The following is a 57,671-nucleotide window of genomic DNA, read 5'->3' as shown; positions in this document are numbered from 1 at the left end:
ACGCTCGCGCCCTCCCCGATTTTGCTGCTCAGATGCAGAGAACCTCCGTGCTTGCGCATGACGTGGTAGGCGTACGGCAGTCCCAGACCGAATCCGCCGGCTCCGCCCTTCGTCGTATAGAACGGTTCCAGCGCTTGCACGGCTTGAAACTTGGTCATCCCCGGTCCCGTATCCCGAACCTCCAGCGTCAGCTCGCGCTTGCCTTCCTTCAGCGCCACGACCAGCGTCCCCCGCCCGTTCATCGCCTCCAGCGCGTTGGATACGACGTTGCCCAGCGCTTCTCCCGTCTGCGCCGGATCGACCCGGCAGCTCCAGCCTTCCGCCAGCTCCAGCTCCAACCGGACTTGCCCGAGCCGAGGAACGAACGGCTTGATCGTCTCGCGAACGAGCTCGTCCAACCGGACGTCCCGAGGCCGGATTTCCAGATCCTCCGTCCGCCGATGCACGCGGGAGATCATCTCCTGGATATGGCTCGAAGCCTTCTGCACGACCGCCAGATCCTCGAGCAGCTCCGGCTGGTTCGTCGTCTCCGCGTAGCTCTTCATTTTCTCGGTAAAAAGCCGCATTTTCCCTACGTCGTTCTTAATCGCATGATGAAGAATCGCCGTCCCCGACGTGACCGCCCGCAGCGTGGAATCGAGCCGCCGTCTGTCGACGAGCAGCCTCATCCCGAGAAATCCGTACGTAAACAGCCCGATCAGGAACACCGCGACCCCGATGCCTACGAACCACACGTTGTACCGCCACATGCGCAGCATGCCCAGGCTCGGAAGCACGTAGCTCATCACCATCCCCAGCAGCGTGGTGGGCAGCACCGCCAGGCAGATGATCCAATGCGTGTGGGACAGCATGCGATGCCCCGTCTTTTTGGACAGGACGATCGCCGCGGCAGTCAGAAAATAAGGCACGGCCCACCAGACGATGATCGAGTGGGAGACCGGCTGATATTCGTTGTACGGAGGCGTAAATGCGAGACCGTAGACGACAGGCAGCAGCAGGAGCAGCGGAACGCCCCATCGCAGAGCGCCTTGCAGCCGAACCGGTCGATAAGCCAAGGCGAACAGAATAAAAAAGTACGGCAGACCGTAATACGAGGTTAACGAAGCCGCCACCTGCACAGAGTATAGCGCTTCCTCCAAACCGGCATGGGGACGGTTCTCGCGAATATACGGAATAAAAGAATCCGACAGCGTCGCCGCGAGAGCGCCTGCTCCGCCGCTTAAGGCGACCGCGCTCAGCCTCCGGTTCACGGCGGAACGCGGGTCCGCGATCAGCAAAATCAGCGCGACTGTCCATAGCGCGATCCACACGAATAACATGGCGCAGCTCCCATCTCACTCAGATCCGTTGCCATCCCGATGACGCTTTAACTCCCGCGCCGTCCGTCACCAGCCCCGCTTGATCAGCCAGGAACCGCACAGATCCGTCCACGTCGCCACGCGCTCGTCTTCCTTCGCGAGACCCAGCCCGTGTTTTCCCATTTCGTAGACGTGCAGCTCGTACGGCACCTTGTTACGGCTGTACGCTCCGGCAAGCAGCAGCGCGTTCTCGACCGGAACAGCCCCGTCGTCCGCCGTATGCCAGATGAAGGCCGGAGGCGTGTCCGGCGTCACCTGCTTCTCGCCGCTGAACGACTCCACGAGCGACGGATCGGGATCTTCGCCCAGCAAATTCTCCCGCGATCCTTCATGCACGAAGGGACGCTGCATCGTCACGACCGGATAACAAGGCACGATCGCGTCCGGACGGCACGATTCCCGGTCGATCGGATCGGCCGCTTCCGGATTGCCGCCGTCGTAGTGGACCCCGGCCGATACGGTCAGATGCCCTCCCGCGGAGAAGCCGAGCACGGCGATTTTGCCCGGATCGATCCCCCATTGCCCGGCATGATGCCGAACATAGCGTACCGCTCTCTGAGCATCGCTCAGCGGGCTCGGATGCCGATACGGCGCGACCCGGTAGCGCAGCACGAATGCGGGAATGCCGATGCCGTTCAGCCACCGAGCGATCGGCTCGCCTTCGTGATCCGCGCGCATGCCGTACCCGCCTCCCGGAAGGACGATGACCGCGCCTCTTCCCTTCTCTTGAACCGGATAAGCCTGAAGCGCCGGCGTATCCTCGTCCTCGCCGCCTTGCGCGCCCGGAGCGTCGCCCGGCCACAATCTGATCCATTCTCTGTCCGTACCCATCGCGTTTTCCCCCTGATTGTCGTTTCTTCCTATTCTAATGGCTGTCGAACGATCCAACAACGCTTTTTGGCGTCCGGTAAGCCGCCGCACCAGTCGGTCGTCAGCCGAACACTCGGCACTAACGCAGCCAACCCCGCATCCGGAGCGGATGCGGGGCGGCTTGTCGGCTTTCGTTACGCCAGATTGATCTCGCGTATTTTTTCCAGCGGAACTTTCGGCTTGCGGTCTTCCGTCAGCAATCCGTTCACTTCCTGCTGCACGTCGGTGATCTGAGTGTAGCAATAGCCGCTGACGTACGGAGTCGACTTGATCGCTTGCGTGATGCCTTTGAAGCGGGCGAGGAACGATTCTTCATTATCGACTTGATTGCCGTAACCCCATCCCTTCTCGTCCTTGAACGCGATGCCGCCGAATTCGCTGATGATGACCGGCTGCCCGCGGTAAGCGTAGCCTTGGGCCATCGCGAACCGCCAATTGTTGAACGCGTGCTTGTTGCCGGTAATCGCGTCCTTGTCGGCGTAACGCTGCAAGAACGAGTCGCCGTTCTCCTCGTAATCGTGAAGCGTGAGAATGTCGGACACCGTATGCTCCCATCCGTCGTTCACGATGACCGGCCGGTTCGGGTCGATCGCCTTCGTGAGGTGGTAGATCGCTTCCGTGAACTGCTGTTGACGGCGATCGGAGAACACGTTGCCGATGCCCCACGATTCGTTAAACGGCACCCACGTAATAATGCTCGGGTGGTTGTACTGCTGCTGCACGATTTCCAGCCATTCGCGGGTAAACCGGTCGACGGCTTCGTCGTTGAATTCGTACGTCGCGGCCGCTTCGGACCAGACGAGCAGGCCTTTGACGTCGCACCAGTACAGGAAGCGGGCGTCCTCGATTTTCTGATGCTTGCGCACCCCGTTGTAACCCATCGCCAAGATGGCGTCGATGTCCGCGATGATCGCCTCTTCCGATGGCGGCGTCAAGTGACTGTCGTGCCAATATCCCTGATCCAAAATCAGACGTTGATACAACTGATCGTAATTGAGCATGATCCGCTCGCCGACGATCGAGATTTTGCGCAAACCGAAGTAGGAGGAGACGCGGTCGACGACTTGGTCGCCTTCCGTCAGCGTGAACGATACCTCATACAGCTTCGGATTGCTCGGGCTCCAGTACTCGACGCGCCATTCGCGCTTCTCGCTGATCAGATCGAACGTCGCGGAGAAAGCCGAGCGGCCGACGAACTGCGTCGTTTCCCGGATGATTTCCCCGTCCATCGTGATCGCAGTCGTCAAACGCAGCGGTTGCCCGGCTGCGGACTTGTCGCTGACCCGGTAATCGATGCGAACGGCGTTCGCGTCGACGTCCGGCGTCATTTTGACCGATTGCAGATGGCTCGGGTCGACGTATTCCAGCCATACCGTCTGCCAGATTCCCGTCGTCTGCACGTACCAGCACCCGAAGTTGGCGGAGCGCCAGCGCTGCTTGCCTCTCGGCTGCGTGCCGCTCTCGGCGTCTTCGGCCTTCACGACGATTTCGTTGGCGCCGTCGGACCGGAGCAGCGAAGTGACGTCGAACGAGAAAGCGGTATAACCGCCTTCATGGGAACCGACATATTCGCCGTTCACCCATACTTTGGCCAAGTAATCGACGCCTTGAAAATGAAGCACGACGTTGCGTCCCCGCTGCTCTGCCGGCACGTCGAACGCGCGGCGATACCAGACGTGTGGGTGCGCGGTCGGATCTTCGATGCCGCTCGCCTTCGTCTCGTAGGAGAACGGCACGACGATTGTGCGGTCTCCGGCGAACGAACGGAACCACTGCTCCGTCTCCCCTTTGTTCCCGTCATCGAATCTGAAGTCCCATTCCCCGTTAAGGTTCATCCATTCCTGTCTTACGAACTGAGGTCGCGGATAGTCCGCCCGATACATGCTTAAAGTCATCGTGTATTCACCTGTTCCCTTCGTCATTCGTTATCTGTGTGGTATCGGCTCGATCCGAACATGATCGAATCGGCCGGCGGCGGCAACCGTCTTGAGCGCGATTCGGCCGTTCAAGAACGTCCGTTCGCTGGCGTCCGCGTACTCGATCGCCGGCTCTTCGGCCTCGTCGACAAATACGGAAATCCGGTTGCCGACGGCTCTGATTTTCAATTTAATCGTCTCTCCGGCGGCAGGCATCGCCCTCTCCTCGTCCGCCAGCGGAACGGTATTGTAATCGTGCTTCACGAGATGGACGCCACTCTCGTCGACATAGGCGTAATAGCCCCGCAGGAAATCGTCCCGATTCTGATTCAGCTCCATGCCGTTCGCGGGCTCGGTCACCCGTACCGCGATGCCCGATTGGCTGCCCGCTTCCGGCACGGAGACGTCCGCTTGCACTTCGTAATCCGTCCAGCCGTCTTCACCTGTCGCGAGCTTGCCGTTGGTCGTCGATGAGGAGCGAAGCTCTCCGTCCTTGACGGACCAATCCCCTTCGTACCTCGTCCAGCCCGATAGGAGCTTCGCGTCGAACCCGTCCGTCCTCGCTTCGACGGGAACGTAGACCGCCGCCTCGATCCAGGATAACGCCATCTCGCCCTTCTCGACCTCGAACGTCCATCGGTGTACGCCCTCGCTGAGCTTTACCCCGTTCACGACGACCGTCTGCCACGCGTTCGCAGCGGGATCGGGCTTAACTTCCACGCTGCCGGCCACAGCGGAGCCGTCCTCCAGCAGCTTGAACTTCGCTCCCCCCGAACCCGAGTTCAAGCGGAATCGCAAGCTGTATTCTCCGCCCTTCGCGACGTTCACGACATAAGTCAACGGCGATCCCTTTCCAAGCTGCGCCGCGGCGAAGCCTCTGTTGCCGTCTTCGGCGAGCGAGTAGCCGGCCGCCGGGCCTTTCTCGTTGTGGATCGCGTCCACGATTCCCGGTATTGGCGCATAAGCAACGTTGACGCCGCTGCCGTCGACGAGATTGCTGAAGGCGACATAGCCGTAACGCGCTTGCGCCTCTTCGACGGCATAGCCGATCCGCCCTTCGCCCGCTTCGCGAGGCAGCGTCAACGTCAGCAGGCGCATGCCTTCCGCGTAGACGCGAACGGTGTTCCCTTTCACTTCAAGCCGCAGCTTCTGCAGCTCTCCGATATCGAGATTGTCCGGAATCCGTGCGGTCGCGCCGTCAAGCGGGACCGCTTGGCCGTCCTGTACGAACCTCGCTTCGATTTCTCTCGTCTCGGCCTTCCATTGCACCAGACCGTAATGATCGTCGTCCCGATAAGAGAAGACGACTCCCGAACGGCCGGTTTCGCCGGAAAGGTGCTGAACATGAAATTCTGCCGTGTAATCCACAAGTGTGCGAGCATCGGACAGCAGCATCGATAGACCCTCCCCGCCCGCAGCATCCGCGAGCAGACCTACGTCCGGCTTCGCCGTCCACTCCGCCTTGCCCTCGCGCTTCCAGGACTTGTCTAGCGATTCCCCTTCGAAACGATCCGAGAATGTCGGCATCGCCGGCACGGGCTGCGGATCGGAGGTCGGGCCGGCCACCCGCAGGCGGTCTCCGTTCCATACGATCCGATCGAGGTTCATATGCCGCAGCGGTCCGACGACGCCGTGGCCTTCAAGATTGTGGTACACCATATACTGCGTGTCCAGATCCGGTCCGGTCACGACCGAGTTGTGGCCGAGCCCGACGGTAGCTCCTTCCGTACGCAGCAGCGCCGGGTTGTTCGCCTGCTCTGCGAACCCTTGCAGCGGATCGTCGCTGACGGCGATGTCCACCCGGTATCCGCTGCTGAACACGTGATTGCCGGTATACGTCATATAATACTTGCCGTTTCTTTTGAACACAGTCGCCCCTTCGGTCCAGCCACCCATGTACGCGCCCGTCTGGATTTCCTCCGGCCCCACCGTCAGCGGATCCGGCATCGAGGCCGCTTGAATGCCCTGCGTACCCGCGTAGTAGAAATACCACTTGCCGTCGTCGTCCACGAACGTCGAGCCGTCGATCGTTCGACCGAAGTTGTCCGTCGCGACTTCGAACGGTCCGGTCGGCCGATCGCCGACCAAGACGTAGTGCCCCTGTCCCGCCGGCGAAGTGTACATATAGAACTTGCCGTTCCAGTAACGGACCTCCGGCGCGTAAGCCGCCGTTGTTATCGGATCGACGGCGCACAACCCTTCGTACGTCCAATCGATCAGATTATCCGAGCGCCACACTTTAACGCCCGGGTCGGTGTCCCTTGTGCTGACGTACAAATAATAGTAGCCGTTATAGGAGAACACGAAGGGATCTCCCAGTCCGTATTCGCCCCATTCGTCGGGCAAGCTGATCGGATTCGCATACGTATGCTGCGGCGGCAACGGCTTATCGTCGCGATTCGCGTCACATCCGAAGCCACCTACGCATAACGCGACCATCAGAATGCCCGCCCACCCCAATCTCTTCATTTGCTCCCTCCGCGCTCTTGCCCTAATAAGCATTTTTAGCGTTTCTTCGTCATAATCCAGACGCTGAACGACACGACTCCGAGCAAGACCAGCGCCATCAGAAATCCGTCCCAAGCGCTAAGCAGCAAGTTGTCCTGCTGATTGCCTTTGAGCGCGAAGATCAGGACGTTGCTCATGACCAGATACCAGAGCACGTTGCGACCCATCGCTTCCAGCGGAACGAACGGAGCCGGATACTTCTCCATCAACCGGCTAAGCAAGTAGTAGCCGTACAGCACCAGCGCGGGTCCGACGATCCACCAGATCGAAGGCGGAAACCGCTCGGGAAGCGGCTGCCCTTCCGTGGACAGCCACTTCCACACGAACGCGCCCGAAGCGACGATCGCCCCCGTGAGCACGCGCCAATCCCATACGATGCGGTAGCGCGCGAACAGTATGCCGAGCAAATAATAAGGAAAATATTGCAGCACCGGGAAGGAGGCAAAATCCCTCGTTCCGATAAGCGGTCCCCACTTCATCCAATGAATCGAGCCGTAAGGGATAAACGTCGTCAGCAGCAGCACGCCGGCGACGACGAAGCCGAGCCATTTGATCTCGGCCAGCCGTCGCAGCGGCACGAACAAGATTAAACCTACAATCATCAAATACGTGAACGAGGCCAGAAATTCGGACCAGCCGGGCATATCGTTCAGCGTCAGAATCGGTTTGATGTTCGCCCAGGAAAGCACTCTGCCGTCGATAAACAGCCGAAAGGCCGCTCCGGATACGTAGAAAGCGAACAGCGTCTTGAGCGCCGCCATCAGCATGCGAGGTGCAGCAAGACGGAACGGCTTCCCGTAATACGACAGCTGGGAGACGTAACCGAAGCTGAATACGAAGCCCGAGAACGTGATCAGATTGATGACTTCGATAAACTTCTGTCCGTTCGGATACACTTGCGGATCACTGAAAAATTGCAGCGTATGGCAGTACACCATGCCGAGAACGAGCAAGCCTTTGAAGAGGTCGATGGCCCTCTCCCGCTTGCGCTCCGACGCCTTCTCCGTCACCCTTTAATCCCCGACAGGCTGACGCCTTTAACGATCTGGCGCTCGAAGATGATGAACAGCAGCATGATCGGCAAGGAAGCGATCGTGTTGACGACCATCGGCTTGACGTAATCTTCCGAATACTGGCTCATCAACGTCGGGATACCCATCGGTAGCGTAAACAAGTTATCGTCCGTAATGGACAAGAACGGCCACAGGAAGTTGTTCCAGGAACCGATGAACGTCAGGATCGCCATGGAGGCGAGAGCCGGACGGATAAGCGGAATCATAATGCTCGTGAAAATGCGCCAAGTGCCTCCGCCGTCGATCTGAACGCTTTCCAGCAAATCGTTCGGCACGCCGTCGAAGAAGCTCTTCAGAACGATGACGGCGACCGGAGACGCCAGCACCGGGATGATCAGACCTTCGTAGGAGTTCAGCAGATTCATGTCTTTCGCGACTTGGTACAGCGGAATGATGATCGCCTCGCCCGGGATCAGCAAGCCGGAGAGAATGAAGAAGAAGGCGACCGCGCGGTAGCGGAACGGAACCTTGGAGAGGACGAACCCCGCCATGGCCGCGACGACAACGGTCAGCAGTGTGACGAATACCGCTACGAGCACGCTGTTCAGAAGCCAGTCCGTCAGCTTCGTGCCGTTCAAAATTTGATCGTATACCGCCAAGGAGTAAGGCGGCGTGAACCAATCGACGACGGTTATGATCTTCATGCCTTCTTCCTTGACGGAGACGACGAGCATCCAGATGACCGGCAAGAGGAAGATGGCCGCCATCACCACGGAGACGATGCGATAGAACCATTTCATCTAGGCATTCGCTCCTTTCCGGTTGTTAATGACGTATTGAATAATGGACAACACCAGCAAAATCGCAAACAGCATATACGACATCGTGGCCGCGTAGCCGAGATCGTTCTTCCTGAAGCCCGTCTGGTAGATCAGTTGGATAATCGGACGCGTCTGATCGAGCGGTCCGCCGCCCGTAATGATGTAGATCTGCAAGAAGACTTTGAAGGATGCGATGATCTGAAGCATCGTGATCGTCTTGGTGATCGGACTCAAATACGGAAGAGTGATGCGCCAGAACACCTGTCTATCGTTCGCGCCGTCCAACCGGGCGGCCTCGTAAATTTCATCGGGAATATCCTGCATGGCGGACAAATACAAAATGAAATTAAAACCTACCGTCCACCACAGCGTAATGAGGGAGATGGCAATCCATGCGAGATTCGTTTCCGTCAGCCAGAAGATCTCGCGTTGATCCGATAACACGCCGAGCAAATGAAGTACGGAGTTCACCAATCCCGTATACGGCTGGAACACGAACAGTCCCAGAAACGATGCGACCGCAACGGACAATACGCTTGGCAAGAAAAAAACGCTGCGATAAAACTTTTGCAGCCGCGACTTGCGGTTGGCGATCATCGCCAGCATGATGGCGAGTACGAGCATCGTCGGCGTCGTCAACAGAACGAAAATCGTGGAGTGCCATAGAGCGTCCCACATTTCCTGATCCTGCAGCATCCGCCGATAGTTGTCCCAGCCGACGTATTGCATTTTCTTGATCAACGTCCACTTGTAGAACGTCATCTGCACGCCCTTGATCATCGGCCAGAAGGTAAACCCTACATAAACGAGAAGGAACGGCAACAGGAACAGGAACGCCTGTACGTCCGCCCTCCATTTGTTCATCCTCATTCGCGCCTCGCCTCTTCCTTCGTGGTCGACAAGCTTGCGGTTGCGCGAACCGCAAGCTTGTCGGAACATGTATGTCTATCGTTCGGTCTTATTCGCTAAGCACTTTTTGGACGCCCTCTTGCAATTTGACCATGGCGTCCGCCGGAGACATCTTGTTCGCCCAGACTTCGTTCAGGAATTTGAACGAGGCATTGTCGCGGATTTGCCAGTTTTTCGTGGAAGGCTTGTTGAATTTAACCGTGCTGGCTACCATCGCGTAGTCGCTGCGGTACGGCAGATCCTTGAACTCCTGGCTCTCGATGACGGAAGGCTTCGAAGGAATGTGGCCGGCCTTCGCCCAAATGTGGCCGTTGGAAGCAACCCAGTCGGCGAATACGAGCGCGGCTTTGCGTTTCTCCGGATCGTTGCTCTTCGTTGTCGGAAGGATGATCGTATGGGAATCTCCCCATGTCGCTTCTTGATCGAAGATTTTCGGAATCGGCATGGCGCCGAACTCGAAGTCTTTCGTCGATTCCCAAATTCCCGTCGCCCATACGCCCGTCATCATGATGGCGGCCGTACCGCTTTGGAAGTTTTTATAGAAGTCCGGATCGTTCTTCTTGATATAGCCGTTCGTGAACAGCTTCTGGACGTAATCGGCCGCTTTCGCGCCCTTCTCGGCATCAACGCTTGCGGACTGCAGGTCGTCGGATACGATGTCGTTGCCGCCCAATTGGGAGTACAGCGCCCACCAGAGGCGGTATGGATCGTCGTTGGAATTGGAGAGCGCGAACGGCGTCACCTTGCTCGGCAGCTTCTCCTTAAGCGTCTTCAGGAAGGTGTCGAAACCTTCGGCGGACTGTTCCAGAACCGGCTTGCCGTCGTCGCCGAGCAGCCCGGCATCCTTCAGCAGTTTTTTGTTGTAGTACATAATGAACGGATGCGTATCGATCGGAGCCGCGTAATGCTTGCCGTTCACGACCGTCGCGTTCAACAGGTTTTGGTTATAAGAAGCCCAGTCGACGCCCGCGGCGTCAGCCACGTCGTCAAGCTCCGTTACGACGCCTTGGTCGATCAGGTCAGGCAGACGGGACGTGTGGGAGATGCCGACGTCCGGACCGTTGCCGTTGCCGACTGCGGTAATCAGTTTCGTGTAATATTCGCCCCATACGAGCTTCGTGTTCTTGACAACGATGTCGGGATGAGACTTGTTGAATTCGTCGATCAGCGTCTGCATGTTCTCGCCGTCGCCGCCGTCGAACAGCGTCCAGAACGACAGCGTGACTTTGGCGCCGCTGCCCGCGTCCGCCGGAGCGGAAGCTTCCGAGGACGACGCGTCGGACGGAGCCGGAGAAGCGTTGCCGCCTTTGTTGTCATTGCCTCCGCAGGCGCTTAATAGCAACGAAGTGGACAGCAGTGTTGCAAGTACGATCGAATAGCTCTTTTTCATATTTGCCTCCCTTATCTTTTGCCGAGCTTATTTAGAAACAAAATAAATATAATGTTTTATTACATAAATCTTGTTTCTATACACCCATAATAGGGCTTTCTCTCCAAGGTGTCAACGGTTTCATCTAATATTTTTGTAATATAAACAATAAAAAATGACCTTTAAGTTCACGAATCGTGTAACAAAAGGTCATTTTATCCAGGAGCTCAGTCCATAACGTAATCCACTTTCATCCGGATATCCTGCTCGTAATCACCGAATCGCGTTCCGAATAAGTTTACCCCGCCTTTGTTGACCGCATTCTCCTTGACGCCGATTCGCAGCCGAACGCTCGGGCGTCTGCTCAAGTTCAGATCGGCGAGCGACGTATCGGATACCGGAATCATATCCAGCAGCGTCCGTTCATGCGTAATTCGCCAAGTCTTGAGCAAGCCGTATTGCGTCGCCATGTCTCCCCACCAGGACGGATTCAGCTTGCCGCGTCGGCCTCCGAAATCGCCGGGGCTGGTCCAAGTGCCGATTTCCCGTTCGTTCACCCACAGCGTAATGTCCGAAGGCCAGTTGTTGTCGTAGTTCGGCGCCTCGGAGCAGATTTCCATCGACAGCTCCAACGCCTCGATGCGGGCGCCGGACGGAATTTCGAGCGGGAGCAAATATTCGACGTAGCCTTTGCGGAACCAGATGAGCTGCGCTTCGATATGTCTTGGCCGATAAAATTGCGCCGGCTCGTCCTCCTTGCATATAAAATCGTCCACGCCGGCCAGTCCGCAAGTCGGATACACTTCGCAGTCGCTATAGTGGCCGATCGGGAGTTCAACCAAGTATTGGCCGCTCTCGCCTTTCGGCAGCGTCTTCTGGACATTGAAATCGAAATGGATATCGTCGTAATTCCGGCTGCACACCTTCATCGCGCCGCGCGTCGCAGGCAGCAGCTCGGTATTGATCAAGCCGGCCGCTTCGAGAATCTTCACGTTGTTCGCCACCGTGGACACGGGCAAACAGAGCTGTTCGGAGATTTCCACGACGTTCATCTTCCTCGTGCTCAGCAAGCGCAGCATATCCGCCCTCGCCCTCGTCGATAACGCATGAGCTACCGCCACCAGCTTGTCCGGTTCGTTAAAACTAAGCTCCAGCATCTTCCGGCCACCTTCTCTCTTTATCACTATTACATTTATTTTATCTCAATACCCTCGTTTCATCAATATATTTGTATTAAAACATAATTTTCGTTCTTATTGATAGAGCTTATCCCCTTGGCTCAGCCCCGCTCCATAAGCGCGCCACGCGATACTACCTCTCCCTCCCGCCTCCTTCCCAGCACACGAAAGAACGCGCCAGTCGCCCATAGCGGGACGCCCCGGCGCGTTTCTGTATTGCGCAGCTTCCGCGAGAGATTAGCGCCGAACGAGATCCTCCCGGACCGGCGTGAACGCGTCGAGCAGCGCCGACGGCTCAAGCGCCTTCGCTCCGTGACGCGCGCCTCCCGGAATGTAGATCGTCTCGCCCTGCCGGACGACCGTGCGCGCGCCGTCGATCGTAAATTCCATCGCGCCGCGCAGGCAATACGACATTTGCTCGTGCGGATGCTCGTGCTCGTACCCTTCCGCGCCGTCCTCGAAATGAACTTCCATCATCATCATGCCGCCCTCGGCGCGCAATATTTTGCGCTTCACGCCCGGCTCCGCCGGTTCCCAAACTCCGATGTTGCTCATTCGCCTATTCCCCTTCCAACCGAGTTTGCTTAATACGCTTTGTTCACTGCCACCCTGCGCGTCGTGCCGCGTTCGTCCGTGAAATACAGATGAATGCCGTGATCCTGGTCGTCAATGAAATAGGAGACGAATTTGTTCTCTCCCTTCTTCATCGGCACGAGCAGGGAGACGATCCGATGGCCCGTCGCCGCCTGCGTCTCCGCCATCAGATGCCATTGATTCGCCAGCCCGTCCAGCTCCGAAGGGTCTACGCCGGTAAAGCGGTCGTGCTGGCTCAGCGCCAGCTCGCCCGACGAGCAGTAGACGAATCTGCCCTCGAGCTCCGCTTTCTCGCCGATCGCGCGGAACGTCTGGCCTTTCAGGTTCATCCGATTCAGCGCATGCATCAGCCACGCCGCCTTGCCGGGACGGTCGAGGTCAACGGAGTCGACGATCACGATGTACGATTCGTCGAGCCAATACATTTCGCGGACGAAACGCCGCAAATACGGAACGGTCGCTCGATAAGCCGCGGAGGCGTCCATCCGAACGTAACCGGCGCCCGGCTCGGAGCGCACCTCTTCGACGACGCCGTACGCTTCCTTGCACAGCACCTTGTCCCCGTCCGCATACTGCCCGATCCCGTCGATGAGCAGCGTATTTTTGGAGATCGTCTGACGCCGCCAATTGCGGTGCATCGTGCTGCCGAAGGCGACGTAGTAGCCGCTGTCGATGGCCAGCGGCTCGCCGTAAGCGTGCAGCAGAAAACCGTTCTGGTCGCCGTGGCTGTGGCTGATCGAGCCGTAGGAGCTGCTCTTGACGAGCAATTGGATATGTTCGTCCGGATCGTCCATCCGCCGGTGCATGGCTACCCAACCGACGTCGCGGAACCATTTGACCGGTTCGATCGCCCCCGGAACCGGAGCAACCGGCTTCACGTCCGGATAGTCGTGCCGGTACAGCATGTCGTCGAAGCGGAAATCCCACCAGCCGTAGTTGTAAAACTTCGCGTCGGCGTCGCGATCGGCCTCCTTGACCCGCTCGAAATACCATTGGTACAGCCCGTTGCCCGTCAGCCCGGCGAATTGCCGGATGTTGTAGGCCGTTTTCAGGCTCGGCGGCTCTCCCAGCGTCGACTGGTCGCCGAAGCTGGCCCTAATCGTGCCTGGCGCGTTGCAGTATAGCGGAAAATCCCCGGTTTTCGCGAAAAACGGCCTGCGGAACAAATCGATCTCTGTATAATTGCGAATCAGATTAAACGCGTCGATCAAATAGGCAAGTCCCGTCGTCCAGTACATCGGCCCTTCCGCCCAGCCTCCGTCCTTGCCGCCCCACGGCGTGTACAGGCACGAGAAATACTCCAGCGCGTAGTCCAGCCACTCCCGGGCCTTCGGCTCCTCGTGCAGCATCGCCAGGCAGGCCGGAGCGAGCACGGAGGACAGCGACCGCACCGCGTGGCTGTCGAAGGGAACGCGATGGATGCGCGAACGCTCGATGACGTGGAAGGCGACCTGCTCGGTCCGCTCGAGCAGATTGACGCGAACCGCCGCGCGCTCCTCCTCGTTCAGATAGCCGTGCAGCCAGTCGTAGCCCCATGCCACCGCCCCGACGATGCGAAACGCGGCTTCGTCGTTGTAATCCCGCGACGTCGTGCCTTTCGGGTCCCAGGAAACGACGTGCAGAAGCCATCGCTTCGCAGCGGATAGAATCGCCTCGTCCTCCAGAATAACGGCGGTCACGCTCAGATGGCGGATAGCGTACAGCGTTTCCTGGCAGTCCATGTACATTCGGCGCCACAGCTTGGCGACGCGCTTGTTGTCCGGATATCGCTCCGGCTCGGGAATCGGCTCCTTCTCCAGCCAAGGCAGCACAGACTTCTCGTAGAAAACGTCCCAACCGTACGCGGAAGAATCCTCGCGAATGCGCCTCCTGAACGCCTCTATCCCGTCCGGCTGCAGCCATAGGCGGGGATGGACGACGGACGCCTGTTCGTATCTCCGTTCGCGGGAGGGCAGCGGCGTCTCCACAGCCCCGTCCGGCACGACGAACGATCGGACGGAACTCCAATCCGAACGCCCTGCTCCCTCCTCTTCCAGCAGAGCGTATCTCCAGTAGTAAGTCCCCGGCTCGTACACGCGATCGGGCGTATAGAAATTGTATGGAATCGGCTCGAAAGTCTCCGTCTCGTTCGCTTCGAAATCGGCGGAGGAAGACACCTGCAGCGCGTAGCGGTCCTCCTCGGGCTTCGCCGGCATCCACGTAAATCTGGGTGGATTTTCGGCCAGCTCGGTTCGCTCGTCCGGTTCGTACGGCACGGTCAGCAAGCCGCTGGCCGGCTCGAATAGCTTGGACATGCCTATCCCCTCTTTTCTTCCCATGATGTGGCGTTAGCGCATGTACATGCCGCCGTTCACTTCGATCGTCTCCCCGGTAAGATAAGCGGCCAGCTCCGAGACGAGGAACAGGGCGACGCCCGCGACGTCCTCCGGCGTGCCTTCGCGGCGCAGCGGAATCGTCTGAATCGTCGCTTCCCTGGCCGCTTGCGGCGTGAACGTCGCATGGAAAGCCGTTCCCCCGATATATCCAGGCGAAATCGCGTTGACGCGAATGCCGTGCCCCGCCAGCTCCTTGGCCAGCCCTTTCGAATAGGTCAGCACGGCCGCCTTGCTCGCGGCATAGATCGAAGCGCCCGGTCCTCCGCCGTTGTGGGCGGCGACCGACGTCAAGTTGACGATGCTGCCCCCTCCCGCGGCCTTCATGCCGGGGATGACCGCCTTCGCGACAAAAACGGTGCTTTTCATATTCACGTCCATAATGCGATCGTACAGCTCCTCGGTCATCTCCTCGTTCGCAAGCCGCTGCACGAGATGTCCCGCGTTGTTCACCAGAAAGTCGACGGAACGCCCGAAAGCCTGCTCCGTTTCGCGAACGAGTCGCTGCGCCTCCTCCGGTTGCGAGACGTCGGCGCGGATCGCGACCGCCGTTCCTCCCTCGGCCCGGACTGCGGCGGCGGCTTCCTCCGCCGCTTCCCTGCTGTTCAAATAATTAAGCGCGACCTTCGCGCCTGACAGCGCCAGCCGAACCGCAATCGCCCTGCCGATGCCTCCGCTTGCGCCGGTCACCAGCGCCACTTTTCCCGTCAAATCGATGTTCATGCCCATGTTCCTCCTGCTCCGTATGTGATATCCGCATCGCTAAGCCGACTCCGTCCGAGCCTTCTGCCCCGTCCGATCCTCCAGCGGCATTCTCAGCTCGATCCTCGTTCCATTCCCCGGCGCGCTGTCGACGCGAAGTCCGTATTCGTCGCCATATACCATCTGAATGCGCCGGTGCACGTTCACGAGCCCGATTCCGCCTCTGCGCCCCGGACGAGATGCTATCTCTTCCTCGGCGAGCCTGTTTTTCCCCAGCCTGCGCCGCAGCTCCTCCAGTCTCGCCTCCGACATTCCGACGCCGTTGTCCTCCACGAGGACAAGCAGTTCGTTCCCATCGGCGTATGTGTCGATGCGAATGGTATGCTCGGGCTCGATGCCTTCGGAGAATGCGTGTTGGAAAATATTTTCCACGATCGGCTGCAGCGTCAACCTGACCATTCGGGATAACAGCAGCGAAGGCGGCGTCGCCACCTCAATCTCGAAATCGCGTCCGATGCGGTGCTTCTGAATGATCATATAGTTGCGCACGTGGTTCAGCTCGTTGGCGAGCGTCACTTCCTCCAGATTCGTCTGGATCGAATAGCGCAGCATGAACGCCATCGCCTCGACCATTTCCGAAATTTCGTCCGAATCCTGCACGATCGCGTAGCAGTTGATCGTCTCCAGCGTGTTGTATAGAAAATGCGGGTTGATCTGCAGCTGCAGCGCCTGGAATTCCGCCTTGTGCCGCTCCAGCTCGATCGCCTGAAGCTGCAGCTTCGTTTTCTGACTCGTCAGCTCCGTGTCGTACACTCGTTCGATCATGTCCGACAGCCGGCTGACCATCAGGTTGTAGCTGTGAATGAGACCGCCGATCTCGTCGTCGCGCGGCTTCATCTCCACGCTTTTCCAGTTGCCCTTCTCCGTCTCGCGCATGCCGTTCTTCAGCGTCCGGATCGGACGCACGATCGAACTGGCGAATTGCAGGGCGAGCACGAGGGCGATCGCCAGCGTAATCGCTCCGACCGTGACGGTCGTGGAACGGATGCCGGAGATCGGGGCCCGCAGCTCGTCTAGCGGCATCGCAATCGCCAGACTCCAGCCGGAATAGTCCGAACGCTTCGTGACGATCATCATGTCCTTCCCGTTCAGCCGCCACGGAAACCGGGAGTCGTTGCTGCCCTCGATCCGCTGCGCGACGCCGGAGCCGAGCAGTTCTTCGCGAATCGCGCCGTCCGGCGCATAGACGACGGCCCCTTGCGCGTCGAGAATGAAGAAGAAGCCGTTGTCTCCGAGATCGACTTGGTTCCATAGATTGGACAGCTGCCGTTCGTTCATCTCGATCGCCAGAATGCCTTTGACCGAGTAGGAGGAATAGCCCCTGATCTTGCGCGCGATCGTGATGACCCGTTCGCTGTTCGTCAGCCCCGTTCCCAGAATGGCGATCTCGCCGTTGTCCGGCGTCTTGGCCTTCAATTCCTCGTATCTGGCCGTCGGATCGACCGAGAGCGAGGAGAAGCTTTGATTTTGATCGAAAATGGACCGGCCGTGATCGCCCAAAATGTACATCATATGAATTTGCGTCGGGTAAGTGATGAAAATTTTCTGAAAGACGTCCTGCCGAATAACGTTCGTGAAGCGGTAATACTCGTAGCTGTCGGCCGGGTCCATGTCAAGAAACTTTTTGACGGACACCTGCGACAAAATCGAGTTGCTGACCCGCTCGAACGTCTCCAGCTGCAGATCGGTCTGCATGCCGGCGTTATTGATGACGGCGGCCATATATTTCTCCACCTGCTTGTCGATCGCGTCCGAAGACTCCAGATAGCTGAAAATGCCGACCATCGACAGGGAGAACAGAATCACGGTGAAAAAGTAAAGAAGCAGCTTGCGCGACAGATTCAGCCTCATCCCCGAATCCCCAGCGACTCCCGGTATTCGGACGGCGTTACGCCGCACACTTTCTTGAACGTCTTCGTGAAATGCGGATGATCGGCAAAGCCGACCTCCGCGGAGACGTCCGTAATTTTATGGTGAGGCATCGAGAGCAGCTTCTTCGCCCGCTCCATCCTCCGTTTCGTCCGATACTGCACGAACGTTTCCTTCGTCATCTGCTTGAACAGCTGGCTGAAGTACGAAGGATTGAGGCCGAGCCTGTCAGCCACCTCCTCCAGCGACAGCTCGCGGTTCAAGTGAAGCTCGATATAGGCTTTCGCCTCCTCGACCGGCTCCTTCAGGTTCCCCTTGCGCTTGACGCGAAGCTGCTCCAGCATAGAGCGGGCCGACTCTCCCAGCCAAGCGAACGGAGAGCCCGAACCGCCTTCCCATTGCAGCCGCTCGAACGGATACACATCCAACGCGTTCAGTCTGTCGACGAGTTTGTCTCCCAATTCCCGCGCCAGTTCCTCCAGACGGGACGGCTCGATGATGGCGGAAGCGCAGAACGCTTCCGCCTGCTCCACGGTCCGATCGACGTCGTCCGTCCGCAGATGCCAGACGGCATCCTGCAGCCGGTCCAGCCACTCCTCCGTCGCGGACAGCGGAATATAGGCGTTCCGCCGGGTTTCCAGACCTTCGATCAGCTTCGCTACCGTGCGGCCCGCGGCCGTCTTGGTGACTGGCTTCAGCATGTATTCCTTGACGCCGTAAGCGACGCATTGTCTGGCATACTCGAAATCGCCGTAGCCCGAGACGACGACGACCGGCAAGTCGGGATACCGCTCGCTGACTACGCGGCACAGCTCGAGTCCGTCCATCTTCGGCATCTTGATATCGGTGAACAGCAGGTCCGGACGGCAAGCAGCGATTTTCTCCAATGCTTCGACGCCGTTGTCGGCCGTGTCGGAAGACACGATCGCCGGATGGGCTTCTCCGATCAGCTTCTGCAATCCTCTGCGGATCATCGGTTCGTCGTCGACGACTAGAATGCGGTACATGGATGGTCCTCCTTGCGCTCGGGACAAGCCGGAATGGGAGCAAGATGCCCCCGCGCGGAGGGCATCTTGCCGTTATACAATCATTCTAGTACAAGCGGAGAGCGTGCGCGACCGTTATTTGAATGCGTTTTCCTTGTTGGCGTACCGGGCCGTCGCTTCCTCGATCACTTCGCTGCCGCCTTTGGACAAATATTCTTCGAGCACTTGCTCGAACGAGTCGATCGGCTCCTTGCCGTACACCATCTTCAGCACATGCTCGAGCACGAGCGGCGGAAGCTGGTCCGATACCGGGTTTAAATCCGGATATCTCACGAGCGCGTCCAGCCGCGGATCGAATTCGATGCCCCTGCGGCCTTCCCTGGAGAGCATGTTGTCGAATGCATCGACCATCATCTTGCCCGACTCCGACAGCTCGGAGACGCGCTTGTTGTAGGTCGTGTCCTGAACCATCCAGAGCCAGTAGTTTAAGTAGCGCTGCTTGTTCGTGCCTTCCGTATCCGTCGGCTGCTCGTATTTGATCGTGCCGCCTTCGTTCTGGTAGTCTTCGCCTTCGAGTCCGTAGCTGAAAAACAGCTCCGCCTGCTCGCCGACCATCCAATCGAAGAACTGGACGATGCCCGCCGCCTTGTCCTTCGCCTTCGCGTTGATCAGGTAAGATCTCGTGACCGGATTGTAATGCGCGTACCCGCCTTTGCCGTCGTCGCCGACCGGGGACGGAATGAGCGCGACTTGGGCGTCGGGAACGCTGGCGGTCAGCTGCGCGCCCCAGATCGGAAGCTCGTTGGCGTTCATCGACCACATGCCCGCTTTGCCGCTCGTGACGATGCTCTTGAAGTCAGCGGATTCGACCGTCGCGAACTCCTTGCTGATCAGCCCTTCGTCGAACATTGTTTTATACGTCCGGATTGCTTTCTTCATCGCCTCGACGTCGAAGAAGCTCGGCTTCACCTTGCCGTCCGGAAACTCTTTGAACTGGTTCGAATACCCTAAGACGTCGTAAGAACCGAAGAACGTGTCGGCGTATTTGAAGTTTTTGCGACCGGCGAACGGATGCTCGACGCCCAGCTGCTTAAACGCCCGCAGAACGTCCAGCGTCTCCTCCACCGTCGTCGGAACCGCTTTGCCGGCCTTCTCCAGCAGATCCGTGCGAATCCACGTCGCCCTTCTGGACGGGTTGCTGAGCACTTCCGGTATGCCGTAGACGTTACCCGTCTTCGAATCGGTCATCCGGTCCCAGGCGTCCTGCGGAATGAACTTCAGCAGGTTCTGCCCGTGCTCCTTCAGCAAATCGTTCAGCGGCAGGAACACCCCGCTTTCTACCGAGCCGGCCAGCTCCGAGCCGCTGATGCCGCCGCTTCCCTGCACGACGTCCGGAATGTCGTTCGTCGCGAACATCTGGACCATTTTGTCTTGATACTCGTTGTGCGGAATCAGCCGGATGTCCAGATCGGTGTTCGTCATTTTCTCCAGCTCAAGCACGTACTTGTCCTTGTTGATGTCCGGGTGCTGCTCGACGTAAGCGACGTTAAGCGTCCGCATCGAGATCGAGAAAGCGGTCGGTCCGGCCGCGGTCGATTCGGACGGCTGCTCGGCGGAAGCCGAAGCGCCGGCCGAAGAGCTGGCCGAAGGGCTGGCTCCGGGCGTCTCCTTCTTGGAGCAGGCCGCCAAGCTCGTAGCAGCCAATGACGCGATTAATGCGAGTACCCATACCTTTTTCATGGACTCCCTCTTTTCCTCATGGATTAGTGTCGTTATAGCGCTTTCAAACTCAACCTCAGTATAGGAAGGGCGGAGGGTCGCTACAATGGAATGCGTTTGGCTCCGTTTGTCGTTTTTTTATGTCGTCACGATTTGATCGATCCGATCAGCATACCCTTAATGAAGTACCTCTGGAGAAACGGATACAGCATAATGATCGGCACCGTCGCGACGAGAATGACGGCCATTTGCACGCCTTGCACCGATTGCGACGAGACGTCGAACGGCAAGTTGCCCGTGTCGACCAGATCGTCGTTGATCAGCAGCTCGCGCAGCTTCACCTGCAGCGGATACAGCTTGCGGTCATTCAAATAATACAACGCGTCCATGTACTTGTTCCAGTTCGTCACCGAGTAGAAAATGCCGATCGTCGCCAAGGCCGGCTTGGAGAGCGGGAGCATCAGGCTCCACATAATGCGCAATTCCCCGCAGCCGTCGATCCGGGCGCTGTCGATCAGCTCCGTCGGAATCTGCATGAAGAACGACCGCAGCACGATCAAATTGAAGGCGCTGATCGCCGTCGGAATCATGAGCGCCCACAGCGTATTGACGAGATCCAGCTCCCTCATCAGGATGAACTGGGGAATAAGCGGCGCGGTGAAAATCATCGTCAGCAGCACGAACAGCAGCACGTACTTGCGACCGACGTATTCGGTGCGCGACAGCGGGTAAGCCAGCGACGACGTCGCCGCCAAATTGATGAGCGTACCGGCGGCCGTAATGTACACGGTAATTCCGAACGCGCGCCAGATCGACGCGTCGTCGAATACGTACTGGTAATAATTGAGCGTGAAGTCGACCGGCCAGAACAGCACGTCCCCGCGGTCGATCGCGACGGCTCCGCTGAACGACTGCGCGATGACGTTCAGAAACGGCAGCAGCATCGACAAGGACAATCCCGTCAGAAACAAATAGTTGCAGATGAGGAACAGCTTCCTGCTCCAATGCTCGCGTCCACTCAAAGCCATCCCCCCTATCAATAAAGTGACTCGCCCGTAGCTTTGCGGCTGAGCGTATTGGCGATCGCCAGCAGGAACAGTCCGACGACCGATTTGAACAGCCCGATCGCGGTGGCATAGCTGTATTGGAGCTGCTTCAGACCGGCCTTGTAGATGTACGTGTCCAGAATCTCGCTGTTCTGGATGTTCAGCGGATTTTGGAACACGAACACGCGCTCGAAGCCGTAGTCCATGAAATCGCCGATCTTGAGCAGGAACAGCACCGTAATGACGGGCAGCAGCGCGGGGATCGTAATGCTCAGCGTCTGCTTCCAGCGGCCCGCCCCGTCGATCTGCGACGCCTCGTACAGCTCGGGATTGATGCCGGTCAGCGCGGCCAAATAAATGATCGTTCCCCAGCCGACGTCCCGCCATAGGCCGGAGCCGACGAGGATAGTCCGAATGAACGAATCTTCTCCGAGAAAATAAATCGGCTCGACGCCGAACCAGCCCAGAATGACGTTAACGATGCCCGACGAAGGAGACAGCATGCCGACGAAAATGCCGCTGACGATGACCCACGACAGGAAGTGCGGCGCGTAAATGATCGTCTGGACGATTTTTTTGTACATCGCAAGCCTGACTTCGTTGAGCAGCAGCGCTAGCACGATCGGCGCGGTGAAAGCGAAAAGAATGTCGTAGGTGCCGAGCAGCAGCGTGTTCTTCAGAATGCGGAGGAAGTCGTGATGCCGGAACATCCGTTCGAAATGCTCCAGGCCGACCCACGGACTCCCCTTGAACCCGGCGAACAGATTGTAATTTTGGAACGCGATGACCGAGCCGAGCAGCGGCACGTACTTAAAAACGAGAAAAAACAAGATGCCCGGGATCGAGATCACATACAGCGTCCGGTACTTCCACATGAAACCGAGCAAGAGCCGTCCCTCCTTGTTGTTCAATGGCGGTGTACATACTCTCATCCTAGTCGCTGCGGGCGTCTCCCAACAATGGAATCGCTTTAATACGGCTTGTGTTTTTTTTAGGTGTCCGAACGAAAGACCTCCCTGCTCCGCCCGCTCTCTTCGCTCTAGGGCTCAGGGGTTTCGGTCGCTTCGGCCGGTCCTAATCGTGCGCGGAAATAAAATTACTAGCCGGAAGGTATAGTCCGACGGCTATAGAACTAGATAAGTCGAAGCATGCATTCATATGGGGGGGGGCCAGAACTTGTTGAAATCCAATGATGCCTTGTTTTTTTCCGCAGCCTTTAATCATGCCCCGATAGGAATGGCGCTCGTATCCGCTTCCGGAACGTGGCTGCGCGTCAATCGATCGCTATGCGACATATTGGGGTACCCCGAGGCCGAGCTGTTGGGGCGTACTTTTTCCGACGTTACCTTTCATGAGGATCGCGGAACAAGCTGGGAAAACTTCAACCGTCTTATCGAAGGTACAATTAACATCGTCAAGCTCGAAAAACGCTATGTTCATAAAAACGGGCACCTGATCTGGGTAGCGGTTCATGCCTCCAAGGTGATGAGCGAGCCGACGGGCACCCCTTACATCCTCGCGCAAATCCAGGACATCTCGGACCGGAAGAAAACCGAGCTGCTGCTGCACAATTCGGAAAAGCTGTCGTTGGTCGGACAAATGGCCGCGGGCGTCGCCCACGAAATTCGAAATCCTCTTACCGCCGTAAAAGGCTTTCTGCAATTGATGAAGTCCGAAGGCGTGAAGGAGCAATACTACGATATCGTGTTCTCGGAGTTCCACCGCATCGAACTGATTTTGACCGAATTGCTCGTGCTGGCCAAGCCTCAGGAAGCCAAGATGGAATCGAAGGATCTTAACCAGCTGCTGGCGGAAGTCGTGACGCTGATGGAATCCCAATCGATCATGAGCAACGTGCGCATTCGGTTTACCTGCGCTCTGCCGTCGATATATATAGATTGCGACGAGAACCAGATCAAGCAAGTCGTTATCAACCTCGTCAAAAACGCGATCGACGCCATGCCGGATGGCGGAGAAACGCTTATCGATCTGCAGCTGTTCGGGGACGAAGTTCAAATTGTCGTCAGCGACCAAGGGGCGGGAATTCCAGACGACCAGTTGGAGAAGATCGGGCAGCCCTTCTTCACCTCCAAGGAGAACGGGAACGGGCTGGGCATGATGATCAGCTTCAAGATCATCGAGAACCACGGGGGCCGTACAGAGATCGAAAGCCAAGTGGGAGAAGGAACGAGAGTGAAAATTCGTCTGCCCCTCGGGCAGAATCAACCGCCGTCCGCCCGGGCCGGCGATGCCGCGGGCTGCGGCTCGAACGCTTAAGGTTTCGGCGCCCTGGGCCGCCGCCCCGTCAGGGGGATTCCCCCTAAATGTCGAAGAGCCGCCTGCAAGGGAGCATCCAATTGCCCCTCGCCGACGGCTCTTCCTTCATTTTCGCTTAAAAGCTTCGTTATAGCAGCGCCGGCATACCGGCTTGTAGTCTTCATTGCCGCCGACCTGGATCTGCTTGCCCTCGTTGACCGGCACTCCGTCCTTGAAGCGGATGACCATCGTCGCCTTGCGGTCGCAGTACCAGCAGATCGTCTTGATCTCTTCGATCTTGTCCGCGTATACGAGCAAATTATAGCTGCCCTCGAACAGCTCGTTCTGAAAATCGTTCTTCAGCCCGAACGCCATGACCGGCACGTCAAGCTCGTCGACGATTCGGGTAAGCTCGAGGATATGGCGCTTCTTCAGCCATTGGGCTTCGTCGACGAGCACGCAATAGTAGCGGCCCGATTCGTCGAGCTGATCTCTGACGGCGTCGTACAGGTTCGTGTTCTCGTCGACGGGAATGGCCGGGCGCGTAAAGCCCGCCCTCGTCCCGACTTGGTCCGCGCCGTTGCGCGTATCGATGACGGGCGTAAAAATCAATACCGGCTTGCCTTGTTCCTCGTAATTGTGCGCGACTTTAATAATTTCGAACGATTTGCCGCTGTTCATCGTCCCGTACTTGAAATACAGCTGAGCCAATGCGCTACCTCCGCAACCAAGTTGATAGATAGCAAACATTATACAACAGATCGCGACAATTCAGTAGCGGCAAATCCCTCTGTTCTATTCGACGACCAGGCCGTAATCCTCAATCCGGATCCGGACGTCGACCTTGATGTCCGCCTGCGCGAACCGCTCGTCCCAATTCGATTTGAAACGCTCCCAGTCGCGCGGATGCTCGATTCTCAGCCTGTCGCGAAAGCCGAGCACATCCGCCTTGCAATCCCGTTGAAGCTTCTCGATCGTGCGTTCGACCAAATCGGAGATTTTACGCTCGAACAGCCGCGCCTGCCGATCCAGAAACCGCTGCTCCGAGGACTCGTCAGGCTTTGACCAGTTCTCCATGATCCTTCCGATCGAACGAATGCTGACGCTGAAGGAAACGCGATCTCCGGAAACGAACGAGCGGATCGCGCTGTTCATCGAATCGACCTCGTATACGACGGGACGCCTGGTAGAAGGATCGATCGTCGACAGTACTCCCCCCTTGCCCGATCCGGTCGCCCAGACGACTCCGAGCACCTCTTCCTCGCTTAACAGGCCGACGAGCTTTTTGGTCTTGCCCCGGATGACGCCCGCACCCGAGAGCCTGAGCTTTCCGTCCTGGGCGATGATATTGGGCAGCAGTAGGCTGGCGTCCGCCTTGACGTCCCCTTTGATCTTGCCGAGAGTGGTCGGGGGCAAAATTTTCGAGGTCCGATATCGGTTTTCCGTAATTCCCGCCATATGAAAGGAAGGAATCTCCTCTCCGCGCTTCAGCTCGAAGACGCGGTTGGCCTGGCCGCTGCTGACGAAGACGAGCGAACCCGGCCGAATATCGTTGTCCCTCATGAAGAAGTCCAGTAAATGTTCCAGGCTGTTGCGCTTCGCCAGATCCGCGGAGACAACGATCGCCTTCAGATGATGTCCGATTGGCGGCTTGTCCGTTCGGAGCGACATTTCCCGAATCGCTTCGAAGACGGAATTGCCGGTCGCGATCAGATTGACGTACGGCTTGGCGGTCGATTTCCCCTGGCTGGAGTTGGGCTCGCTCGCCCCCGCCGTGAGAATCTGAATGGTGACGGCAAGACGGCCTTCCGAAGCTGCGTTCTCCGATTCGTTCCGGTCGAGCGCCACCCCTGTCAGCACGCTCAGCCGGTCGATCTCATTGCTGCTCCAGCATCCCGACAGCATCAGCGCGGCAGCCAGCCCCAGCGCAAGCGAAGCGGAGCGCCGGCACAGCTTCATCTTCTCCTCCTCCTCATGAACGACAGGCCGAGAAACAGCAGCGGCACGACGCCGAACAAATACAGCGCGACATTGCCGATAATATCTCCCATTTGGAAGGTTTCGTTAATATTTTTGGGCATCATGGCGCATAGAAAAATAATCGGCAGAAAACAGTAGACGAAAGGTTTGAAGCCGCGCTTGAACAGATCTGAAGCTCCTTTGGCCGCTGCGTAGAGCGTTATCGTAAACGTCGAGAAAATCTGCATAATCCAGATCGTAAGCAGCAGAGAATCGAACCTCTCCAGAAGCAGGCCCTGCAATTCGAAGCTGCGGATCAGATCGATGGTCGGCCACGTACTGGCCCGCGCACCGTCCAGGGACAGGCCGCCGATCACCAGAATGACGGTCGCCAGATAAAAGGCGGCCGCGATCGCCACTCCGCCGACGACGACTTTGATTGCGGCGCCCGGCCGCTTCATGAAGGCCGTAATAACCAGTAAGATCTCCGGTCCCAGGAAGGCGAGGGTCGTCGTTTTGATCCCTTCCAGAACGGGGACGAAGCCGAGCCCGAGCACTGGTCGCAGCCGTTGGAACTCGAAAATCCGCATGCTGAGCAGCGTGACCAGCACGAAAATGATAATCGTGATCGGAAGAACGATCTCGAACAGACGAGCGATCGGATCGATTCCGCCCACGACCAAATAAATGCCGACCCACATAAAAGCGATCACGATCGCCCAGTTGGGAGTGCCCTCCAGCAAAAAGAAAGAGGTCACCTCCGCCATCGTCCTGACCTCGAACGCCGATATCCAAATGAAGTAGACGATCATCGCGAGAGAGACGATTCCCCCGACCCATTTCCCGGCGACGACAGTCGAATATTGAAAGAAAGTCCGCCCCGGATAGCGATCGCTCAGCCTGGCCATCACACTCCCCGCCGCGATCGCGATTGCCCCTCCGATCAGCACCGCAAGCCATACGTCGGTGGTGCCGACCTTCTCCGCGCTCGTACGGGGCAGCGTGAGGATGCCGGCCGCAAGGATGTAGTTGATCAGAATGACAATCGCTTGCCGGGTGGAAATCTGATTGTTGGAACCGGTATTCACGACTCTGTTCCTCCCTGTCAACCTTTGCGGATCGGCTGCTTCGGCTTTAGTATTTTGGGACGGCGCTTCATCGCCGCCAGCGGCGCCCGGATTAGGAAATCCTTCCAGTCCTTGAATGGATAGGAGACAAGCGGACCTGCGTACAGGACGCCGAAGCTTCTCAGATTCACCAGGTGAATGCAGAGCGCCAGAAAAAACAAAATGACGCCGAACAGTCCGAACACTCCCGCGCAGAACATGGAAACGAAGCGGAGCATCCGGAAGCTCAGGCCGATGTTGTAATGCGGAATGGCGAACGAAGATATCGCGGTAACAGCGATGACGATAACGAGAATCGGACTGACGATGCCCGCCTGCACGGCCGCTTCCCCGATGACGAGGCCGCCCACGATGCCCATTGCCGGGCCGATGGGCTTCGGCAGCCGAAGCCCAGCCTCTCTCAAGAGCTCGATGGACACTTCCAGGATCAAGGCTTCTACGAGCGCCGTAAACGGAACGTTCACCCGCGAACCGATAATCGACATCGCCAGCTTCGTCGGGATAAGCCCGGGATGGAACGAGATGAACGAAATGTACAGCGAAGGAGCGAGCAGCGACACCGTCAGAGCAAAGAAACGCAGCAGTCGGAACATCGTTCCCGGCAGCCAGCGCTCGAAATAATCTTCCGGAGACTGCAAAAACATAGAGAGAGTCGCGGGTACGATCAACGCGAACGGGGTACCGGCCAACAAAATGGCGACCCGCCCTTCCATCAGCGCGCCGAACACGCGGTCCGGCCGTTCCGTGCTTTGGATTTGGGGGAATGGACTCAAGGAGCTGTCTTCGATCATCTGTTCGATATAGCCGGATTCCGGCACGCTGTCGAGGTCGATGCGGCGGATTCTGCTCTTGACCTCTTCGACGATCTTCGGATCGGCTACATCTTCGATATAGACAATCGCCATGTTCCTCTTCGCGCGCCTGCCCACCTTCATCTTCTGGATAAACAAGCTTTGATTTTCGCCGAAGCGGCGCAAAATGGCCGTGTTGTCGTGCAAATTTTCGTTAAATCCGACTCTGGCTCCCCGAATCAATCCTTCCGATTCCGGCTCGTCCATCTGCCTGGGCACGCCCTTGAAAGCTCCGAGCATGATCGCTTCCGGCACTCCGTCGACGATCAAGGCGGCCCAGCCTTCCAACACTTGCCCTATCGCTTGCCGGATATTGCCGCACTCCTTCGTCTTCAGCACCGGTAATTGCCGCAGCACCTGCTCGGACAGCGTGCCGGTGGATCGAACGTCGAATTCTCCGCCCATAAGCGCCTGCAAAATCTGTCTGTGGATGACATTCCGATCCGACAAGCCCTCCGCGTAAATGACGACCGCACGGATTCCCGAATCGCCGCCCAGCTCGAAATGCCGGATGCCGACGTCATCGTAATTCTCAATCCACTGCTCGAATACGGCCAAATCCTCGTCGAATTTCCCCGTCAACGGGTCGCCGGCTTCGTCTTCCGGGAAACGGGATTCGCCCATCGTCGGGTTGAACATGGCCATGGCGTTCACTTTGGCGGTGACTCGGGACACTCCGTACGGCACCAAGCCTACCGCCGCCGCTTGCAGGAACAGATACCCACTCGGAATGTGGGCGATTATCCATCTGAGCATTTGTTTCCAACCCCTTCGGAATAGGTTCCCCCCGTCTTTCCAAATTTATCCCGAAACGCGAACAAGGGGCTCCCCCGCAACCATCCTCAGATGATCGTGAGAGTCCCTTACCCGGTATCGCCTATCGTCCTAAGGCGTGTATGCATACTCCGAGGATAGCAGATTTTGCCGAATTTTCGTTCCATTCAAGCAAAAGTGACGAAGCAGGGGGCGAAAGCCTGTGAAAGATGCCCCTGAGCGGGTTTGCATACACGTCCTAGCGCTAGCTTTGCAAGCCGTTCTTCACCCAACCGGCCACCGTCGCGGTGCGCTTGCCTTGATGGATCGCAGCCGGACGCACGTCCTCCAACATTTTGCCGGACTGGTCAACGGTGACGCTCGTGCCATAAGGGTTGCCTCCCGCCGCAAAAATAACGGGATCGGTGTAACCCGGCGCTGCGACGATGCCGCCCCAATGGTAGATCGACGTGTACAGCGACAGAATCGTCGCTTCCTGGCCGCCATGATAGTTGGTCGCGCTCGACATGGCGCTGACGACTTTGTTGGCCAGCTTTCCGTTGAACCACAGCCCGCCGAGCGTATCGAAAAACTGCTTCATCTGCGAAGCCATGTTCCCGAAGCGGGTCGGCACGGAGAAAATGTAGGCGTCCGCCCACTCCAGATCGGCGTTCGTGACAGTCGGAACGTCCTTGGTCGCTTCCACGTGGGCTTTCCAGCCCGGATTCGCGTTAATCGCCGCCTCCGGAGCGAGCTCGGGCACCTTCAGCAGCTTCGTCTCGGCGCCCGCCTGCTTCGCGCCTTCCTCGGCCCACTGGGACAGCTGATAGTTCGTTCCGGTAGAGCTATAGTAGATCACGGCTAATTTGACGTCGGACAGCGGAATCATCTCCTTAGGGTAATCGAACTTCCCCTTAAGAATGCCACTGCGTCCAGTCGATTATGCAGATCCGCCCCGGCCGAATTCGGCTTACACTTTGGTGAGCGCCATGGAAGGATGCACTTCCGCGATGCAGTCCGGCGTCTCCCAAGCCATGTTCTCGATGGACGGAGTGACCGGATAGATTCTGAAATCGGCGTCTTCGAGCGAACGCAGCATCGCCTGAAGCGCTTCCGTTCTCGTCTCCTTCGGATTCAGCCAGAGCTCGATCGATTCCTCGTCCAGCACGACCGGCAGCGGATGGTTCGTGCCGAAGGCGTTGCCCCGGGTGACGACCGTGCACATCGGATACTCGTTCCGCTCCGAGTCGAGCCAGACGTCGTAGATGGCGGGAATGGCGAACGTCGGCTTCGTCCGGTGCACGACGCGCCACGCGCTCTTCGTCTTCCCTTCGATCTTCCAGATGTAGAACCCGCTGCACGGCACGACGCACCGTTTCTTCGTCAGCATGTTGCGCAAGTACCGTCTGTCGGACAGGGTGTCGACGTTCGCGTTGATCGAATTTTTGCCCCAGTAAGGCATTAAGCCCCAGCGCTGCTGGTTGAGACAGCGTTCCTCTCCGATCTGCTGGATGATCGGAATTTGCTGCGTCGGCGCGATATTGTACCGCATCAGGTACGGCACGTGAACTCTGTCGATGCGAAAATTTTCCGTCAGATCGGTAAGCTCCGCCGTTAACGAGTACCGGTTACACATATGCATCAGCCCATTTCCAAGAATTTACTCGTTCTCAGTATGGGCTCTTGCCTGAAACATTATGTACGAACGACAGCGAATGCCAGTGCGGCGGCTGCGACGGCGAACAAAATCGAGGAGACGTACATGATCCGGACGGCCAGACGGATATGCTCCGCTGCGAGCGGGCGCAGCGGCTCTCCCATTCTGGCGCGGTCGGACGCGACTCCTTTGTAATAGTTCAACCCGCCGAGCTGCACGCCGAGCGCTCCGGCGACGGCCGATTCCGGGAAGCCGCTGTTCGGGCTCGGATGGAGACGGGCGTAACGGCGGACCGTGCCGAGCACCCGGCCGGCTCTCAGCCTCAGCAGAGCCGCGGCGACCGCGATGGCGAGCGCCGACAGCCGGGCCGGAATCCAGTTGGCCAGATCGTCGAACCTGGCGGACGCCCAGCCCAGGTCCTTGTATTTCTCGTTCTTGTAGCCGACCATCGAATCGAGCGTATTCGCGGCCCTGTAGGCGAGTGCGAGAGGCGCTCCGCCGATGAACGCGTAGAATAGCGGAGATACAATCGCGTCTACGATATTTTCCGCCACCGTCTCTACCGCGCCGCGCGTAATCTCGCTCTCGTCGAGCTTGTCGGTATCCCTTCCGACGATCATCGACAGCGCATTGCGGGCTTCCGGCAGCTTGTCTTTCTTAAGCAACCGGTAAATGTCCACACCGGCGTCTCCCAGTCCCTTCGCCGCGATCGTCGTCGAGATCATCCAGGCCGCCGCGCCGTAAGCGAGCCAAGGATGGAGCAGTTCGAGCAGGAATAGAATCGTCCAGCCGAGCAGGAAGGAGCCTCCGACGAGGACGACCGGGTAGACGATTCCGGCGAGCTTGAGCGCCTTGTCTTCGTCGGGAGCGCCGCCTAGCGGACGGGCGAGCCGCCGCAGCAGCGGGCCGGCTGCGGCTCTGCGGAGCGGCCGTTCCAGCTTGGAGATGAGACGCCCCATGCCGACGACGGGATGCGGCAGCGCCCGCGGGTCTCCGATCGCCAGATCGATGAGGAACGCGCTTGCGACGATTGCAATGTCGATGCTCATGTTTACGGCTCTCCTTGCGTGCGCACCGCCTCGTGCACGGCGGCGTAGACGAGCCGGCCGATCGCATTGCCGATCGTCGTCGCCGCTCCCGCGTAGCGATGAACGTGCCGGTAGCGGTCCGACTGGCTGACGGCGACGAGCGCCGCATCGGTCGACGTTCCCGTCGCCGGGCAGCCGTGGCTGTGGTCGCGGATGTCCAGATCGGCGAAGGCGGCGCTCTTCGCTTCGGTCGCGCTGATGACCGCGTTGACCATCGCGCTCTCTGTCATCTGCCCGTCGACCATGACGATAAGGTTCACCGTCCCCGGCTCGTAAGCGGAGAAAGTCTCGCGCGCCATGCCCGCCCTTGCCGCGTTGCCCGTTCCGGCGGACGCGCAGACGAGCAGCCGGCATTCGTCCCCGGCTTCCTCGAAGAAGGACGCGTGCGTCAGATGCGCCGCAGTCTGCAGGCCAACCGCCGATTCGGGATCGTAACCCCAGCCGAGCAGCGCCTCTCGCATCATCGCCGACGGATCGGTGCAGTCGTAACTCAGCGGCACCTTCCAATTGACGAACCGCTCGCCTCGGCCGGGTCCTCCCCGATAGGGAGCGTTGCTCAGCGTTTGATAGACGCGTCCGCATTCCACCGATAGATGATCCTGCCTAAAGCCGATCCGCAGTTCCGGCCACAAGGGCGACGAATACGAGTCGGCGCCTCCGCGAAAAGGTTGTGTCATAGTATCATAAGAGCCTCCCGTCCATTAAAACCAGCAGGACCAGCAGCGCGAGCGTCTCCGCGCCTTCGATCAGCGCGCCGTAGACGTCTCCCGTGAACCCGCCCAGCCTGCGTACGAGGTATAGTCCGAACAGCCAGCCCGCCAGCAGCACAGCCGCGAAGGCGATCACGCCCTGCCAGCCCGCGATTCCGAAGGACGCCGCGAGCGCGAGCAGCCCGTTGACGAGCAGGACGGCGGGCGTGACGCCGCCGCGCAAGCCGCTGCCAAGCCCGTTCTGTTGAATGTAAGGAAAAAAGCGGATCGCCGCGAGCAGCGCCGCCCTCGCCATCGCCGGAACGGCCGCGAGCGAGGCCAGCCCTCCCGCCGCGGCCAACTGCTGCACGGCGGCGACCTTGAGCAGGATCAGCACGATCGCCGCCACGACGCCCATCGCGCCGACGCGGCTGTCCTTCATGATTTCCAGCGCCCGCTCGCGCCCGCGCTGGCTGCCCAGCCCGTCGGCGAGATCCATCCAGCCGTCCAGGTGCAGCGCGCCGGTCGCGTAAATCCAGAAGGCGACGATAAAAACCGCGACGAGCGGCAGCGAAGCGTGCCCGAACAGCCAGGCGAACAAGCTGCCGGCGAGCCAGACGGCCAGGCCGAGCAGCAAGCCGACGAGCGGGTAATACTTCGGACTGCCGTTCCAGCCTTCGAGCGTCTGCGCCCGCTTCGGAACGGGGAATCGCGTCAGAAATCCGACCGCCTGCCAAAATGCGTTCATCCTTTCAACCTCCACGGCAGCCCGCTTACGACGACGAACGCCTCGTCCGCGCGGGAAGCGAGCCGTTGGTTCGCTTCTCCGACGACGTCCTGGAACCAGCGTCCCAGCGGCGACATCGCCACGCCTCCCCAGCCGACCTCGTCGGTGACGACAATCGCTTCGCGCAGCCGGGACGCGGCCAGCGCGTCGATGTATTCGTCGATCAGGAACAGAATGCGATCCGTCGTCGATGGGTCCCTGGTCTTCTCTTCGGGCACTTCCATCAGCCGGTTGGCGATCCATGCGGACAGCGTGTCGACGAGCACGATGTCGTAGCCTTCATAGGCCGCCGCGGACAGCTCGGGCGCGGATTCCAGCGTATCCCATTCGGCCGGCCGCCGGGCCCGGTGCTTGTCGATGCGTTCGTCCATCTCTCCGTCGTAGCGGAGGCCGGTGGCGACGTACAGAACGTTGGAGGGCGCGGCGGCGGAGCGCTCCCGAACGAGCCGTTCGGCATAAGCGCTCTTGCCGGAGCGAACGCCTCCGCTGACCATGACGAGGTTCATCTAAGCGTCTCCTCCCCGTCCGCTTGCTCCAGTGCCGCGAGCAGCCGCTCGTTGTCCGCGCGGCCGCGCACCGCGATGCGGATATGCCGCTCGGTCAGTCCATCGTACTTGGCGCAGCTTCTCACGAGCACGCCTCTCGGCCCAAGCGCTTCCTGCAGCCGTTCCGCCGTCCAGAGGGCGGACAGCTCGATCAGCAGGAAGTTCGCTTCACCGGGCCACGTCCGCCAGGCGAGCCGGGAGGCTATCTCCGATCGCAAATATGCCCGCTCAGAGGCGATCAGTTCTCTCGTCCTCCGCTCGTATGCCGCGGTTTCCGGCTCCAGGCAAGCTTGTCCGGCCAGCAGCGCCAGCCCGTTGACGCTCCACGTCACCTGCTTGCGCGCCATCTTGCGGATCAGCTCGGGAGCGGCGATCGCATAGCCGAGCCGAAGACCGGGAATGGCGTAAAACTTCGTCATCGAATGCATCAGCAGCACGTGCGGATGACTCCGCAGCTCGGGCAGCAGCGTCGCCCGCCGCTCCGGGGCGATGAAGTCGATGAACGCTTCATCCACGACGACGTATGCCGAACGCTCGGCAGCCAGATCGGCGATCTCCCGCAGCCACTCCAAGGAATACGTCAGTCCCGTCGGGTTGTTCGGATGCCCGAGGAACAGCAAATCCACCTGCTCCAGCAGAGCGTCCAGCTCGGACGGCTCGGCGCGGTATCCGTTCTCTTCTCGGCCGACGACCGTTCGCACCTCCGCTCCGTATGCTTCGGCAAGCTGGGCGTATTCCGAGAAGCACGGAGCGACGACTCCGACCGAACGAACGTCCAGCCCGGACAGCGCCAGCGCGATGCACTCGGCGGCTCCGTTGCCGATCAGCAGCTCGTCCTCGGCGACGCCGAGCTTGGCGGACAGCCGCCTCTTCAGCTCCCGGTGACCGGGGTCGGGATAGTTGACGATCGCAGCAAGCCCGTTCTCCAGCGCTTCCAGCACTTGCGGCGGCGGGCCGAGCGGATTGATGTTGGCGCTGTAGTCGATCCATTCTCCGGCCCCGACTCCAAACCTGGCCGAGGCGGTCCACAAGTCTCCCCCATGTCCATACGGCTCCAATACGCCTTCGGTCGTCTTCATCGAGAACCCTCCATGCCTTCATTCATCATCTCGTACAGCTTGCGAATGTCCAGATGCCGCCGAACGTGATCGGCCAGCCGGTCGAACTCGGCTTCCCGCAGCCGGTTGTAGTTCAGCTCGCCGGCGATCGGCGGCCAGCCCTTCGACCGGCGAATCGCGTTCAGCCAATCGCGCCTGAAGCCGTCGTTATGCAAAATGCCGTGCACGTACGTCCCCCATGCCCTGCCGTCTTGCGAGCGGGCTCCTTCCGAATAAGGAGACGCAGCCCGGCTTTCGGCGGAAGCCAGCAGCAGCGGATGGGTGACCGGCTCCGTGAAGAAAGTCCGGCCCATATGAATCTCGTAACCTTCGATGTCGTAATGGGCCGTCTGCCGAGCGGCAGCGTCCGCGTCTTCGCTCCAGCCCTGCGCTTGCCCCGTGACGCGCACGGTTTTCTTGTCCGGCCCGAACGTCGTTTCCATCGGAAATACCGCTAGTCCCGGCAGCGAAGCATGGGCCGATTCGATGCCTTCGGGATCGTTCAGCCGCTCTCCAAGCATCTGATAGCCTCCGCAGATGCCCGTCAGCCAGCCTTGGCGGGAGCGATGATCGAGAATGAGACGGTCCAGCCCCGTCTCCCGCAGGAACAGCAAATCTTCCGCGGTGTTCTTGCTCCCCGGCAAGATGACCGCGTCCGGGAATCCGAAATCCTCCCTGTTCGCCGCGAAGCGGACGGAGACGTCCGTCTCGGCGAGCAGCGGATCGATATCGGTAAAGTTCGACCAGCGCGGCAGGCGAATGACGACGATGTCCAGCCGATCTGGACGCGCTTGGGCGTCTCCAGCGGGCGGGCGGAAAGAGAGCGAGTCCTCGGCTTCCAGACGCAGATCGGGAAGGTACGGGATAACGCCGACGACCGGCTTGCCGGTGCGCCGCTCCAGCCACTCGAGACCCGGCTTGAGCAGCTCGACGTCGCCTCTGAATTTGTTGATGACGAAACCTTTGATTCTGTCCCGCTCTTCGGGCTCCAGCAGCTCCAGCGTGCCGACGATGGACGCGAAGACGCCGCCCCGGTCGATGTCCGCCGCGAGCAGAACCGGAGCGTCCGCCCAGGCGGCCATCCGCATGTTGACGATATCCCGGTCCTTCAGGTTGATTTCCGCCGGGCTGCCCGCTCCCTCCAGGACGACGATCTCGTATTTCGCGCGCAGCCGCTCCAGCGCCGTGCGGACAATCTGTCCCGCTTCGGTCAAATACTCGCTGCGATAGCTGAACGCATCCATCGTCTTATAAGGCTTGCCGTGGACGACGACCTGCGACGTCCGGTCGGACGAAGGCTTGAGCAGAATCGGGTTCATGTCCGTCGCGGCCGCGATGCCGCAGGCGTCGGCCTGCATGCCCTGCGCCCGGCCGATCTCCTTGCCGTCCGGCGTTACGTAGCTGTTCAGGCTCATGTTCTGCGACTTGAACGGCGCTACCGTCCATCCGTCCTGCGCGAATATTCGGCACAGGGCGGCGGCGAGCACGCTCTTGCCCACGTCCGACGCCGTGCCCTGCACCATCAGCACCCGGGAAACGGCTTTGTCCCGCTTACCCTTGCTTCCCGCCGCAGCGTTCTTCTCCGGCGTCATCCTTGCGACACTCCCGCGCTCTCGAACGTCGCCATCTCGCGCGTAATGCGGGCAGCAGCGTCGAGGAAATGAAAGGCGAGCACCGCGCCGGTGCCTTCGCCCAGCCTCATGTCCATATGGATCATCGGTGACAGCCCGATCGTCTCCAGCATGATCTTGTGACCCTGCTCCAGCGAGAGGTGCGAGGCCAGCATATAAGGCGCGCAGGCCGGTACGAGACGGCTGGCGATCAAGGCGGCGGCCGACGAGATGAAGCCGTCGATCACGACGAGCGAACGGTGGGCCGACGCGCCGAGAATGACGCCGACGAGGCCGGCGATCTCGAGGCCGCCCAGCTTGGCGAGCACGTCCAGCGGATCGTTCGGATCGGCGGCATTCACCTCCAGCGCCCGCTCGACGACGCGCCGTTTATGCAGCAGCCTGTCGTCGTCGAGGCCAGTGCCGCGGCCGACCGCTTGCTCCGCCGTCAACCCGCCGAGCGCGATCAGGATGGCCGCGCTCGGCGTCGTATTGCCGATGCCCATCTCCCCGGTCGCGAACACGCGCGTGCCGGCTTCGGCCAACTCCGCGACGACGTCGTATCCGACCTGGATCGCCGCGACCGCCTCGTCCCGGGTCATCGCCGGACCGCGGGCGATGTTCGCCGTACCCGGACGAATTTTGCGCGAGACGAGCCGGGGATGCGACAGATCGGCGTTAACGCCGATGTCCACGCAGACGACGTCCGCTCCGGCATGGCGTGCGAGAACGTTAACCGCCGCGCCTCCGCTCAGGAAATTCAGCACCATCTGCGGCGTCACCTCCGCCGGGAACGCGCTGACGCCCTCCTCGCATACGCCGTGGTCGCCCGCCATCACGATCACCGCCTTGCGCGACAGATCCGGCATCGTCTCTCCCGTGACGCCGGCCGCCTGCCGCGCCGCCGCCTCCAGCTTGCCCAGACTGCCCGGAGGCTTGGTCAGGCTGTCCAGCCGCGCCTGCGCCGCCCGGATCGCTTCGTCGTCGAGCGGGCGGATGCGTTCCGCGATCGCCTGGATTTCGTTCGGTATGTTCGTCGTCATCCGTCTACCTTCCTCTCAGCAAAATTTGCGGCACGCCGCTGTCGGGATGAGGGAGCACGATCGGCTCCGTCCCGTACACTCTGCTCACCAGCTCGGGAACGAGCACTTCCTCGGGCTTGCCTACCGCGGCCACCCGGCCGCCGTGAAGCACGAGCAGCCTGTCGCAATATTGCGCGGCCAAGTTCAAATCGTGCAGCACCGCAACGACGGTCAGCCCGTTGTCCCGCTGCCAGTCGCGAATATAATCCATCATCTGCAGCTGAAAGCCGATATCGAGGAACGTCGTCGGCTCGTCGAGCATCAGTACGTTCGGCTCCTGAACGAGCGTCTTCGCCAATGCGGCCCTCTGCCTCTCGCCGCCGCTCAGCTCGCTCACCGGCCGGTCGGACAGCCGCGTCAAGTCGAGCTTCTCCATTACCTTGCCGATCCGTTCCTCCGGATCTTCCTTCTCCCCGCCCAGCCAGCTCTGATACGGGTAACGTCCCATCTCGACGACCTCCCGCACGGTATAGCCAAGCGGAGGAAGCGCGTCCTGCTGCAGGACGGCCAGCAGCCTGGCCAGCTCCTTGCGGGCGTAACCGCCCAGCTCCCGGCCTCCGAGCGAGACGTCTCCGCTCTGCGCCCGCTCTATCCCGGACAGCAGCTTCAGCAGCGTCGACTTGCCGCTTCCGTTCGGGCCGATAATGCCGAAGAACTCTCCCGTGTCTACGCGGACGTTCACCCCGCGCAAGATGTCCGTCTCGCCGATCCGATAGTCGAGCGCTTTCGCTTCGATCATCCTCTCGCCTCCCCGCCCTTCGTTTTTCTCTTCCACAGCAAATAGGCGAAAAACGGAGCCCCGATAAACGCCGTCACGACGCCGAGCGGAATTTCCTTCGGACTAAGCGCCATGCGGGCGATCGTATCCGACATGAGCACGTACACGCCGCCCATGACCGCCGACAGCGGCACGACGATCCGATTGTCCGGCCCGACGACGAGCCGCACGAGATGGGGCACGACCAGGCCGACGAAACCGATGACGCCGGACACCGATACGGCCGCCGCCGTCATCAACGTGGAGACGACGAGCACGATCAGCTTCGTCCGCTGCACGTTGACGCCCAGATGCATCGCCTGCCGCTCCCCGAGCGCGAACAGATTAAGCTGCCGGCTCAGCGCGATCAACACGACGGCGCCAAGCACGACGTAAGGAAGAATAAGCAAGGAATGATTCCAGCCGCGCATCGACAAGCTTCCCATCATCCAGAAGACGATCTCGTTCACGACGCTCTTGGAGAGCGACACCATGAACGACACCATCGAGCCGAAGAAAGCCTGCACGACAACCCCGGCCAAAATCAGCGTCTCCAGCTCCATCCTGCCTCGATGGTAAGCCAGGCGCAGCACGATAAACAGCGTGCATAGTCCGGTCAGGAACGAAACCGCGGGAATCGTCCATTGGCCGATCCACAGCTGCAGACCGAACAAAATGAGGAACGCCGCCCCGACCGACGAGCCCGTTGCCACGCCGAGCGTGTACGGGTCGGCCAGCGGGTTGCGCAGTACGCCCTGGAAGCCCGCTCCCGCGAGCGCTAGGGCAGCGCCGACGAGCACTGCCAACACGACCCGGGACAGACGCACCTTCATGATGATCGTCTCGTCCGGATCGGCCGCGCCTTCCGAGACGGAGCCAACACCCAGCAGCTCGCTCGCGTACGGAACGTGATGGATCAGAATGCTCCACACTTTGCCGATCGGCACGTTCGCGCCGCCAAGGGAGAGGCTCAATATAATCGAACAAAGGAGGAGCGCAGCGGCTCCTCCCATATAGATCGTCCATTTTCCGCGCATCCTATTTCACCTTGTCGGGATGGATCGCTTTCGCCATTTCGTACAGTACTTTCGTCAAACGCGGTCCAACGCGGCTGATCGAATTGTCGTCCACCGCGAACAACCGGTCGTTCTTCACCGCATCGATGGCCTCGAAGCCCGGACGCTCCTTGATCGCCTGCGGGATGCCGAGATCGAAGTTCGTGTTATGCGAGTAGATAATGACTTCCGGATTCGATTGAATAACCGCTTCCGGATCCACTTCGAACCAGCCGCTCTTCTCCTTCGACACGTTATCGCCGCCGGCAAGCGTCAGCACTTCGTCCATATACTCGCCGCTGCCTACCGTCCAGCCCGCAGAGAACTCCATGTACACCTTCTTCGGAGTGACGCCTTGCAGCGCGTCCGTTACCCGCTTCAGCTCTTCCTGCATCGTGGCCGTCACTTGCGCCGCGCCTGCCTGCGCGTTCACGATTTGTCCGATCGTCTCGATCTTCTCCATGACTTGCTCCAGCGTCTTCGGATCGGAAGCGAACACTTTCACGTTCAGCTTGCGCAGCTCTTCGATCACGCTCGCCTGCATGCCGCCGTGCGCCAGCACAACGTCGGGCTTCGCGGCCAGCAAAGCTTCCAGGTTCGTATTCATGTCGCCGACCTTCTCGATCGACTGCGCCTCTTCCGGGTAATCGCTGTAATTGTCGACCGCGACGACCTTCGAGCCGGCTCCGATCGCGAACATCACTTCCGTCTCGGACGGGGCGAGGGTAACGATTCTCTCGGGCGCTTGCTCGAATACGACGTCCGTACCCGTGCTGTCCTTCAGCGTCAGCGGATAGACCGTCTCGGACGGAGCCGCCGCTTCTTCGGAGCTTGTCGCGGAAGCGGAAGGCGACGGCTCCTGCGAGGCGGAAGCGCTCGGCGAGGCCGATTCCGAAGCGGAGGGCGAAGGGCTTGCCTTGTCCTCGTTGCTGCCGCACGCGGCAAGGCTAAGCGCCATCAGGGCGACGGCCAGCCACAATCCCATTTTACTCCATATCCGTCTGTGTTTGTTCTCCATCACAATCCATCTCTCCTCGATTTCTATTAAGAGGAGCTTGACCGATTGAACGACTGACACGAAAAACCCTCTCTGCGAGTTGGAACCGGAGAGAGGGTCAGCAAACAGGGAAACCGATACGCAATAGAACGTGAAGCATTCCCGAGTGAGCCGTATCCTTATCCGCGAAGGATTTCGTCTGCTGCATCTTAAGGCAGGTCTCCTGACTTATAGGTTCGCGACGCGCCTCGCCTTCCCGTCCGATCGGACAGTGGCATGTGGAGGCCGTCCCTATTTCACAGTGGCGGGACCGTGCCGGACTTGCACCGGCTTCCCTTTTAACCCGTTGCGTCTGCCATCCAAGTTGAACCGTTGAAGAGGAAGCCCATTCCCTTTCTCCATTTCATTGGGTCATCTCTTCGACGTATCTTGAGTTCAACTTATCTGGCAACAACGCAGCGGGCACCTTAAGATTTAGAGTCTATTCAATTGCCGCAAGCTACCAATCACTTGGAATTATAGCCCGGGAGGCAGGGGATTGCAACAGTTAATGCGGAACGAATCCGAAGCTATTCGTAGTAATACATGAAGCCGATCGCGCCGACGCCCGTGTGCGTGCTGATGATCGGCGTCGTATCCTCGATTCTGATCTTGTCGTAGCCCGTCCGCTCGACGATCGTCTCTTTCAGCTTGGACGCGAGCTCGTGTCCGGCGGCATGAACGAGGCCGACTCCCCGGACGACCTTGCCCTTGACGTCCTCGGCGAACTGCTTCGCCAAGTACTCGACGATCTGCGCCTTGCTCCGCACTTTGGCGACCGGCGTATACTCGCCTCCGTCCAGGCTGGCGATGATCTTGATCTTCAGCAGCGAGCCGATCCACGCTTTGCCCTTGCCGATGCGGCCACCCTTGACCAAGTTGTCGAGCGTATCGACGACGACGAACAGCCGCGTGTTCTTGCGAATCCATTCCAGCCGCTCGACGATCTCGCTTACGCTCTTGCCGGCTTTGGCCATCTCCGCAGCCTCGACGACTTGAAAGCTAAGCGCTTTCGAAATATAGCGGGAATCGACCACGGTGACGCTCGCCTCCGACATTCCCGCGCCCATCTCGGCCGAACGCACCGTCCCGCTCATCCCCCCCGTCATATGGATCGACAAAATGTCGCTCCCGTCTCTGCCAAGGCGGTCGTAGGCTTCCAGGAAAACTCCGGCCGGCGGCTGGGAGCTCTTCGGAAGCTCGGGGGACGCCTGCATTTTCTCGATAAACTCGGTCGGCGTAATGTCCACCCGGTCCAAATAAGTGTCGTTCCCGATGCTGATCGATAGCGGAACGACCTCGATCTCGTGCTGGCTCAATTCCTCGTCCGACAGATCGACGGTCGAATCCGTAACGATCTTGATTTTGCTCATTGGACTTCCTGCTTTCGTGATAGACTTTGCCGCAGCTTCCCATGTAGTCTATCATCCCGGCTCCGCCTACCGCAACTTTGTTGGTCTATATAATGCTGAACCAATAAAAGGGATGCCTATTGCATTCCGAAAGGGATATTACGGTTTATTCCGACAAATGCTTGCGGATCAGCTCGGCCTTGAGCTCGAGCACGGCAGGACTGTAGTTGACGCGGTAAGGCTCCGGATTCAGCTTGCGCAGATGCTCCGGCCAGAACAGCGCAAGCTGCTTGGCGTGCTCGTCGCGAATGTCGTCCAGCTCTGGCAGACGATAGACCGGCTCTCCCTCCGCGAACACGGACAGCAGCAGCGGAATCGCCCGGTAACGGTCGACCCGCTTGAACCGGTGGGGGTGGAGCGGATCCAACAGCGTAAGTGGCCTGCCTTCGGCAATGTCGGCGTCCCCGGGCAGCGTCACGTAATCGGCTTCCGCCATGCCGTTGTCCGCGTTGACGATGCGGTACGCTTCCTTCACGCCGGGATTGGAGATTTTCTCGGGATTTCCCGAGATTTTGATGACCGGTTCCAGCTCTCCCGCTTTCTCCCTGGCCACCAGCTTATAGACGCCGCCGAGAGCGGGCTGATCGAACGCGGTAATGAGCTGGGTCCCTACTCCCCAGCTGTCGATCTTAGCGCCCTGGGCTTTCAATTCGGCGATCAGGTTCTCGTCCAGATCGTTCGAAGCGACGATCTTCGCGTCGGCGAAGCCCGCCTCGTCCAGCATCGCCCTGGCGCGCTTGGACAAGTAGGCCAAGTCGCCGCTGTCCAGGCGGATGCCCTTCAGCCGCTTGCCCTGCCGCTCCAGCTCGCGCGCGATGCGGATCGCGTTCGGAACGCCGCTCTTCAGCGTATCGTACGTATCGACCAGCAGCGTGACATGGTCGGGAAGCGCCTCGGCGTACTCGCGGAACGCCGCCTCTTCGCTGTCATGGCCTTGAACCCAGGCATGCGCGTGCGTGCCCGCGGTCGGAATGCCGAACTTCATGCCGGCGAGCAGGTTCGACGTCGCATGGAAACCGGCGATATAGGCGGCTCTCGCCCCCCAGATCGCGGCATCCGCTTCCTGTGCGCGCCTCGTGCCGAATTCGAGCAGCAGCTCGTCGGGAGCGACTTGCTTGATTCTCGAAGCCTTCGTCGCGAGCAGCGTCTGGTAGTTAACGAAGTTGAGCAGCGCCGTCTCGATCAGCTGGGCCTCGAACACTCTCGCTTCCACGCGCACGAGCGGCACGTTCGGGAATACAGGAGTCCCCTCCGGTACCGAATAAATGCTGCCCCCGAACTTGAAGCCGCGCAGCTCGTCGAGGAAAGCCTCGTCATAGCGTTCCTCCTGCGTCCGCAAGTAGCGGATCTCTTCCTCGCCGAACGACAGCTTGCGCACGTAGTCGACCAGACGCTCCAGCCCGGCGAACACCGCGTAGCCGTTGCCGAACGGCAGCTTGCGGAAATACGCTTCGAATACGGCCCGTTCGTTGTTCGTTCCGCGCTTCCAATGCGCATACATCATGTTGATCTGATATTTGTCCGTATGAAGCGTCAAGTTCGCTTCGCTCATGGCGGCAGTTCCCCTTTTCTCTCGCGATTACCGATAGTCCCGGACGACTTCGGCGCCCAGCACGCCCTCGAAGTGTCCGAGCGCCCATTCGTGGCCCTGCGGATTAAAGCTGGCGACCGCGTCGGCATGCACGAATGTACGGAAGCCCTTATTGTAGGCATCCACGGCCGTGTGCAGCACGCAGATGTCGGTGCATACGCCGACGAGATGAACCTCCCTGACGTCCCGTTCGCGCAGCTTCAGCTCCAGATCGGTTCCGCAGAAGGCGCTGTATCTCGTTTTGTCCATCCAATAGACGCTGTCCCGGGCCTCCGCGTACCATTCATCCAGCTTGCCGTACAGCTTCCGGCCGTCCGTGCCCCGAATGTTGTGAGGCGGGAACAGCTTCGTCTCCGGATGGAACGCGTCCCCCTCCTCGTGCAAGTCGACCGCCATGACGACCCAATCTCCCTGCTCCGCAAAACGCCGCGCGATCTCGCACACTCTATCCTCGATAGCGATTCCCGGCTCTCCGACCGGCAGCTTTCCGACGACGAAATCGACCGTATAATCGATCACGATCAAAGCTTTCATAGCTCGCATCCCCTCCATAGTCTTCATCCCCCTATTGTCGTACAGCCGGAGGAAAAAATCAAAGCTGCGCTATGGCCGGGCCGATCCGAACGATCGGCAAAACGGAGCATCCACGTCAGACGCGCTCGCGTCCGGGAATGCTCCGTTAGAGAGTTCGACTATCCTTTTACAGCGGAGCCGACCGTCATCGCCTTCTCGACCTGTTCGCTGAACAGAATGTAGATCAGCACCGTCGGCAGCGAGGCGATCGTCATCGCGGCGCCCATAGCGCCCCAATCGGTCGTGAATTGTCCCTGGAAAAACTGCAGGCCGAGCGGCAGCGTCTTCAGCGCTTCGGCCGAGATCAGCATAAGCGCGATCGGATATTCGTTCCACGCGGCCAGGAAGACGAAGATGACCATGGTGGCGATCGAAGGCTTCACGAGAGGCAGCATGATTTTGAAGAACGTCTGATAAATGTTCGCCCCGTCCAGGCAGGCGGACTCCTCCAATTCGTTCGGTATCGTCCGGAAAAATCCGAAAAACACCATCGTCGAGAATGAGAGGTTAAACGCGATATACGGAATGATCAGCGATGCGTAGGTGTTCGTGAGATTGAAATCGCGGACGAGAATGGCCAGCGGAATCATGACCACTTGAACTGGCACGAACATGCCGATGACGACATACATCTGCGCGAACGTCTTCCCCTTCCAACGCAATCTTGCCGCTGAGTAGGCGAACATGACGGCGAGGCTGATCGTTCCGAAGATCGTCACGACCGTTACGAGTACGCTGTTCAGGAAATACTGCGGCACGTTGAATTCGGATATCGCCGAAACGTAGTTTTCGAAACGGAGCTGCGTCGGGAACCCGAACGGATTCGTCACGAAAATCTCGTTATTGTCCTTAAGCGAATAGAAAACCATCCATATAAGAGGATAAACGGAAACGATCGCGTATCCCCACAGGAAAATTTGGAACAGCGGATTGCTTTTGCGCAACTTCGAGAGCATGGGGCAGCCTCCTTTCTGTACGGCTTGGTCTAGTACACGATCCGTTCGCGCGCGACGAGGCGGTTAATCGCGAACGTCACGATCAGGCATTCGATAATCAGGAACGCGGCGGCCGTCGTGCCGTAGCCGTATTCGCCGACGCGGAAAGCTGAACGGTACATCATGTACGTCAGCGTGTACGTATCGGTGCCCGGTCCGCCGCCCGTCATGATCTGCATGTTGGCGAAGGCGTTAAGACCGCCGGTAATCGCCAGCACGAGGCAGAACTTGTACGTCTCGGACATAAGCGGAATCGTCACTTTCCAGTGGGCTTTCCATTTCTCGGCGCCGTCGATCTTCGCGGCCTCGAGATACTGCTCGGGAATCGAGTTCGCCGCGGCGAGCAGCAGCGCGAAGTGATAGCCCATGTTCTGCCAGGCGTTCACGACGGCGACGGCGTAGATTGCCGTATCGCCGTTGGACAGCCAGTCCTGGCGATAAGAAATGCCCAGCGCTTCGAACGCTTTGTTGATCAATCCGTATTCCCCGTTGTACATGGCCAGCCAGAGCTGACAAACGACCGTAACGGACAGTACGACCGGGATGAAGTAGCTGATCCGCAGAAACTTCCTGCCGCGCACCATCTTATTGGAGATCGTCAGCGCCAGCACCGTGCCGATGCCGATCTGCAGCACCGCGATGACGGCGGCGAAAATGATCCCGTTCTTCAGAGATGTATAGAACAAGCGGTCTTCGAACAGCCGCTTGTAGTTGTCCAATCCAATGAACGTGCCTTCCGTAAGACCGTTCCAGTCGTACAGGCTGCGATAGAACACTTGCAGCGTCGGCCACATGACGATCACGCTAAACAGCAGTATCGTCGGCAACGTAAACAACAGAATCGCCGTCTTGTTTCCCAGAAACTTGTTCATGTTCTCTCGCTCCTTGCATGTCCGCAAAATAAAGCCACTTATACCGTGGGCGTATAAATGGCTTTATTTTGCGATTTATCGTGTACGCGGTCTTCCTTATTTCATGCCGTTCTCCAGATCGGCGATGAATTGGTCCGCCGTGTAGGATCCGCTAAGCAGCGCTTGGGAAGCGTCCTCGATCGCGGCTTTGAATTTGGTGTTCGACAATCCCCAAGCGAACGCGGTCGTGCTCGTCATGTTCGGCAGGTCTTGGGCCAGTTGCTCCATGAGCGGATCGTAAGCTTTCTCGACCGCCTTCTCGACTTTCGTCGATACGATCGGACTGCCTTTCTTCGTCACCTTGAACTCGGCGTATTTGAGCGCCATGAAGCTGGCCACTTCGGCCGCGAGCTCCTTGTGCTTCGTGTTGGCCGATACCGCGTATCCGCCCGGGTTGCCGCCGCCGCTGAACGCCATTTTGTTCGCTTCGTAGGAAGCGGCGTCAGGAGCCGGATAGTACATGTAACCGACTTTGTCTCCGAGCGCTTTCGTGGAAGCTTCGATCTCCCACTGGCCGTTGACGAACATCGCGGCCTTGCCTTCGTGGAACAGCGCCGCGGCTTGGTCGTAGTTCAGGTTCGTCGCGCCCTTAGGCAGCAGTCCGGCTTTGACGAGATCGACGATGTCTTGAGCGGCTTGCTTGTAGCCCGGGTCCGACGGCTTGGCTTGGCCTTTGTCCAGCGCGTTGATGCCGGCCGGATTGTAGCGCGTCGCGAAGATGTCGTAGAAGGCGACGTCCGGCCACTTCTCCTTGGCGAAGATGGACAGCGGCGTAATGCCTTTCGCCTTGAACGCGTCGATCGCAGCATGCATCTCTTCGAGCGTCGTCGGCACTTTCACGCCGTTTTGTTCGAACAATTCTTTGTTGTAGTACAGCAGAATTACTTCGTTGCCCGCGTACGGGAATGCGTATACGTGCTGGTCTTCCGTATAGAGCGTGTTCAAGGCGCTCGGCAGCATCTTGTCCTTGAAACCGAACTTGTCGACGTATTCGTCCAGCTGCAAAATATTGTTCGATTCCCTGAATACGTTGATCAGATCGAGTCCCGTGTTGAAGATGTCCGGCAAGTTGCCCGTAGCCGCGTACGTCTTCAGCTTCTGTCCGTCGTCTTGAGCCTGAATCTCGAGCTCCAGCTCGACGTTAGGCATCTCCTTCGCCAATTCGGCGACGGCGTAATCGTAGTAGCCCTTCGTGTCCTCGTCCGAATACTGCGCGTAAATCCGCAGCTTCGTCTTGCCTTCGGCCGAACCGCCGGCGGTGCTTTCCGCCTCTTTGTTGCCGGAGTTCGAACCGCAGGCCGACAAGGCTGCGGCCGTCAAAGACAGAGCCAGTCCCAGAGATAAAACTTTATTTATTTTCTTCATTTCGTTGAACCCCCCGCTTAATTGGTCGTACTTCATGGAAAGAAATAATCGATTCAGTGTGGGAACAACTCAAGTATACCGGGGGAGAACATTCACCAGAATGGACTATGTGCGGCTGAATTGGACTATCCGCGCATCTTTTCGAAATCTCTCGGAGAGGCTCCGTAATACTTCTTGAACGCCCGGCTGAAGTAGGCCGGATCGTTGTATCCGACCTGTTCGGCAATATCCGCGAGCTTGATCCGGCCTTCGAGCAGCAGCGCTCTCGCCTCTTCCATTCGCTTCTGCGTAATGTAATCGGTCACGGTAATGCCGTGCGTTTTTTTGAATACGCCTCTGAGGTAACTCGGATTAATGTACACCTGCTGTGCCAGCGTCTCGACCTTCAGCTCCGGATCGCGGTACTGCTCGTCGATCAGTTCCTTGGCGGTCTGCGCGATTTTGCCCGATTTGGTCTGCCTGTGCAGCGCCATGTATTCGATCGCCTTTAAATAAAGGTCGACGATCCAGCTTTCCGCCGCTTCAAAGGAATGCAGCGTCATAACGTCGCTGTACGGAAAAAAGTCTTCCCCGAAGCAATCTTCGATCGGATGGCCTTTCTCCGATACGCAGGACAAGCAGACCGAGACGAGACCCATGCAGATCGTGTAGACGTAGTCGAGAGAGAGCCGATCCTCGCGAATGCCCTTGAAAACCGCCCGAAGCGTCCGCTCCGCGCCAGGCCCGTCCCCCATCCGAAGCGCGATGAGCAAATCTTCGTTCGTCTGGGACGGAATAAACCCGCTGGCAAACCCTTTGACGCCTTGACTGCGCGAGTCGTATTCGATCACTCGTCCGTTGCCGACGACGAATTTGTATTGCAATGCCCGAAGCGCTTCCTTGTACGATTGCCGGATGCCCGCGATCTCTGAATGGAAAGTGCCCAAGCCGACCGCAATCGAAAACTTCAAGTATTTCCGGATGGAGGCGCACAGCCTTTCGTAGCTCTCCCTGATCGTATCCGGATCGCTCCCGCCGCTTGCCGGTTCGTAGACGCATATCGTCCGGCCTTCCGGTCCGTTGAAAATAAGCCGGTTCCCTTCGCCTTCGAGCGCCTCCGCCATAATGTTCGCCACCGCGAATTTCCATAGCTCCCGGTCGCCGACGTTGCTCCATTTCGCGTCTTTGGGATCGATCTCGACGCAGGCTACCTGAAAAAGGTTCGAAGCCTCCGGATAGCCGAGCTCGGCCAGACGGGCGCGGATTTCTTCCGGTTTCTGTTCCTCGCTCTCGAGCAGGCGATTGAGAAAGCCTTCCTTCCACATCGCTTCGTTCGCCTTGAGCGTCAGCTCGCGATCCTTCGTTTCCCGGATTTCGGTCTGGAGCTTGGAGAGCGTGAGCAGCAGTTCCTCCTTAGTGAACGGCTTCAGCAAATAGTCCTCGACGCCGATTCGAATCGCTTTCCTCGCGTATTCGAATTCGTTATGCCCGGTAATGATGACGATGCCGATCGCCGGATAACGCCGCTTCAGCTCTTGCGAGAGCTCCAGCCCGTCCATGAACGGCATGTTGATGTCGACCAGCGCGATGTCCGGACGTTGAGCGTCCGCGAGCTCCAGCGCCTCGATTCCGTTGCGGGCTTCGCCGCAAATTTGGAACCCGTACTTCTCCCAGGGCAGTACTATTTTTAGAAAATCCCGAAAAATAGATTCATCGTCCGCTATAAGCACTTTAATCATCTGTCGTCACTCCGTTCTTCTCGACGGACGGCAGCGTCACCGTTACCGTCGTTCCCCGTCCGGGTTCGCTGGCGATCGCCAATCCGTACTGCTCGCCGAAGGATAGCCGAATGCGCTCGTTCACGTTGCGCAAGCCGAACGATCCCTCCTTCTCCTCGGAGGGGTCCGCCGGCGGCCGCAGCAGCGCAGGAAGCTTCTCCCCCGGTATACCGACCCCGTCGTCCGTCACTTCGAGGACGATCAACCCCCTGCTTCGATAACCGCGAATCAGCAGGCGTCCCGGCTCCCGCTTCAGCTTTAAGCCGTGATAAATCGCGTTCTCGATCAGAGGCTGCAGCGTCAGCTTCAGAATAGGATGGGGCATAATGCCCGGATCGACGTCAATCGAATAAGTGAACACGTCCGAATAGCGAATATGCTGGATCGCCAAGTAATCCTGGACGAGCCGCACTTCCTGCTCGATCGTGATCATCTCTCTTCCCTGATTCAGGGTCAGCCTGTAGAAGTCGGCCAACGCTTTCGTCGTGCGCTGGACATCCTTGATTCTCCCCATCTCGGACAATGCGTAGATGACGTCCAGCGTGTTGTATAGAAAATGAGGCTTGATCTGCGATTGAATCAACGCGAGCTCGTACTCCCGCTTCTGCTTCTGCTCGACCTTGATGTTGGCGAGAAGCCCCTTCATTCTCCGGATCATCTCATTAAAGCCCGTCGCGAACAAGCCCAATTCGTCCTTGGAGTCGATGACGAGCCGTTCGTCCAGATCGCCTTCCTGGAAGCCTTTCATGCTCTTGGCCAGCCGGATGATCGGCCGGGCGATCCATTGCGACAAATACGTGACGCCTATCGTCGCCAGCAGCAGGCACAGGCCGGCCACGATCGCCAGCGTAAGCTTGATCTGGGTCAAGTCGGTCGTCAAAGCGCTGAGCGGCGTAACGCTCGCCAGCTTCCATCCGAGCATCGGGAAGCTTCGGATCGTGAGCAGCATCTGCTCTCGCTGAATGGGACGGATCGACGTCGCGTCGTCATGCTCCTTGATCCAGGACGCCAGCTCGGCGTCTTCGACGGGCCGGAGCAGCGCGTCGTCCCTGCTCGCGGATACGACGCTTCCGCCTTCGTCCACGATCAAGTAGCGGGCGGAAGGCTCCGCATTCATCGTTCGCAGCACGGCGGACAGCCGGCTTTCCTTCAAGTTCAGCAGCAGCACGCCGAGTGTACGCCCCGTCTTGATGTCGATGATCTTCTTGCCCGCGGTCAGCACAGGAGTTTGTTCGTCCGTTACCCAATAGTCCCTGCGCTGCATCGGCAGCCACAGATTGATCCCGTTCGTCGCGTCGACCTCGGCGTAGATGGCGTCGGAAGCCGGGGCCCGCTTCTCCTCGAGCTTCGGATGGGAGCCGTATACTCTCCTGGATGTATCGATAAAAACCGCCGAATCGACGTCAGGGAATACGAGCAGCGCGAGACTGATCTGGGTGGTAATCGCGGTATAGCGCGCCAGATCGAACTCCGCGGAAGAAGCGGGATTGGCGGAGATCGCGCGATTCAAATTCAAGCTGAGCATGTTCGCGCTGCTCTCGACGTTGCCGAGCATGCCGTTCAGACGGCTGATGATCAGTCCGGAATTGTCGGCGAAACTCTTGGCCGTCTTGTCGACGATCGCGTTGGAATAGACCGCGTTGCCCGCATATCCGAGAATCAGGAACGGAATCAGCAGCAACGGCATGTAGACGAGCCAAATTTTCGTGCGGATTCTGCGATCCCTGAACCATCCGCCGATCGTGCGCGTACGTTGTTCGTTCATCCGGGCTCTCCTCCCCTTGTTTGCAGCGGAATTCGCTGCTTGTCCCGCACTGGCTCCTGCTATCGAATAATCATACCGATACGGACTCGGAATTTGCAACCGGCAGCTTAATTGGCGGTCGGATGTTTGGCGGGGAAGCCGGGGCGGGGATCGATCTTTTCGGACATGCGAAGGAGCCATCCTATAAGTAAAATAAGGCGTACTGGAATCTGGTACGACTTACTTATAGGACGGCTCCTGCCCTCTCTATTTCGTTATGATGGCGACTCAGGAGCGGAAAAACTCCGTCTTCGTTCTCAGCTCGGCGGATTTGGCTCGCAGAGAGTCCGTAGAAGCGGCGATCTCTTCCATAACGGCCGTCTGCTCCTGGGACGCGGAGAATACCTGTTGCGCCCCGAGCCGTATCCGATCCGCCACTTGCGCCACGCGGCGTGATTCGTTCAACTGCACGTTCGCCTGCTTGGCTTGACGGGAGATGTCCGCGGCCATCGATTCGACGAGGTCGACGACGCGCTGGGCTTCCTCGTTCACTTCGCGGAAAGCGGCGGCGAACTGCTGGCCGTTCTCCGCTTCGCGCTCGGACAGCTCATACTGGGAACGAATGTGGCCGACCGCCCTGCCTACCTCTTCCTGAATATGACGAATGAGCGTGCGGATGTTTTTGACCGAACCGGCGCTCTCGTCGGCGAGCGACTTCACCGCATGGGCGACGACTTCGAAGCCGCGGCCCTCTTCCCCCGCTCTCGCCGCTTCGATCGAGGCGTTCAGCGCCAGCAGATGCGTCTGGTCCGCGATCTCTCCGACGACGTTGGAGATTGTGCCAATCTGCTGAGCGTAATCGCTCAGCTTCTCGACGACGTCCATCGCTTCCTTGTTCAGCTCGGACAACTGCCGCATGCCGCCGATCAGCGACCGGAACACTTCCTCGCTCTGCGCGGCGGCGTGATTCATCTGGCCGACCCGCTCGCGGGCGACGGTCGCTTCTTCGCTCATCCGGCCCGCGACCGCAGCCAGCGTCTCCGCGTCCAGGTGCAGCCGATCCGCCGATTCCGCCTGCGTCTGCGTGCCGGAAGTAATCGCTTCCGATTCGCTCGTCATCTGCTCGATCTGGCCGGCCGCTTGTCCGATCGCTTCCTGCAGCTCCTTGACGTGCGAGTCGGTAAGCCTCGTATTTTCCTTAATGCCGTCGATCATCGTCCTGAGCTGCTTCAGCATCGTTTCGAAAGCTTCGCCAAGCTCCTGCATCTCGTCGCCGGAGGACGGGGGAGCCACGTTGGCCCGCAAATTCCCTTTGGCTGCCTCCCTTGCTGCCGTAGTCAACGACAGCAGCGGCCGAAGCAGCCACTTCGCCGCGAAAAAACCGAACAGGCCGGTCCAGAAAATGCCGAACAGCAGCGTCAGCAGAACAAACAGCCATCCGGACATGAAATCGAACATATCTTTAAGTACTAAGAGAAAGAAGGCGCTGGTCGCGTAAGTAACGGCCGATGCCGCCGTAATTCCGATAACCATCTTCTTGACGATTCCGAATTTCGTTTTCATGAAGCTTCCCCCTCGTTGCCTGAATATTCTTCCATTGAAGCATGCATTCGACAAGGATACTGTGATATACTTCACATTTTAAGGAGGAAGGCGGTATGATCCTAGCAACCATCGCGGCTCTGCTGTTGATTGTTACGGCGATAGGCCTATATGGCGTCGCGGGCGAGCGCGGGCGACTGCGCATCGTCCATCAGACGATTCGTTCCTCCCGCATTCCGCCGGGCTTCGACGGGGTAACGATCGTTCAATTCAGCGACACGCACCTCGGTCCGGGTTATTCTGTCGAACGGCTGGGCAAGCTCGTGGACACCGTCAACTCGCTCCGCCCCGATCTTGTCGTATTCACTGGGGATTTGCACGACGCGCGCCGAAGAGACAATATCGCCAAATACGACCCGTCGCCTCAGCTTGCGAGGATCGAGGCGCGACTCGGCAAGTTCGCCGTATACGGCAACCACGACTTCGGTCACGAGCGGACGCTCCGCTCGTCGGGCGCCTTCTTAAGCCGTGGCGGCTTCTCCGTTCTGATCAACGCGGCGCGGCGCATAACGCTTCCCGGAGGGGAGTTCATCACGGTCTCGGGATTGGACGATTACGTACTGGGCAAGCCGAACGCGCCCAAGGCGGTGTCCCGGCTGGAGAACGATCGCTTTAACCTGCTGCTCGTCCACGAGCCGGACGTGGCGGATCGGCTGATCCGTTACCCGATCGACCTGCAGCTATCCGGACATAGCCACGGCGGACAAGTGGCGCTGCCGCTTCTCGGCCCGATCGTGCGTACGCAGCTCGGCAGCAAGTACGTCAGCGGCCTGTACCGGATCGGCGGCCGATTCCGCGACAAGCGGCCTTACCTGCTGTACGTCAACCGCGGCATCGGAACGACGCGCATTCCGGTCCGATTCCGCTGCGTCCCGGAGCTGACCGTATTTACTTTGCTCCGGGAGGACGATTGAAGACTATCTACTTGTGACCCGTTCGCGCCCTCTCTTCCCTTCTTGCGGACGGACTTGCTTCCAGTCTGCGCCACAAGAACGCGACCGCGACGACGAACAGGGCCGACGCCGCGGGGAACCACCCTCTGCCTAAAGCTCCCAGTGCGGGCAGGCGGTCGTGGATGAACGCAACGTCCCCTAGCATCTGCCCGGCCGTGAAGCCGAGTATGGCCGAGCCGACCCAGACGATGAACGGATAACGGGTCAGCGCCTTAAGTATCAATTGGCTGCCCCATATAATGAGCGGAATGCTCAGCGCGATGCCCGCCGACATCAGCCACAGGTCGTTGTCCGCGATGGCGGCGATCGCCAGCACGTTGTCGAGGCTCATGATCAGATCGGACAGCAGGATGATGGCTACCGCCTTGCCGAGAGACGAGCTTCCGGCTACCTGCTTCTCCTCCCCGTCGTCCAGCAGCAGGTGAATCGCGATATATAGAAGTAGTAGCGATCCTATCAACCGCACGGCCGGAATGTCGAGCAGCGCGATCGCGGCGATCGACAAGACGATGCGCAGCAGCACAGCCCCCAGCGCTCCCGCCCAGATCGCCCTCTTGCGCAGACGCTCGGGCAAGCTCCGGCTGGCCATGGCGATCACGACCGCATTGTCCCCGCTAAGCACGATATTGACCAGCAAAATTTCCAACAACAGCAACAGCTTATCCCACATGTCGTTCTCCTCATCTTCAATTTGCGGCAAGTTCGACGATTGCCGGGTACAACGGAATCATTATTGCCCAAATCGGCCATATTCATAGTCTAGGATCGCATAGGGATTGAATGAGCCCGGCGAATGCGCGATGATAGTAGAAGAAACGGAATGGAAAGGAGGTCGGCAAAGTGGATTATATGACCCATACTCTGTTCGGAGTCGCCATCTACGGAGCGTTGAAAAAGACGGACATGGACGTCAAAACGAAATGGGCGTTCTTCGGAGCTTCCGTCGGCTCGAGCGTCATCCCGGACATCGACATTCAATGGGCTCGGGCCGGGGCGGATTACTTGATGTCGCACCGGGGGATCACCCATTCTTTATTGATGGTCCCCGTCTGGGCAGGGATGTTCTCCTTGCTGGCCTGGCTCTTCTTCCGCGTGAAGGACCGGCGATTGTTCTGGACCGCCTTCGCCGGAGTGCTGCTGCATATCGTCAGCGACTGGACGAACGCCTGGGGGACGGGACTGCTTGAGCCGTTCACCTCGCGCAGGTACGCCATCGGTATCATTCCCAACAAAGGCTACGTATTCTGGGCGATGGCGGCCGCAATCGTCCCCTTCCTGCTGCTCTTTCGCGGCGAGAAGCAGCGAACACGGCTATTTCGCGTCTTCTGGGGTCTGGCAGCGCTCTACGCAGGATTTCAAATCGCCCATTCCGCTTACGTCTACGCGGATTTGAAAAAAGACGACTTCGATCGGGTGGCGATCCGCGCGGACCGGTATCCGGGAGGCCTTTCGTATTACGCGAAAAGAGACCTCGAAGTCGTCGAGGGACGACACGAGATCGGAGGAGCAAGCGGGGTCGTGCGGGAACACCGGATCGATCCGGTGGACGTTGAAGCTTTAATGCTGGACCCTTCGGCCAGAAGTTTGCTTCTGTTCGCTCCCTTCGTGGTCACGCAGGATCTTGGAGACGAGATCCGCGTATTCGATCCTCGCTTCTCGGACAGAGTCTCGATGCTCAGCGTCAACGTTCCGAAAGCGTAGCCTTAGAGGATCCGGTCCGAAGCGGCTTCGCTTAGACCGGATCCTTCAACTCGTTATTCTCACGTTCGCGAACTCGACATGGATGTCGGTGCGAAACCGCGCCCCTTGTAGATCTAAACGGAGGCAGCCTCCGAAAGCGACGCGCTGACGCACGGCTTCGGAGGCTGTCGGGGATACGCCGGACTCGACTCGGTCAGGCGCCTTCTATAATTGATTTGATCGTTTCCAGGGGCAGCTTGGGCACGCGGTCGTACGTCAGCAGGCCGTTGATCTCCTGCTCGACGTCGGTCAGCTGCGTATAGCAGAAGCCCTGTACGACGTCCGATTTCAGCAGCGGATGAATGACCGCCCGCAGCCGATCGGCGTAATCCTCGTCGTTCTCGGCTCCGGAATAGCCCCAGCCTTCCCACTCGCTCTTCTTGTAGCCGATTCCCCCGAACTCGGTGACGAGAATCGGCTGGCCCGCGTAGGAATAACCGCCGACGGACAATCTGCGGCCCGCTGGCAGCGCGCTCGTCGCCTTCTCCGGCGAGCTGTACCGCTCCTCCAGCACTTCGCGACGCCACTCGTAATCGTGAATGTTGAACAGGTCCGTCGCGACCATCTCCCAACCGTCGTTGGAGACGACCGGCCGCATCGGGTCAAGCGACTTCGTCAAGTGGTACATCGTCAACGCGTGCTGCTGCTGCCGCTTGTCGATCTGAATGTTCGGCACGCCCCAGCTTTCGTTGAGCGGCACCCAAGCGACGATGGACGGATGGTTGTAATCGCGCTCCATCGACTCCTGCCATTCGTTCACGAAACGGCGCACGTACTTCTCTGAATATTGATACGCGTTGGCCGCTTCGCTCCAGACGAGCAGGCCGAGCTTGTCGCACCAGTAGAGATAGCGAGGGTCCTCCAGCTTCTGGTGCTTGCGCACTCCGTTGAAGCCCATCGCCTTCGTCAGCTCCACGTCCCGTCTAATCGCCTCGTCGCTCGGCGGCGTCAGATTGCCGTCCGGGAAGTACCCTTGGTCAAGCACGAGCTTCTGAAAATACGGCCGGTTGTTCAGACAGAACTTGCCGTCTTCGATAGACACCTTGCGCATGCCGAAATAGCTGGAAGCTTCGTCGATCGCGACGCCGCCGCTTCGCAGCGTGAAGCGCACATCGTACAGGTTCGGTTTCTCCGGGGACCACCAGCGTCCTTGGGAATGGTCGTTGAAGTCCGTCAGACGGATCGTTCTCGTCTCCTCTTCGTTGTTCACCCGCACGATATCGCGGGTGACGGAAGCCCCTTGATAGGAGATGTCGATCTCCAGCGTCAAATCGTTCTGCTGGCCGGTCAACCCTCCGAAAAAGACCCGCATCTCGATGTCGTTGCGATCGATGTCCGGCGTGAAGCGGACTTTGTCCACGTAAGTCTGTCCGACCGCTTCCAGCCACACCGTCTGCCATATGCCAGTCGTGCGGGTATAGAAGATGCTGGCCGAATCCGTCAGCCAATACTGCTTGCCCCGCGGCAGCGTAACGTCCCTGCTGTAATCGACGGCTTTGACGACGAGCGTATTGGTGCCGCTCGGGTTAACGATACCCGTAATGTCGGCGCTGAAGGGCGTGTGGCCGCCTTCATGCCTTGCCGCCAGCTTGCCGTTCACCCATACCGTCGCCTCGTAATCAACTGCCCCGAAATGCAAAATCGTGCGCTTGCCGGAGAAGGACGCAGGAACTTCGAATGCGGTTCTGTACCAGACGACGTCGTGAAAGCCGGGATCGCCGATACCGCTCAACCGGCTCTGGAACGCAAACGGCACCTGAATGCGCCGGGACAGCTCCTTCCCTCCCGCCTGCCACTGCTCCTTATCGCCAGCTCCGGCGTCGTCGAACTCGAATTCCCATTCTCCGTTCAGATTGATCCAATCCGCGCGCTCGAATTGCGGGCGCGGATGCTCCTGCCGAAATTTTGTCGCCATATTCGCAGCCTCCATAAGTTAACTAATTAATTAACTTGATAACTTTATAATTCACTTTACAGCTCATATTATCGAATAATCGTCTATTCAAGTCAACACTTGATTGTTTAATTAACTTTTGAGTTATATAATGAAAGAATTAAACGGCGAGGAGATTGTCATGATTATACAAGTCCATTCCCGCAACGCGGCCTATTTCGAATGCTTTGCCTCCGAAACCCGGCTGCGAATGATCGAACTGCTGAACGTCCGGCCCATGAACATCAAAGAGCTCGCGTCCGAGCTGCAACTGTCCTCGGCCATCGTGACGAAGCATATACAGAAGCTTGAAGAATCGGGAATCGTCGGGACGGAAAGCGTGTCGGGACTGCGAGGGAGACAGAAGGTGTGCCGACTGCTGCCCGACAACGTAACGCTGCAGTTCAGGACGCCGGAGGAGAAGGACGTCCGGCAATATTCGGTGTCCGTGCCGATCGGCCAGTTCTCCGACTTCCAGGTCAAGCCGACGTGCGGCCTGACGTCCGAGCACGCCCTGATCGGAATGGTCGACGACCCCCGCTACTTCTCGGATCCGGAGCATGTGAAGGCCAAGCATCTCTGGTTCGCCAGCGGCTTCGTCGAGTATCGGATTCCCAATTACCTCGTCGGCAGCCAGAACGCGCAAAGCCTCAGCCTGTCGCTCGAGCTGTGCTCCGAAGCTCCCGGCTACAACGAGAACTGGCCCTCCGACATTACGTTCTCGATCAACGGAGTCGAGATCGGCGTCTGGACATGCCCCGGCGACTACGGGAGTCAGCGCGGCGCGCACACCCCGGCATGGTGGAACATGGGCACGCAGCACGGGCTGCTGAAGACGCTGACGGTCCGGTCCGACGGCACCTATCTGGACGGAATCCGTCTGTCGGATACGGACATCTCCCGCCTTGGCATACGCTACGGAGAAGACATCCGCTTCCGCATCGCCAGCCGCGAAGACGCCGAGCACCCGGGCGGCGTCAGCCTGTTCGGCCGCCATTTCGGCAATTACGATCAAGAGATCGAAGTGACGGTTCATTATTAACCCCTGTTCACGGGCCGCGATATCGGGTAATTGAAGTTTTCACGGCGGATGAAGGGGCGGAGGACCCGGATACGTTCGTCATGGGCATTCCCGATCACGAGATCGTCCGTTTCAAGTTTCTGAAGGTCGAGCTGAGAACGTTGGATTGGAGACGGTTTATCGCTTCGGAGAACCCGGTGGCTGCTGCTCTCTTGGTCAAAATGGGATACAATGAGAAGGAGAAAAGAGAAATGCGTTCGGCTTATTTGCGAATGCTTTTACGGCTTAGTTTCAAGCTAGATGATGCAAGAATAGCGCTGTTGATGTCGGTAGCCGATCTGTATTTCGAGCCCGACCAGGACGAAGACGAGAAGCTTCTGGACGAAATCTTGAAAGACTATCCGAAGGAAAGGGTGAAATTCATGGAACTGATGC

48 protein-coding genes, 1 pseudogene and 1 riboswitch (1 of these 50 running past the window's edge) are annotated in these 57,671 nt (G+C 59.0%); of the genes and pseudogenes, 5 read left to right on the top strand and 44 right to left on the bottom strand.

Annotated features, from left to right (window positions below):
• The 17 genes from ACESLM_RS14460 to ACESLM_RS14380 form a co-directional block, all read right to left on the bottom strand.
• On the bottom strand, positions 1–1,319 hold the 5' portion of the coding sequence (locus ACESLM_RS14460) for a sensor histidine kinase (RefSeq protein WP_372632277.1). The gene continues 94 nt to the left of window position 1, outside the view; only the first 1,319 of its 1,413 coding nucleotides appear in the window; it begins with the start codon at positions 1,317–1,319; the stop codon falls past the left edge of the window.
• Positions 1,320–1,385: 66 nt separating this feature from the next.
• Entirely contained in the window at positions 1,386–2,189 is an 804-nt protein-coding gene (locus tag ACESLM_RS14455) for an alpha/beta hydrolase (RefSeq protein WP_372632275.1), read from the bottom strand.
• Between the two features lie 173 nt (positions 2,190–2,362).
• Positions 2,363–4,123, bottom strand: coding sequence for a glycoside hydrolase family 2 protein (locus ACESLM_RS14450; protein ID WP_372632274.1), 1,761 nt, complete (start codon positions 4,121–4,123; stop codon positions 2,363–2,365).
• Between the two features lie 30 nt (positions 4,124–4,153).
• Positions 4,154–6,613: a family 43 glycosylhydrolase gene (locus tag ACESLM_RS14445; RefSeq protein ID WP_372632273.1), complete on the bottom strand. Its 2,460-nt coding sequence runs from the start codon at positions 6,611–6,613 to the stop codon at positions 4,154–4,156.
• A 35-nt stretch (positions 6,614–6,648) separates the two neighbouring features.
• A complete protein-coding gene (locus ACESLM_RS14440; RefSeq protein WP_372632272.1) occupies positions 6,649–7,662 on the bottom strand; it encodes an acyltransferase family protein in 1,014 nt (337 codons plus the stop codon).
• A complete protein-coding gene (locus tag ACESLM_RS14435; protein ID WP_372632271.1) occupies positions 7,659–8,465 on the bottom strand; it encodes a carbohydrate ABC transporter permease in 807 nt (268 codons plus the stop codon). Before ACESLM_RS14435 ends, ACESLM_RS14440 begins: the two co-directional genes overlap by 4 nt.
• The gene (locus ACESLM_RS14430; RefSeq protein WP_372632270.1) at positions 8,466–9,356 is read right to left on the bottom strand and encodes a carbohydrate ABC transporter permease; all 891 of its coding nucleotides are present in this window, start codon (positions 9,354–9,356) and stop codon (positions 8,466–8,468) included.
• Positions 9,357–9,444: 88 nt separating this feature from the next.
• The gene (locus tag ACESLM_RS14425) at positions 9,445–10,785 is read right to left on the bottom strand and encodes an ABC transporter substrate-binding protein (protein WP_372632269.1); all 1,341 of its coding nucleotides are present in this window, start codon (positions 10,783–10,785) and stop codon (positions 9,445–9,447) included.
• Positions 10,786–10,991: 206 nt separating this feature from the next.
• Complete coding sequence (locus ACESLM_RS14420) at positions 10,992–11,921, bottom strand: ArsR/SmtB family transcription factor (RefSeq protein ID WP_372632268.1); 930 nt, start codon at positions 11,919–11,921, stop codon at positions 10,992–10,994.
• Positions 11,922–12,179: 258 nt separating this feature from the next.
• Entirely contained in the window at positions 12,180–12,497 is a 318-nt protein-coding gene (locus tag ACESLM_RS14415; RefSeq protein WP_372632267.1) for a cupin domain-containing protein, read from the bottom strand.
• Between the two features lie 29 nt (positions 12,498–12,526).
• A complete protein-coding gene (locus ACESLM_RS14410) occupies positions 12,527–14,830 on the bottom strand; it encodes a DUF4962 domain-containing protein (protein ID WP_372632266.1) in 2,304 nt (767 codons plus the stop codon).
• 33 nt (positions 14,831–14,863) lie between these two features.
• The gene (locus tag ACESLM_RS14405; RefSeq protein ID WP_372632265.1) at positions 14,864–15,631 is read right to left on the bottom strand and encodes an SDR family NAD(P)-dependent oxidoreductase; all 768 of its coding nucleotides are present in this window, start codon (positions 15,629–15,631) and stop codon (positions 14,864–14,866) included.
• A gap of 39 nt (positions 15,632–15,670) precedes the next feature.
• The gene (locus ACESLM_RS14400; RefSeq protein WP_372632264.1) at positions 15,671–17,521 is read right to left on the bottom strand and encodes a cache domain-containing sensor histidine kinase; all 1,851 of its coding nucleotides are present in this window, start codon (positions 17,519–17,521) and stop codon (positions 15,671–15,673) included.
• Positions 17,518–18,546 (bottom strand): response regulator, encoded by a 1,029-nt coding sequence (locus tag ACESLM_RS14395; RefSeq protein WP_372632263.1) that lies wholly within the window; start codon positions 18,544–18,546, stop codon positions 17,518–17,520. Before ACESLM_RS14395 ends, ACESLM_RS14400 begins: the two co-directional genes overlap by 4 nt.
• 114 nt (positions 18,547–18,660) lie before the next feature.
• Positions 18,661–20,265 (bottom strand): extracellular solute-binding protein, encoded by a 1,605-nt coding sequence (locus ACESLM_RS14390; RefSeq protein ID WP_372632262.1) that lies wholly within the window; start codon positions 20,263–20,265, stop codon positions 18,661–18,663.
• A 125-nt stretch (positions 20,266–20,390) separates the two neighbouring features.
• Positions 20,391–21,272 carry a carbohydrate ABC transporter permease gene (locus ACESLM_RS14385; protein ID WP_372632261.1) on the bottom strand — a complete coding sequence of 294 codons (882 nt, stop codon included), beginning with the start codon at positions 21,270–21,272 and terminating at the stop codon, positions 20,391–20,393.
• Positions 21,273–21,280: 8 nt separating this feature from the next.
• A complete protein-coding gene (locus tag ACESLM_RS14380) occupies positions 21,281–22,222 on the bottom strand; it encodes an ABC transporter permease (protein WP_372632260.1) in 942 nt (313 codons plus the stop codon).
• 244 nt (positions 22,223–22,466) lie between these two features.
• Between ACESLM_RS14380 and ACESLM_RS14375 the strand changes: the two genes are divergently transcribed.
• Positions 22,467–23,567, top strand: a complete 1,101-nt coding sequence (locus ACESLM_RS14375; RefSeq protein ID WP_372632259.1) for an ATP-binding protein — start codon at positions 22,467–22,469, stop codon at positions 23,565–23,567.
• 105 nt (positions 23,568–23,672) lie between these two features.
• On the opposite strand, the gene ACESLM_RS14370 is transcribed toward ACESLM_RS14375, so the two are convergent.
• The 25 genes from ACESLM_RS14370 to ACESLM_RS14250 all read right to left on the bottom strand — a co-directional run bounded on the left by ACESLM_RS14370 (position 23,673) and on the right by ACESLM_RS14250 (position 51,550).
• Positions 23,673–24,257, bottom strand: coding sequence for a thymidine kinase (locus tag ACESLM_RS14370; RefSeq protein WP_372632258.1), 585 nt, complete (start codon positions 24,255–24,257; stop codon positions 23,673–23,675).
• Between the two features lie 84 nt (positions 24,258–24,341).
• The gene (locus ACESLM_RS14365) at positions 24,342–25,505 is read right to left on the bottom strand and encodes a Ger(x)C family spore germination protein (protein WP_372632257.1); all 1,164 of its coding nucleotides are present in this window, start codon (positions 25,503–25,505) and stop codon (positions 24,342–24,344) included.
• Entirely contained in the window at positions 25,502–26,593 is a 1,092-nt protein-coding gene (locus tag ACESLM_RS14360; RefSeq protein ID WP_372632256.1) for a GerAB/ArcD/ProY family transporter, read from the bottom strand. Before ACESLM_RS14360 ends, ACESLM_RS14365 begins: the two co-directional genes overlap by 4 nt.
• A gap of 17 nt (positions 26,594–26,610) precedes the next feature.
• On the bottom strand, positions 26,611–28,239 hold the full coding sequence (locus ACESLM_RS14355; protein ID WP_483862600.1) for a spore germination protein: 1,629 nt from the start codon (positions 28,237–28,239) through the stop codon (positions 26,611–26,613).
• A 262-nt stretch (positions 28,240–28,501) separates the two neighbouring features.
• Complete coding sequence (wrbA, locus tag ACESLM_RS14350) at positions 28,502–29,116, bottom strand: NAD(P)H:quinone oxidoreductase (protein WP_372632280.1); 615 nt, start codon at positions 29,114–29,116, stop codon at positions 28,502–28,504.
• Positions 29,117–29,206: 90 nt separating this feature from the next.
• The gene (locus tag ACESLM_RS14345; RefSeq protein WP_372632255.1) at positions 29,207–29,878 is read right to left on the bottom strand and encodes an SOS response-associated peptidase; all 672 of its coding nucleotides are present in this window, start codon (positions 29,876–29,878) and stop codon (positions 29,207–29,209) included.
• A gap of 53 nt (positions 29,879–29,931) precedes the next feature.
• On the bottom strand, positions 29,932–30,942 hold the full coding sequence (cbiB, locus tag ACESLM_RS14340; protein WP_372632254.1) for an adenosylcobinamide-phosphate synthase CbiB: 1,011 nt from the start codon (positions 30,940–30,942) through the stop codon (positions 29,932–29,934).
• A gap of 2 nt (positions 30,943–30,944) precedes the next feature.
• Positions 30,945–31,658 (bottom strand): adenosylcobinamide amidohydrolase, encoded by a 714-nt coding sequence (locus tag ACESLM_RS14335; RefSeq protein ID WP_372632253.1) that lies wholly within the window; start codon positions 31,656–31,658, stop codon positions 30,945–30,947.
• Positions 31,659–31,662: 4 nt separating this feature from the next.
• A complete protein-coding gene (gene cobS, locus ACESLM_RS14330) occupies positions 31,663–32,418 on the bottom strand; it encodes an adenosylcobinamide-GDP ribazoletransferase (protein ID WP_372632252.1) in 756 nt (251 codons plus the stop codon).
• Positions 32,415–32,963 (bottom strand): bifunctional adenosylcobinamide kinase/adenosylcobinamide-phosphate guanylyltransferase, encoded by a 549-nt coding sequence (locus ACESLM_RS14325; RefSeq protein WP_372632251.1) that lies wholly within the window; start codon positions 32,961–32,963, stop codon positions 32,415–32,417. Before ACESLM_RS14325 ends, cobS begins: the two co-directional genes overlap by 4 nt.
• Entirely contained in the window at positions 32,960–34,081 is a 1,122-nt protein-coding gene (cobD, locus tag ACESLM_RS14320) for a threonine-phosphate decarboxylase CobD (protein ID WP_372632250.1), read from the bottom strand. Before cobD ends, ACESLM_RS14325 begins: the two co-directional genes overlap by 4 nt.
• Positions 34,078–35,691: a cobyric acid synthase gene (locus ACESLM_RS14315; protein WP_372632249.1), complete on the bottom strand. Its 1,614-nt coding sequence runs from the start codon at positions 35,689–35,691 to the stop codon at positions 34,078–34,080. The genes cobD and ACESLM_RS14315 overlap by 4 nt, the downstream gene beginning before the upstream one ends.
• Entirely contained in the window at positions 35,688–36,752 is a 1,065-nt protein-coding gene (gene cobT, locus ACESLM_RS14310; RefSeq protein ID WP_372632248.1) for a nicotinate-nucleotide--dimethylbenzimidazole phosphoribosyltransferase, read from the bottom strand. The genes ACESLM_RS14315 and cobT overlap by 4 nt, the downstream gene beginning before the upstream one ends.
• Positions 36,753–36,756: 4 nt before the next feature.
• Positions 36,757–37,530, bottom strand: a complete 774-nt coding sequence (locus tag ACESLM_RS14305; protein WP_372632247.1) for a heme ABC transporter ATP-binding protein — start codon at positions 37,528–37,530, stop codon at positions 36,757–36,759.
• Positions 37,527–38,585 carry a FecCD family ABC transporter permease gene (locus tag ACESLM_RS14300; protein WP_372632246.1) on the bottom strand — a complete coding sequence of 353 codons (1,059 nt, stop codon included), beginning with the start codon at positions 38,583–38,585 and terminating at the stop codon, positions 37,527–37,529. The genes ACESLM_RS14305 and ACESLM_RS14300 overlap by 4 nt, the downstream gene beginning before the upstream one ends.
• A 1-nt stretch (position 38,586) precedes the next feature.
• Positions 38,587–39,621, bottom strand: a complete 1,035-nt coding sequence (locus tag ACESLM_RS14295; RefSeq protein WP_372632279.1) for an ABC transporter substrate-binding protein — start codon at positions 39,619–39,621, stop codon at positions 38,587–38,589.
• A gap of 175 nt (positions 39,622–39,796) precedes the next feature.
• A riboswitch (cobalamin riboswitch) is annotated at positions 39,797–39,990 on the bottom strand.
• Between the two features lie 179 nt (positions 39,991–40,169).
• Entirely contained in the window at positions 40,170–41,012 is an 843-nt protein-coding gene (locus ACESLM_RS14290; RefSeq protein ID WP_372632245.1) for a DegV family protein, read from the bottom strand.
• A 145-nt stretch (positions 41,013–41,157) separates the two neighbouring features.
• The gene (locus ACESLM_RS14285; protein ID WP_372632244.1) at positions 41,158–42,603 is read right to left on the bottom strand and encodes a nicotinate phosphoribosyltransferase; all 1,446 of its coding nucleotides are present in this window, start codon (positions 42,601–42,603) and stop codon (positions 41,158–41,160) included.
• 27 nt (positions 42,604–42,630) lie between these two features.
• Positions 42,631–43,176, bottom strand: coding sequence for a cysteine hydrolase family protein (locus ACESLM_RS14280; RefSeq protein WP_372632243.1), 546 nt, complete (start codon positions 43,174–43,176; stop codon positions 42,631–42,633).
• 158 nt (positions 43,177–43,334) lie between these two features.
• Positions 43,335–44,171 (bottom strand): carbohydrate ABC transporter permease, encoded by an 837-nt coding sequence (locus ACESLM_RS14275; protein WP_372632242.1) that lies wholly within the window; start codon positions 44,169–44,171, stop codon positions 43,335–43,337.
• Positions 44,172–44,200: 29 nt separating this feature from the next.
• A complete protein-coding gene (locus ACESLM_RS14270) occupies positions 44,201–45,082 on the bottom strand; it encodes a carbohydrate ABC transporter permease (protein WP_372632241.1) in 882 nt (293 codons plus the stop codon).
• 96 nt (positions 45,083–45,178) lie between these two features.
• Positions 45,179–46,486 (bottom strand): ABC transporter substrate-binding protein, encoded by a 1,308-nt coding sequence (locus tag ACESLM_RS14265; protein WP_372632240.1) that lies wholly within the window; start codon positions 46,484–46,486, stop codon positions 45,179–45,181.
• 125 nt (positions 46,487–46,611) lie between these two features.
• A complete protein-coding gene (locus ACESLM_RS14260) occupies positions 46,612–48,204 on the bottom strand; it encodes a response regulator transcription factor (protein ID WP_372632239.1) in 1,593 nt (530 codons plus the stop codon).
• Positions 48,197–50,008: a cache domain-containing sensor histidine kinase gene (locus ACESLM_RS14255; RefSeq protein ID WP_372632238.1), complete on the bottom strand. Its 1,812-nt coding sequence runs from the start codon at positions 50,006–50,008 to the stop codon at positions 48,197–48,199. The genes ACESLM_RS14260 and ACESLM_RS14255 overlap by 8 nt, the downstream gene beginning before the upstream one ends.
• A 267-nt stretch (positions 50,009–50,275) precedes the next feature.
• Positions 50,276–51,550: a methyl-accepting chemotaxis protein gene (locus tag ACESLM_RS14250; protein ID WP_372632237.1), complete on the bottom strand. Its 1,275-nt coding sequence runs from the start codon at positions 51,548–51,550 to the stop codon at positions 50,276–50,278.
• Between the two features lie 95 nt (positions 51,551–51,645).
• Here ACESLM_RS14250 and ACESLM_RS14245 point away from each other — a divergent pair, with 95 nt between their 5' ends.
• Positions 51,646–52,503 (top strand): metallophosphoesterase, encoded by an 858-nt coding sequence (locus ACESLM_RS14245; protein ID WP_372632236.1) that lies wholly within the window; start codon positions 51,646–51,648, stop codon positions 52,501–52,503.
• A gap of 7 nt (positions 52,504–52,510) precedes the next feature.
• Here the strand turns inward: ACESLM_RS14245 and ACESLM_RS14240 are convergent, their stop codons facing one another.
• Complete coding sequence (locus tag ACESLM_RS14240; protein ID WP_372632235.1) at positions 52,511–53,212, bottom strand: TerC family protein; 702 nt, start codon at positions 53,210–53,212, stop codon at positions 52,511–52,513.
• Between the two features lie 179 nt (positions 53,213–53,391).
• On the opposite strand from ACESLM_RS14240, the gene ACESLM_RS14235 reads away from it, so the two are divergent.
• Positions 53,392–54,243, top strand: a complete 852-nt coding sequence (locus ACESLM_RS14235; protein ID WP_372632278.1) for a metal-dependent hydrolase — start codon at positions 53,392–53,394, stop codon at positions 54,241–54,243.
• A 193-nt stretch (positions 54,244–54,436) separates the two neighbouring features.
• Here ACESLM_RS14235 and ACESLM_RS14230 read toward each other — a convergent pair whose 3' ends face one another.
• On the bottom strand, positions 54,437–56,197 hold the full coding sequence (locus tag ACESLM_RS14230) for a glycoside hydrolase family 2 protein (RefSeq protein WP_372632234.1): 1,761 nt from the start codon (positions 56,195–56,197) through the stop codon (positions 54,437–54,439).
• Positions 56,198–56,357: 160 nt separating this feature from the next.
• Here ACESLM_RS14230 and ACESLM_RS14225 point away from each other — a divergent pair, with 160 nt between their 5' ends.
• Together ACESLM_RS14225 and ACESLM_RS14220 are read left to right on the top strand one after the other, a co-directional pair.
• Positions 56,358–57,257, top strand: coding sequence for an ArsR/SmtB family transcription factor (locus tag ACESLM_RS14225; protein WP_372632233.1), 900 nt, complete (start codon positions 56,358–56,360; stop codon positions 57,255–57,257).
• A gap of 80 nt (positions 57,258–57,337) precedes the next feature.
• A pseudogene (locus tag ACESLM_RS14220) lies at positions 57,338–57,671 on the top strand (DUF4351 domain-containing protein); the annotation flags it as partial.

The organism is Cohnella sp., from assembly GCF_041641335.1.
Classification (GTDB): domain Bacteria; phylum Bacillota; class Bacilli; order Paenibacillales; family Paenibacillaceae; genus Cohnella.
This window is presented reverse-complemented; position numbering and strand designations above follow the sequence as displayed.

Bases quoted from the DNA above. Each gene is read 5' to 3' on its own strand.
- ACESLM_RS14455 (WP_372632275.1), bottom strand. From the start codon at position 2,189: ATGGGTACGGACAGAGAATGGATCAGATTGTGGCCGGGCGACGCTCCG.
- ACESLM_RS14450 (WP_372632274.1), bottom strand. From the start codon at position 4,123: ATGACTTTAAGCATGTATCGGGCGGACTATCCGCGACCTCAGTTCGTA.
- ACESLM_RS14445 (WP_372632273.1), bottom strand. From the start codon at position 6,613: ATGAAGAGATTGGGGTGGGCGGGCATTCTGATGGTCGCGTTATGCGTA.
- ACESLM_RS14435 (WP_372632271.1), bottom strand. From the start codon at position 8,465: ATGAAATGGTTCTATCGCATCGTCTCCGTGGTGATGGCGGCCATCTTC.
- ACESLM_RS14430 (WP_372632270.1), bottom strand. From the start codon at position 9,356: ATGAGGATGAACAAATGGAGGGCGGACGTACAGGCGTTCCTGTTCCTG.
- ACESLM_RS14425 (WP_372632269.1), bottom strand. From the start codon at position 10,785: ATGAAAAAGAGCTATTCGATCGTACTTGCAACACTGCTGTCCACTTCG.
- ACESLM_RS14420 (WP_372632268.1), bottom strand. From the start codon at position 11,921: ATGCTGGAGCTTAGTTTTAACGAACCGGACAAGCTGGTGGCGGTAGCT.
- ACESLM_RS14415 (WP_372632267.1), bottom strand. From the start codon at position 12,497: ATGAGCAACATCGGAGTTTGGGAACCGGCGGAGCCGGGCGTGAAGCGC.
- ACESLM_RS14410 (WP_372632266.1), bottom strand. From the start codon at position 14,830: ATGTCCAAGCTATTCGAGCCGGCCAGCGGCTTGCTGACCGTGCCGTAC.
- ACESLM_RS14405 (WP_372632265.1), bottom strand. From the start codon at position 15,631: ATGAACATCGATTTGACGGGAAAAGTGGCGCTGGTGACCGGCGCAAGC.
- ACESLM_RS14400 (WP_372632264.1), bottom strand. From the start codon at position 17,521: ATGAGGCTGAATCTGTCGCGCAAGCTGCTTCTTTACTTTTTCACCGTG.
- ACESLM_RS14395 (WP_372632263.1), bottom strand. From the start codon at position 18,546: ATGTACCGCATTCTAGTCGTCGACGACGAACCGATGATCCGCAGAGGA.
- ACESLM_RS14390 (WP_372632262.1), bottom strand. From the start codon at position 20,265: ATGAAAAAGGTATGGGTACTCGCATTAATCGCGTCATTGGCTGCTACG.
- ACESLM_RS14385 (WP_372632261.1), bottom strand. From the start codon at position 21,272: ATGGCTTTGAGTGGACGCGAGCATTGGAGCAGGAAGCTGTTCCTCATC.
- ACESLM_RS14380 (WP_372632260.1), bottom strand. From the start codon at position 22,222: ATGAGAGTATGTACACCGCCATTGAACAACAAGGAGGGACGGCTCTTG.
- ACESLM_RS14365 (WP_372632257.1), bottom strand. From the start codon at position 25,505: ATGAAGCTGTGCCGGCGCTCCGCTTCGCTTGCGCTGGGGCTGGCTGCC.
- ACESLM_RS14355 (WP_483862600.1), bottom strand. From the start codon at position 28,239: ATGCTCAGATGGATAATCGCCCACATTCCGAGTGGGTATCTGTTCCTG.
- ACESLM_RS14345 (WP_372632255.1), bottom strand. From the start codon at position 29,878: ATGCATATGTGTAACCGGTACTCGTTAACGGCGGAGCTTACCGATCTG.
- cbiB (WP_372632254.1), bottom strand. From the start codon at position 30,942: ATGAGCATCGACATTGCAATCGTCGCAAGCGCGTTCCTCATCGATCTG.
- ACESLM_RS14335 (WP_372632253.1), bottom strand. From the start codon at position 31,658: ATGACACAACCTTTTCGCGGAGGCGCCGACTCGTATTCGTCGCCCTTG.
- cobS (WP_372632252.1), bottom strand. From the start codon at position 32,418: ATGAACGCATTTTGGCAGGCGGTCGGATTTCTGACGCGATTCCCCGTT.
- ACESLM_RS14325 (WP_372632251.1), bottom strand. From the start codon at position 32,963: ATGAACCTCGTCATGGTCAGCGGAGGCGTTCGCTCCGGCAAGAGCGCT.
- cobD (WP_372632250.1), bottom strand. From the start codon at position 34,081: ATGAAGACGACCGAAGGCGTATTGGAGCCGTATGGACATGGGGGAGAC.
- ACESLM_RS14315 (WP_372632249.1), bottom strand. From the start codon at position 35,691: ATGACGCCGGAGAAGAACGCTGCGGCGGGAAGCAAGGGTAAGCGGGAC.
- cobT (WP_372632248.1), bottom strand. From the start codon at position 36,752: ATGACGACGAACATACCGAACGAAATCCAGGCGATCGCGGAACGCATC.
- ACESLM_RS14305 (WP_372632247.1), bottom strand. From the start codon at position 37,530: ATGATCGAAGCGAAAGCGCTCGACTATCGGATCGGCGAGACGGACATC.
- ACESLM_RS14300 (WP_372632246.1), bottom strand. From the start codon at position 38,585: ATGCGCGGAAAATGGACGATCTATATGGGAGGAGCCGCTGCGCTCCTC.
- ACESLM_RS14295 (WP_372632279.1), bottom strand. From the start codon at position 39,621: ATGGAGAACAAACACAGACGGATATGGAGTAAAATGGGATTGTGGCTG.
- ACESLM_RS14290 (WP_372632245.1), bottom strand. From the start codon at position 41,012: ATGAGCAAAATCAAGATCGTTACGGATTCGACCGTCGATCTGTCGGAC.
- ACESLM_RS14285 (WP_372632244.1), bottom strand. From the start codon at position 42,603: ATGAGCGAAGCGAACTTGACGCTTCATACGGACAAATATCAGATCAAC.
- ACESLM_RS14280 (WP_372632243.1), bottom strand. From the start codon at position 43,176: ATGAAAGCTTTGATCGTGATCGATTATACGGTCGATTTCGTCGTCGGA.
- ACESLM_RS14275 (WP_372632242.1), bottom strand. From the start codon at position 44,171: ATGCTCTCGAAGTTGCGCAAAAGCAATCCGCTGTTCCAAATTTTCCTG.
- ACESLM_RS14270 (WP_372632241.1), bottom strand. From the start codon at position 45,082: ATGAACAAGTTTCTGGGAAACAAGACGGCGATTCTGTTGTTTACGTTG.
- ACESLM_RS14265 (WP_372632240.1), bottom strand. From the start codon at position 46,486: ATGAAGAAAATAAATAAAGTTTTATCTCTGGGACTGGCTCTGTCTTTG.
- ACESLM_RS14260 (WP_372632239.1), bottom strand. From the start codon at position 48,204: ATGATTAAAGTGCTTATAGCGGACGATGAATCTATTTTTCGGGATTTT.
- ACESLM_RS14255 (WP_372632238.1), bottom strand. From the start codon at position 50,008: ATGAACGAACAACGTACGCGCACGATCGGCGGATGGTTCAGGGATCGC.
- ACESLM_RS14250 (WP_372632237.1), bottom strand. From the start codon at position 51,550: ATGAAAACGAAATTCGGAATCGTCAAGAAGATGGTTATCGGAATTACG.
- ACESLM_RS14245 (WP_372632236.1), top strand. From the start codon at position 51,646: ATGATCCTAGCAACCATCGCGGCTCTGCTGTTGATTGTTACGGCGATA.
- ACESLM_RS14240 (WP_372632235.1), bottom strand. From the start codon at position 53,212: ATGTGGGATAAGCTGTTGCTGTTGTTGGAAATTTTGCTGGTCAATATC.
- ACESLM_RS14235 (WP_372632278.1), top strand. From the start codon at position 53,392: ATGACCCATACTCTGTTCGGAGTCGCCATCTACGGAGCGTTGAAAAAG.
- ACESLM_RS14230 (WP_372632234.1), bottom strand. From the start codon at position 56,197: ATGGCGACAAAATTTCGGCAGGAGCATCCGCGCCCGCAATTCGAGCGC.
- ACESLM_RS14225 (WP_372632233.1), top strand. From the start codon at position 56,358: ATGATTATACAAGTCCATTCCCGCAACGCGGCCTATTTCGAATGCTTT.